The 57,671-nt window shown below is 49.4% G+C and carries 56 protein-coding genes and 1 pseudogene (1 of these 57 running past the window's edge); 19 read left to right on the forward strand and 38 right to left on the reverse strand.

All coding sequences use genetic code 11. The annotated features are described in order from the left end of the window. Positions 1 to 103: 103 nt before the first annotated feature. Positions 104 to 592: a hypothetical protein gene (locus tag AB5217_RS19915; protein ID WP_234131106.1), complete on the reverse strand. Its 489-nt coding sequence runs from the start codon at positions 590 to 592 to the stop codon at positions 104 to 106. 320 nt (positions 593 to 912) lie between these two features. Here AB5217_RS19915 and AB5217_RS19920 point away from each other — a divergent pair, with 320 nt between their 5' ends. The 10 genes from AB5217_RS19920 to AB5217_RS19965 all read left to right on the forward strand — a co-directional run bounded on the left by AB5217_RS19920 (position 913) and on the right by AB5217_RS19965 (position 4,886). Continuing rightward, positions 913 to 1,248 carry a hypothetical protein gene (locus tag AB5217_RS19920; RefSeq protein ID WP_025069034.1) on the forward strand — a complete coding sequence of 112 codons (336 nt, stop codon included), beginning with the start codon at positions 913 to 915 and terminating at the stop codon, positions 1,246 to 1,248. A gap of 7 nt (positions 1,249 to 1,255) precedes the next feature. Further along, entirely contained in the window at positions 1,256 to 1,471 is a 216-nt protein-coding gene (locus AB5217_RS19925) for a hypothetical protein (RefSeq protein ID WP_025069035.1), read from the forward strand. 11 nt (positions 1,472 to 1,482) lie between these two features. After that, positions 1,483 to 1,704 (forward strand): hypothetical protein, encoded by a 222-nt coding sequence (locus AB5217_RS19930; protein ID WP_018667431.1) that lies wholly within the window; start codon positions 1,483 to 1,485, stop codon positions 1,702 to 1,704. A 12-nt stretch (positions 1,705 to 1,716) separates the two neighbouring features. Then, complete coding sequence (locus AB5217_RS19935) at positions 1,717 to 2,127, forward strand: PcfK-like family protein (RefSeq protein WP_018667430.1); 411 nt, start codon at positions 1,717 to 1,719, stop codon at positions 2,125 to 2,127. A 2-nt stretch (positions 2,128 to 2,129) separates the two neighbouring features. Then, positions 2,130 to 3,413: a PcfJ domain-containing protein gene (locus tag AB5217_RS19940; protein WP_172480165.1), complete on the forward strand. Its 1,284-nt coding sequence runs from the start codon at positions 2,130 to 2,132 to the stop codon at positions 3,411 to 3,413. 24 nt (positions 3,414 to 3,437) lie between these two features. Beyond that, on the forward strand, positions 3,438 to 3,695 hold the full coding sequence (locus tag AB5217_RS19945) for a hypothetical protein (RefSeq protein WP_104403924.1): 258 nt from the start codon (positions 3,438 to 3,440) through the stop codon (positions 3,693 to 3,695). A gap of 20 nt (positions 3,696 to 3,715) precedes the next feature. Further along, positions 3,716 to 3,949 (forward strand): DUF3873 domain-containing protein, encoded by a 234-nt coding sequence (locus tag AB5217_RS19950; RefSeq protein WP_024988516.1) that lies wholly within the window; start codon positions 3,716 to 3,718, stop codon positions 3,947 to 3,949. After that, the gene (locus AB5217_RS19955) at positions 3,946 to 4,194 is read left to right on the forward strand and encodes a DUF6956 domain-containing protein (protein ID WP_104403925.1); all 249 of its coding nucleotides are present in this window, start codon (positions 3,946 to 3,948) and stop codon (positions 4,192 to 4,194) included. The genes AB5217_RS19950 and AB5217_RS19955 overlap by 4 nt, the downstream gene beginning before the upstream one ends. A 45-nt stretch (positions 4,195 to 4,239) precedes the next feature. Then, positions 4,240 to 4,548 carry a hypothetical protein gene (locus AB5217_RS19960; RefSeq protein ID WP_100766168.1) on the forward strand — a complete coding sequence of 103 codons (309 nt, stop codon included), beginning with the start codon at positions 4,240 to 4,242 and terminating at the stop codon, positions 4,546 to 4,548. A 116-nt stretch (positions 4,549 to 4,664) separates the two neighbouring features. After that, the gene (locus AB5217_RS19965) at positions 4,665 to 4,886 is read left to right on the forward strand and encodes a hypothetical protein (RefSeq protein ID WP_018667424.1); all 222 of its coding nucleotides are present in this window, start codon (positions 4,665 to 4,667) and stop codon (positions 4,884 to 4,886) included. Between the two features lie 68 nt (positions 4,887 to 4,954). Here the strand turns inward: AB5217_RS19965 and AB5217_RS19970 are convergent, their stop codons facing one another. The 20 genes and pseudogenes from AB5217_RS19970 to AB5217_RS20070 all read right to left on the reverse strand — a co-directional run bounded on the left by AB5217_RS19970 (position 4,955) and on the right by AB5217_RS20070 (position 19,375). Continuing rightward, complete coding sequence (locus AB5217_RS19970) at positions 4,955 to 5,482, reverse strand: glycoside hydrolase family protein (RefSeq protein ID WP_170105345.1); 528 nt, start codon at positions 5,480 to 5,482, stop codon at positions 4,955 to 4,957. Next, positions 5,479 to 5,982, reverse strand: a complete 504-nt coding sequence (locus AB5217_RS19975) for a DUF3872 domain-containing protein (protein ID WP_008782558.1) — start codon at positions 5,980 to 5,982, stop codon at positions 5,479 to 5,481. The genes AB5217_RS19970 and AB5217_RS19975 overlap by 4 nt, the downstream gene beginning before the upstream one ends. Beyond that, positions 5,979 to 6,881: a toprim domain-containing protein gene (locus tag AB5217_RS19980; RefSeq protein ID WP_368112713.1), complete on the reverse strand. Its 903-nt coding sequence runs from the start codon at positions 6,879 to 6,881 to the stop codon at positions 5,979 to 5,981. Before AB5217_RS19980 ends, AB5217_RS19975 begins: the two co-directional genes overlap by 4 nt. An 8-nt stretch (positions 6,882 to 6,889) precedes the next feature. Beyond that, the gene (locus tag AB5217_RS19985) at positions 6,890 to 7,465 is read right to left on the reverse strand and encodes a conjugal transfer protein TraO (RefSeq protein WP_368112714.1); all 576 of its coding nucleotides are present in this window, start codon (positions 7,463 to 7,465) and stop codon (positions 6,890 to 6,892) included. Positions 7,466 to 7,467: 2 nt separating this feature from the next. Next, positions 7,468 to 8,472, reverse strand: a complete 1,005-nt coding sequence (gene traN / locus AB5217_RS19990) for a conjugative transposon protein TraN (protein WP_170105341.1) — start codon at positions 8,470 to 8,472, stop codon at positions 7,468 to 7,470. Between the two features lie 63 nt (positions 8,473 to 8,535). Then, positions 8,536 to 9,885, reverse strand: a complete 1,350-nt coding sequence (gene traM, locus AB5217_RS19995) for a conjugative transposon protein TraM (protein ID WP_368112715.1) — start codon at positions 9,883 to 9,885, stop codon at positions 8,536 to 8,538. Continuing rightward, on the reverse strand, positions 9,866 to 10,183 hold the full coding sequence (locus AB5217_RS20000) for a TraL conjugative transposon family protein (RefSeq protein WP_170105337.1): 318 nt from the start codon (positions 10,181 to 10,183) through the stop codon (positions 9,866 to 9,868). The genes traM and AB5217_RS20000 overlap by 20 nt, the downstream gene beginning before the upstream one ends. A gap of 5 nt (positions 10,184 to 10,188) precedes the next feature. Further along, a complete protein-coding gene (traK, locus tag AB5217_RS20005; protein WP_018667416.1) occupies positions 10,189 to 10,812 on the reverse strand; it encodes a conjugative transposon protein TraK in 624 nt (207 codons plus the stop codon). A gap of 31 nt (positions 10,813 to 10,843) precedes the next feature. Further along, a complete protein-coding gene (traJ, locus tag AB5217_RS20010) occupies positions 10,844 to 11,848 on the reverse strand; it encodes a conjugative transposon protein TraJ (RefSeq protein WP_170105335.1) in 1,005 nt (334 codons plus the stop codon). Positions 11,849 to 11,851: 3 nt separating this feature from the next. Next, positions 11,852 to 12,481 carry a DUF4141 domain-containing protein gene (locus tag AB5217_RS20015; RefSeq protein WP_368112716.1) on the reverse strand — a complete coding sequence of 210 codons (630 nt, stop codon included), beginning with the start codon at positions 12,479 to 12,481 and terminating at the stop codon, positions 11,852 to 11,854. Positions 12,482 to 12,511: 30 nt separating this feature from the next. Next, a complete protein-coding gene (locus AB5217_RS20020) occupies positions 12,512 to 12,895 on the reverse strand; it encodes a DUF3876 domain-containing protein (protein ID WP_280122223.1) in 384 nt (127 codons plus the stop codon). Between the two features lie 44 nt (positions 12,896 to 12,939). Beyond that, positions 12,940 to 15,444, reverse strand: coding sequence for a TraG family conjugative transposon ATPase (locus AB5217_RS20025; protein ID WP_368112717.1), 2,505 nt, complete (start codon positions 15,442 to 15,444; stop codon positions 12,940 to 12,942). Continuing rightward, positions 15,441 to 15,773 (reverse strand): DUF4133 domain-containing protein, encoded by a 333-nt coding sequence (locus tag AB5217_RS20030; RefSeq protein WP_018667411.1) that lies wholly within the window; start codon positions 15,771 to 15,773, stop codon positions 15,441 to 15,443. The genes AB5217_RS20025 and AB5217_RS20030 overlap by 4 nt, the downstream gene beginning before the upstream one ends. A gap of 10 nt (positions 15,774 to 15,783) precedes the next feature. Next, a complete protein-coding gene (locus tag AB5217_RS20035) occupies positions 15,784 to 16,095 on the reverse strand; it encodes a DUF4134 domain-containing protein (protein WP_057098483.1) in 312 nt (103 codons plus the stop codon). Positions 16,096 to 16,298: 203 nt separating this feature from the next. Continuing rightward, the gene (locus AB5217_RS20040) at positions 16,299 to 17,015 is read right to left on the reverse strand and encodes a conjugal transfer protein TraD (RefSeq protein WP_287571014.1); all 717 of its coding nucleotides are present in this window, start codon (positions 17,013 to 17,015) and stop codon (positions 16,299 to 16,301) included. Continuing rightward, a complete protein-coding gene (locus AB5217_RS20045; RefSeq protein ID WP_287571028.1) occupies positions 17,012 to 17,287 on the reverse strand; it encodes a DUF3408 domain-containing protein in 276 nt (91 codons plus the stop codon). Before AB5217_RS20045 ends, AB5217_RS20040 begins: the two co-directional genes overlap by 4 nt. Further along, complete coding sequence (locus AB5217_RS20050) at positions 17,274 to 17,627, reverse strand: DUF3408 domain-containing protein (RefSeq protein WP_121766882.1); 354 nt, start codon at positions 17,625 to 17,627, stop codon at positions 17,274 to 17,276. The genes AB5217_RS20045 and AB5217_RS20050 overlap by 14 nt, the downstream gene beginning before the upstream one ends. 8 nt (positions 17,628 to 17,635) lie before the next feature. Next, positions 17,636 to 18,076 (reverse strand): DUF3408 domain-containing protein, encoded by a 441-nt coding sequence (locus tag AB5217_RS20055; RefSeq protein ID WP_025069040.1) that lies wholly within the window; start codon positions 18,074 to 18,076, stop codon positions 17,636 to 17,638. Between the two features lie 2 nt (positions 18,077 to 18,078). Further along, positions 18,079 to 19,128 (reverse strand): annotated as a pseudogene (locus AB5217_RS20060) (ParA family protein). A 25-nt stretch (positions 19,129 to 19,153) separates the two neighbouring features. Then, complete coding sequence (locus tag AB5217_RS20070; protein ID WP_025069041.1) at positions 19,154 to 19,375, reverse strand: hypothetical protein; 222 nt, start codon at positions 19,373 to 19,375, stop codon at positions 19,154 to 19,156. A gap of 173 nt (positions 19,376 to 19,548) precedes the next feature. Between AB5217_RS20070 and mobA the strand changes: the two genes are divergently transcribed. Genes mobA through mobC form a run of 3 tightly spaced genes read left to right on the forward strand, consistent with a single transcriptional unit; the run spans position 19,549 to position 23,252 of the window. Next, entirely contained in the window at positions 19,549 to 19,977 is a 429-nt protein-coding gene (mobA, locus tag AB5217_RS20075) for a conjugal transfer protein MobA (protein ID WP_004291488.1), read from the forward strand. Next, complete coding sequence (gene mobB, locus AB5217_RS20080; protein WP_004291483.1) at positions 19,956 to 21,203, forward strand: conjugal transfer protein MobB; 1,248 nt, start codon at positions 19,956 to 19,958, stop codon at positions 21,201 to 21,203. Before mobA ends, mobB begins: the two co-directional genes overlap by 22 nt. 30 nt (positions 21,204 to 21,233) lie before the next feature. After that, on the forward strand, positions 21,234 to 23,252 hold the full coding sequence (mobC, locus tag AB5217_RS20085; protein ID WP_004291482.1) for a conjugal transfer protein MobC: 2,019 nt from the start codon (positions 21,234 to 21,236) through the stop codon (positions 23,250 to 23,252). Between the two features lie 131 nt (positions 23,253 to 23,383). On the opposite strand, the gene AB5217_RS20090 is transcribed toward mobC, so the two are convergent. The 13 genes from AB5217_RS20090 to AB5217_RS20150 form a co-directional block, all read right to left on the reverse strand. Further along, complete coding sequence (locus tag AB5217_RS20090) at positions 23,384 to 26,638, reverse strand: P-loop NTPase fold protein (protein WP_004291481.1); 3,255 nt, start codon at positions 26,636 to 26,638, stop codon at positions 23,384 to 23,386. 16 nt (positions 26,639 to 26,654) lie between these two features. Further along, the gene (locus tag AB5217_RS20095; RefSeq protein WP_004291480.1) at positions 26,655 to 27,785 is read right to left on the reverse strand and encodes an ATP-binding protein; all 1,131 of its coding nucleotides are present in this window, start codon (positions 27,783 to 27,785) and stop codon (positions 26,655 to 26,657) included. Between the two features lie 301 nt (positions 27,786 to 28,086). Next, the gene (locus AB5217_RS20100) at positions 28,087 to 28,692 is read right to left on the reverse strand and encodes an RteC domain-containing protein (protein ID WP_004304269.1); all 606 of its coding nucleotides are present in this window, start codon (positions 28,690 to 28,692) and stop codon (positions 28,087 to 28,089) included. 238 nt (positions 28,693 to 28,930) lie between these two features. Next, positions 28,931 to 29,353, reverse strand: a complete 423-nt coding sequence (locus tag AB5217_RS20105) for a dihydrofolate reductase family protein (protein WP_004291474.1) — start codon at positions 29,351 to 29,353, stop codon at positions 28,931 to 28,933. 279 nt (positions 29,354 to 29,632) lie between these two features. Further along, complete coding sequence (locus tag AB5217_RS20110; protein WP_004291471.1) at positions 29,633 to 30,955, reverse strand: sigma-54-dependent transcriptional regulator; 1,323 nt, start codon at positions 30,953 to 30,955, stop codon at positions 29,633 to 29,635. Further along, positions 30,948 to 33,266, reverse strand: coding sequence for an ATP-binding protein (locus AB5217_RS20115; protein WP_004291467.1), 2,319 nt, complete (start codon positions 33,264 to 33,266; stop codon positions 30,948 to 30,950). Before AB5217_RS20115 ends, AB5217_RS20110 begins: the two co-directional genes overlap by 8 nt. Next, positions 33,266 to 35,191 (reverse strand): tetracycline resistance ribosomal protection protein Tet(Q), encoded by a 1,926-nt coding sequence (tet(Q), locus tag AB5217_RS20120; protein ID WP_004291466.1) that lies wholly within the window; start codon positions 35,189 to 35,191, stop codon positions 33,266 to 33,268. The genes AB5217_RS20115 and tet(Q) overlap by 1 nt, the downstream gene beginning before the upstream one ends. Before the next feature lie 657 nt (positions 35,192 to 35,848). After that, entirely contained in the window at positions 35,849 to 41,665 is a 5,817-nt protein-coding gene (locus AB5217_RS20125; RefSeq protein WP_004291462.1) for an N-6 DNA methylase, read from the reverse strand. Beyond that, the gene (locus AB5217_RS20130; RefSeq protein WP_004304266.1) at positions 41,655 to 42,107 is read right to left on the reverse strand and encodes a DUF1896 domain-containing protein; all 453 of its coding nucleotides are present in this window, start codon (positions 42,105 to 42,107) and stop codon (positions 41,655 to 41,657) included. Before AB5217_RS20130 ends, AB5217_RS20125 begins: the two co-directional genes overlap by 11 nt. A 162-nt stretch (positions 42,108 to 42,269) precedes the next feature. Then, positions 42,270 to 44,357, reverse strand: a complete 2,088-nt coding sequence (gene topB, locus AB5217_RS20135; RefSeq protein ID WP_004291456.1) for a type IA DNA topoisomerase — start codon at positions 44,355 to 44,357, stop codon at positions 42,270 to 42,272. Between the two features lie 60 nt (positions 44,358 to 44,417). Continuing rightward, entirely contained in the window at positions 44,418 to 45,989 is a 1,572-nt protein-coding gene (locus AB5217_RS20140; RefSeq protein ID WP_004291455.1) for a DUF3945 domain-containing protein, read from the reverse strand. A gap of 20 nt (positions 45,990 to 46,009) precedes the next feature. Beyond that, positions 46,010 to 46,360 carry a helix-turn-helix domain-containing protein gene (locus AB5217_RS20145; RefSeq protein ID WP_004291454.1) on the reverse strand — a complete coding sequence of 117 codons (351 nt, stop codon included), beginning with the start codon at positions 46,358 to 46,360 and terminating at the stop codon, positions 46,010 to 46,012. A 3-nt stretch (positions 46,361 to 46,363) separates the two neighbouring features. Beyond that, positions 46,364 to 46,726 (reverse strand): helix-turn-helix domain-containing protein, encoded by a 363-nt coding sequence (locus AB5217_RS20150; RefSeq protein ID WP_004304264.1) that lies wholly within the window; start codon positions 46,724 to 46,726, stop codon positions 46,364 to 46,366. 201 nt (positions 46,727 to 46,927) lie between these two features. Here AB5217_RS20150 and AB5217_RS20155 point away from each other — a divergent pair, with 201 nt between their 5' ends. Together AB5217_RS20155 and AB5217_RS20160 are read left to right on the forward strand one after the other, a co-directional pair. Next, complete coding sequence (locus tag AB5217_RS20155; RefSeq protein WP_004291426.1) at positions 46,928 to 47,227, forward strand: helix-turn-helix domain-containing protein; 300 nt, start codon at positions 46,928 to 46,930, stop codon at positions 47,225 to 47,227. A gap of 31 nt (positions 47,228 to 47,258) precedes the next feature. After that, a complete protein-coding gene (locus AB5217_RS20160) occupies positions 47,259 to 47,564 on the forward strand; it encodes a helix-turn-helix domain-containing protein (RefSeq protein ID WP_004291424.1) in 306 nt (101 codons plus the stop codon). A gap of 77 nt (positions 47,565 to 47,641) precedes the next feature. Here the strand turns inward: AB5217_RS20160 and AB5217_RS20165 are convergent, their stop codons facing one another. Both AB5217_RS20165 and AB5217_RS20170 read right to left on the reverse strand, forming a co-directional pair. Beyond that, positions 47,642 to 48,004, reverse strand: coding sequence for a hypothetical protein (locus tag AB5217_RS20165; RefSeq protein ID WP_004291423.1), 363 nt, complete (start codon positions 48,002 to 48,004; stop codon positions 47,642 to 47,644). Between the two features lie 11 nt (positions 48,005 to 48,015). Then, the gene (locus AB5217_RS20170; RefSeq protein WP_004291422.1) at positions 48,016 to 49,251 is read right to left on the reverse strand and encodes a site-specific integrase; all 1,236 of its coding nucleotides are present in this window, start codon (positions 49,249 to 49,251) and stop codon (positions 48,016 to 48,018) included. Between the two features lie 346 nt (positions 49,252 to 49,597). Here AB5217_RS20170 and dinB point away from each other — a divergent pair, with 346 nt between their 5' ends. The 3 genes from dinB to AB5217_RS20185 all read left to right on the forward strand — a co-directional run bounded on the left by dinB (position 49,598) and on the right by AB5217_RS20185 (position 53,755). After that, positions 49,598 to 50,689, forward strand: coding sequence for a DNA polymerase IV (gene dinB / locus AB5217_RS20175; protein WP_032843930.1), 1,092 nt, complete (start codon positions 49,598 to 49,600; stop codon positions 50,687 to 50,689). A gap of 370 nt (positions 50,690 to 51,059) precedes the next feature. Beyond that, a complete protein-coding gene (locus AB5217_RS20180; protein WP_032843932.1) occupies positions 51,060 to 52,994 on the forward strand; it encodes a heparinase II/III family protein in 1,935 nt (644 codons plus the stop codon). Positions 52,995 to 53,053: 59 nt separating this feature from the next. Beyond that, positions 53,054 to 53,755, forward strand: a complete 702-nt coding sequence (locus tag AB5217_RS20185; protein ID WP_004304719.1) for a DUF4627 domain-containing protein — start codon at positions 53,054 to 53,056, stop codon at positions 53,753 to 53,755. Between the two features lie 161 nt (positions 53,756 to 53,916). Here AB5217_RS20185 and AB5217_RS20190 read toward each other — a convergent pair whose 3' ends face one another. Both AB5217_RS20190 and AB5217_RS20195 read right to left on the reverse strand, forming a co-directional pair. Next, entirely contained in the window at positions 53,917 to 55,095 is a 1,179-nt protein-coding gene (locus AB5217_RS20190) for an aminopeptidase C (protein WP_032843934.1), read from the reverse strand. Positions 55,096 to 55,188: 93 nt separating this feature from the next. Beyond that, a complete protein-coding gene (locus AB5217_RS20195) occupies positions 55,189 to 55,326 on the reverse strand; it encodes a hypothetical protein (RefSeq protein ID WP_004301914.1) in 138 nt (45 codons plus the stop codon). 324 nt (positions 55,327 to 55,650) lie between these two features. Here AB5217_RS20195 and AB5217_RS20200 point away from each other — a divergent pair, with 324 nt between their 5' ends. Then, positions 55,651 to 57,671, forward strand: partial view of a transglutaminase domain-containing protein gene (locus AB5217_RS20200; protein WP_032843936.1) — the 5' portion only. 706 nt of this gene lie beyond the right edge of the window; only the first 2,021 of its 2,727 coding nucleotides appear in the window; the start codon lies at positions 55,651 to 55,653; its stop codon lies off the right edge, out of view.

Raw genomic sequence — 57,671 nt, forward strand, 5'->3', positions numbered from 1 at the left:
TTGACAAACTTTTCAAAGAACTCATTTTATTTACTGCCAGAGCCGCTTAGGCGTGGCGAATTTTTAACGAACTATTGGAAATAAATCTCCTGATTTTTTATCCTCACATATAAGTTTTTCCGTAAAAGCGGTTTTGTCCGTCGGCACACCATCGCCCAAAGAGATTTTGGACGAACGTATGCCGACTACCGCATAAGCGGAGAAAAGGGCTTTGCCTCACGCCTAAACAGAAGTTTAGACTGATGATGCAAGGCCCATTTCTTTTGCGCTTATGCCAGAGAGGTGCTTTTACGGATTTCTGACTGTTTTTCTTTTTCGCTGTCCATTTGAGCCGGAAGCGGAAAGCCGTGCAAGACCGCCCGCTCCATGAATGGAACAAGCCGTCACCCACGGCAGGCAAACCTGAAAGAATGATTTTATATGTCCGACCGGACACGTCCTGCCGGACATATAAAACCATACTTTCCACACGGTGGTTTGCCCGGTTCCACGCTTCCGGCTGTTTCCCTTTTTCTTTTGTGGACTTCTTTTTTACGGATTTCTCTTTTGAAGTTTTCCTGTCCAATCTGCCTCCACTTCCGTTTACCTCCATTTCCGCGCCTTTCAGTGAGCCGCATCAGGCAGTCATTTCCGTTCTGGGCGCAAAGGTAATTCCGGGATTGGACGGGAAAGCAAGGTCAAGCCTCCTGTTTTCTGCGGAAATCTCCAGCCCTGCGGGTAGTATTTCCGCGAAAAACCTTGCATTCCCTAATCCCTACCTTTTTAAGCACCCGAAACGAAAACGACCGATGCGACAGAAAGACGCATTAAAAAAAATGTCGGATAAACGAGAGGCAGATAAGATAGTTTGAAACTCAACTCCCTCAGCTCTTGAATCCGCATTAAAAACAAAAAATCAAAAACAAAACGGATATGGAAACAACAATGGCAACAAAATTCGTGGCTTGGGAAGTGCCGACATTGGAAACACTGAAAGGCAGTAAGGCTTACATCCTTCGTGAGAAACTGAACAACGGAGGACAGATGAACCGAGAGGAAAAGGATTGGCTCACCGAAAACGTGAACAGTAACACCTATTTCAAGAGCGCAGTCCCCTTGCAAGGCTGGAGGTTTGACTTCTCCGATGTTCTCCGCACGTTCCTCGTATGCCAATACGGACGTTGGACGGAATACAAGGCAACGGACAAGACCGGACTTCGCAGATACCTATACGGCAGGATAGACAACATTGTGGAACTTGAAAAATGATACGGCTATGACGGCAACGGCAAATTTCAGACAAGTGGCGCAATACATAGGACTTGCGATATGCGGTTTAATCGTGCGCACCGCCTTCGGGATATTGGACATCCTTTGGGGCATCATCACGGAGATAATAAACGGAGTGTTCCGAGTGGCGATAGGCGTAATCGTGGCTATCCTTTCCACAATCGCCTTCTTCGGCTTCATCCTTTGGTTATTCACCCTTTAACCCCTACCGAAATGGCAAAGAGAAGCAGCAAGACGGCAGCACAGCAGTGCAGATACTACGAGGTGGACAACATCTTCGTGTACATGGTGGAAACGTATATCAACGGAAACATATCCGTGTTCCGTGACCTCTACCACGAACTGAACAAGGACGCACGGAGGGATTTTACAGACTTCCTTTTGAGCGAGGTTGAGCCGACCTATTGGAGAGAGATACTGAAACAGACAATCTAAAATGACAGCGATATGAAAACGACAGACCATTTCAAGAGAACGATACAGATGTATTTGGAACAGCGGGCAGCGGAAGATGCGCTCTTTGCCAAGAACTACCGCAACCCAGCCAAGAACATAGACGATTGCGTGACCTACATTCTGAACTATGTGCAGAAAAGTGGTTGCAACGGCTTCACGGACGGAGAGATATACGGACAAGCCGTCCACTACTATGACGAGAACGAGGTAGAGGTGGGCGAACCTATCCAATGCAAGGTAGCCGTGAACCATGTGGTGGAACTCACAGCGGAGGAAAAGGCGGAAGCACGGCAGAACGCTATCCGACAATACCAAGACGAGGAACTCCGCAAGTTGCAGAACCGCAACAAGCCAACAGCGAAGAAAGAAACCAAAGTTGAACCATCACTATTTGACTTCTGATTATGAAACCGAGAACACGCATACAGCAGGAAGTCGCACGTTTGAGCAAGCGACTACCGAGATTGACCGAAGAACAAAGGGCATACGCTTTCCGCCATTGCTTCAAGCATTACGCCATCAAAAGGGCAGACGGCACGAACATCTGCACCGAGTGCGGACATTCGTGGAAAAGCGACCACGACCTTGCAGATACCATTTGCGGATGCACCTGCCCCCGTTGCGGCATGGAGTTGGAAACATTACGCACCCGAAAGAGTGTTTTCAGCGATATGGAGTATTTCTCCATCGTCACCACCTGCAAGCAATACCAAGTGATACGCTTCTTTTCCGTCAAGTCACGATACAAGGCAGGGCAGCCAGCCGAATATTCCATCTTTGAAGTGGTGCAGAGGTGGATTGCCCCCGACGGCAAGACAACGACCGTTGCCCGATTGCGTGGCATGTCCTTGTTCTATTACGACCTATGGAATGAATACAGCGACATGGAGGTACGCAAGAATGGAGAATTTCGGGCATACGACATAAATCCGGTATGCACCTACCCACGACAGCGTTTCATACCCGAAGTGAAACGCAACGGCTTCAAGGGTGATTATCACAACATCCTGCCTTACGACCTTTTCAAAGCCATACTTTCCGACTGCCGAGCCGAAACGCTGTTGAAGGCAGGGCAATATCCCATGTTGCGTTACTATATATACCACTCTTTCAATATCGTAGAGTATTGGGCATCCTTGAAGATATGTATCCGAAATGGCTACACCATTGCCAACGGCTCTATGTGGCGTGACACGATAGACCTCCTGCGTCATTTCGGCAAGGACACGAACAGCCCGAAGTACGTTTGCCCTGCCGACCTCAAAGCCGAACACGACAAGTTGGTGGCGAAGCGTAACCGACAAAGGGAACGTGAGCGGACGGAACAGCAACGGCAAAAGGCGATTGAGGACGAGAAGAACTATCTGAAAGCCAAAGGTATCTTCTTCGGACTTGTGTTCTCCGACAACCTTATCCGTATCAAGGTCATAGAGAGCGTGGAGGAAATGATAGAGGAAGGACGTATGATGCACCATTGCGTGGGTGGCTACCACAATCGGGAAAATTCTCTTATCCTTTCAGCGACCATTGACGGCAGACGCATAGAAACGATAGAGGTATCACTGAAAACTTTGGAGGTGGTGCAGTGCCGTGGCTTATGCAACGAGAACACCGAATACCACGACCGCATTGTAAACCTTGTGAACAGCAACGTGAACCTTATCCGCCAACGGATGGAAGCGGCATAGTATAAACCTATAATATCCAATAGTATGGAAGTAAGAATTGAAAGCATGATTTGTCTGTGGGACGATAAAATCCCCGTGATGTTCCTTGAATTTGTGAACCTCCTCACTCTGGCAACGAGTGAGGAGCAGTTAAGGGCAAGCGTCAAGGGCTTTGCCGAGAAGCACGAACTTGACAGGTTCTTCCTTTACGGCTTCGGCAGCCACCATTTCTACCTGCACCAACGCTACACGAGCGACCCCGAAATGGTGATGCGCAACCGAGTTTTGTCAGTACATTTTTAACAACTCTAAAATCAACGATTATGGCAACACGAATGACTATCAACGGAGTAAGCACCTGCACGGAAGCAGGTATGGAGAAATACGAAAAATTCCAAATGGGTATCGGCAGACGCAAGCGGACACTTGTGCAGTACGACTACCGCCACCCCGCAGACGGAGAATTGTTCTCTTGTGTCAAACCTACGTTGGACGAGTGCCGAACCGCACGTGACAAGTGGCTGACCACGAAAAAGGGAAAGGAGGGAAACTTATGAACGCAGCAGCCTACCAAACGCTGATAGTGAAGTTCAGCGAGCCTATCAAAGTATTGGACGGCATCTTTGACGATGCCGAAGCGTGGGGAGTTGATACCCTAAAAAAGTGGATAGATGACTATGAAAGTAGCAGGTTTACCGCCATTGACAGCCATACGGCAGTCATCACAAGCGAGTACAATATGGAGTGCCTGATGGAATGGTTGAAACGAAACACACCCATTGCCGAGATAACAGAATGTTGAACAAGTTGGCGGTGTCCGCACCGCCAACCTAAAACCAAGAAAAGCATGATAGCAAAGACTATTTTACAGCAGATAGGCGGCAGACGCTTTGCCGCCATGACGGGAAGCAAGGACTTCATAGACATGGGAAACGGCTTGCGTATGAGCCTTGCGAGGAACAAGACAAGCGCAAACCGCCTTGACATCATCTACGATGCAGGATTAGACCTCTACAATATGCGTTTCTACCGCAAGACGTTCAGTAAAAAGACATTCGAGTGCAAGACAAAGGACATTGCAACGCACGATGGCATATACTGCGATATGCTGGAAGAAATGTTCACGATGGTAACGGGACTTTACACCCGATTTTGAGGGGTGGGCGGCAAAAGCCGCCTACTTTCTTTCGTGAGCATGATGGCGAAAAAGAAAGTAGGCAAAGAAACCGCTGTCCCAATCTACGATAATATTCACAAAAACAAGTTTTAATCATGGAAGCAATCAGACAGAACGGAAAAATCATCTTGCACAGCGATGACGGAACAGGCATGAAGATGATTTTCAAAAACCTGACGGGAAAGAATTTTCAAGGTCGGGAGTATGCGGAGTATATCCGTCATATCGCAATCGGAAGCATGGGATTTTCACCCGGCATCATCGAACATTGCAGGGACGGTGAGGTAATCGACATGGGAACAATACCGAATGTATGAAATGAAAGCGGAAAATCCGATGAAGCAGGCAGCTTCATCGGATTTTCTTTTGTCAGGCACTTGCCATATCACGGAACATACAGCAGCGCAAATTCTGCCTTTCTCCGTTTGAGCAGCATGGCGTGCCGTTTACCTTTGTAGTTGCAGAAAGCGATATATTCCCGATAAATGTTCCGGTCGCCCGCCTCCAACTTTCGGATCAGCGTGCTTTTGGGTATCTTCCCGCTCCCCAAAAGCCGGTATGGACCGACATTGTAGGCGAGTGTGGCAAGTAGCAGACTGTCACGCCCAAACTTGCGGAACATGGCGCAGAACTTCCGCAAGTCTTTCCGCAGAAGCGCGTCCGCCTGCCGCTTCGTCATGGTGCGTGCCGAATACCTTTCCCCCGGCTGCACCTGATGCCCCCAGCCCACATATGGGTGGTGCTTTTCCGAGTGCCAGCCCTCAAAATATTTCGTGCAGCGCACAGCCCTCTCGAAAAGTGGCAGTCGGTAGATTGCCACCTGCCCGTCCGTCCCCTTCTGACGGCTGTCCCGTGCGGACACGGAGCAGACCGCCAGCAGCGAACAGAGGATAGCCATGAATACACGCATCATCTTGGCAGAGGTTTGAAATTGCCCATAGGGATGACGGTCTGAATGTCGTCCTTACCGTTCCGATTATTGAAGTCAAATTCCAATTCATAGGAATTTTTGAAATTGTCCTCCACCACCACGATGAAGTTGTGCGCCTCGTCGCCCTCTGCCGTGTAGTACAGCCGGAACTTCTCGTTTTCGAGCAGGTAGCGGTCGTTGGGCAGGAACGTAATGCCGTTGTCCATTTTCAATGTACCTTCCCCCTCAAACTGGAAATACCGGATGGTATAGAGGGTGTTGGCGAAGTCGCCCGTCTTTTTCAGCTCACAGCGGATTTCCACCGTCTGCCCCTTCGTCACCTTGTTCGGCACGGGCATGGTTTCCACCGTGAAGGGATAGGATTGCTGGATGTCCATGTCGTCGTCACACGACACGAGCGTGAGCGACACGGCGGCGAACAGGCAGAGTGCCAACGCCTTGAAGATGGATTTTCTTCGGTTCTTGTTGTTCAGTATGTTCATTTCAATTTGATTTTTAAGTTATTGTTCATTTCTTTTTTCGTTGTCAGTTGCAGATACTCGTTCAAGTCCTTGCAACCGTCATAGAGGGCTGAACGGTCACAGGCACGTCTGCCATAGCGTTTGCCAAGAACGTCAAGCGTCCTCCGTCCGGCTTCGTCACGGTCAAGGAAACAGTTGATGCGTCCGTAAGCGTCCAGATGCTTCATCGCCTTTTCCACGTTGGAAACGGAGTTCAGCACAAGACTGTCGCCATTGCCGACTATGCCGAGTGTGGCAGCGGAAAGGAAATCCATAAATCCCTCGAACACGCTGCACACGTCGGCAGCGGTATTTTCCAGCTTTTCCAGTGACACATCTTTCGGTGGTATGCAACCCTTGAAATGGCGGCTGCGTACCTCATAGCCGCCAGCCATGTTTGGAAAGCCTATTGCGAAATACCGCTTTCCACGCACGCCATAGTTCAGGCGGAAACAATGGTGGGATGCAACGGCATAAGGTATGCCCCGTTCCGCCAGATAGTCCGTCAGCGGTGAGCGGAGCAACGGGACGGCTTCCACTCCTTCAAAGGCAGGTTCGGCAGGCTTTGGTTGATAGGTCGGAAAAGCCGACCTATCAACCACCATATTTGCGGCTTTCGCTATAAACCTCGCCTGTTCCATAAAATCCACGCTTTGCGCAAACTCTCCGGCAAGCGTAAAGATGTCGCCACCCTTGCCCAAACCGAAGTCGTACCAGAGCTGTTTCGCCACGTTCACGCGGAAAGAGGGTGTGCGCTCACTGCGGTATGGCGCACTATACCACAGCTCGTTGCCGCTTCTGCGGACAGGCTCGTGCCCCAGCCGTGCGAGAAAGTCCGCAAGGGGTATCTGCCTGATGGCATCTATTTCCGTCCGTTCCATGCGGCACGTCAGTTAATGACGAACTTTAGACCGATCCCCCATTGGCAGTGGAACTTCCGGGTGTCGCCACCCCACATGCCCCGTTCCCGAAGGTTGGCGAGCAGGGCGATACGGTCAGCCACGTAGAACTCCACATCGAGCGTCAGCGCACCGCCGTAGATGAAGGCGTCACGGTCATGGAGCGTGGAGCCGTCAGGCAGCACCTTCTCGCCCCAGTTTACCGATTCATACCCGGCGAGAGCCGAAGCACCCGCATAGACGAAGACGATTTTACGCGCGTCGGACAGTATCTTGAAGTAGTAACCGCCCTCTGCCGTGAACTGAGCCACGGGTATCTTTGCGTCCTTGTACGGGTTGTTCTTCAGCAGGTACTCGCCGCCGAACACCCATCTGTTACCTTTCTTCGTATAGGTGGAGAGAGCCGCCCCGAAACTATACCCGCCGTCATTGCCGCCGGGATTGAAGCCGTCCGCCATGTTTGCCCTGACCTCGATGCCCTGCATCTTCGGCAGGCACCGCTGGGCGTTCGCCCGCCCTGTGAACAGGGCAAGCGACGCGATAATCATAAAAAGGTACTTCTTCATAGTCAGCGCACTTGAAGTTCGTTGATGGTATTGGCACGCACCAAGTCCTCGTTCTCAATCACGAAGGACTGGTGGCGACCGCCGTTCTTCTCGTTCAGCTCCACCACGAGGCACTTGCCGTCAGGGATGGTGAACTTTGCCATCGTGAAGACCGTGCGCTCGCTCTTCCTGCCCGGCACGAGCGTGGCGTAGTTCTGCGCGCGGAGCGGCAGGACGATCTGCTCCTGCACGGCGGTACGCTTCGCTACCTTCTTGTCCACGATTTTCCACGTTATGTAGTCCACGTCGAAAGGAATGTTGCTCTGGTTCTTGATTTCCGTGTGGAAATAGAGCAAACCGTTATGCGTGTAGATGCCTTTCAGCAGGTACTGGATGCCGAAACGCTTGCAGCCGATGTGCTTCACCTCGCGCTTGTTCTGCCTGTGGATGGACTTCATGATAAGGCGCACCAACATGGGACTTTCGCTGCCCAGCTCCTTCAGATAGATTTCCTGCGCGTTGTTCGGGCGGTTCACCGCCGAGCCGTCATGGATGAAATCGCACATCTCCACGTTGAGCAACAGCGGTTCGGCGGCGTACTTCACGTTGAAGGTGTAAAAATTTCCGTCTTCCGTGATAACGGACATGTTGGTTTCGTTCGGGAAGTCCCTCACGGTAGCCTTCACGCGGATGACGTTCTCGGCTCCGTCGGCTTTGCCCGCAATCAGGTCGGGCGAGCCTAAATCGACATAGCGCACTTCCGCCGGGAAGATGACATGCACGGTCTTGTCGTAGGTCACTTCCAGACCGTGAGGTGGTATCATGCGGTCAAATCCCAGCTTTCTTGTCAGCCCGTGGTACAGGTCGCCGTCCGCCTCCTTCTGCGGATAGACCTCCTTTGTCAAGGTCGGCTGTTCTGTCGTCGGTTGTTCTACACTGCCGTTGTCCGTTCCAACGGTCACGTTCTCCTGCGCGTTGGCAGTAGCGATGCCCATAGCGAGGGCAAACATGATGATTACTTTTCTCATTTTACTTTGGATTTTAGTGGTAAATTAAACATTGGTTGTTGTTACTTTTTCTGTATTCTGTTTTCAGTCTTTCTCCTGATAGAGCATGACCCTGTACCCGGCTTTCAGATGCACTTTCACCGTGCGCATCTTCTTGGCGATATACTGGCTCGTGCCTTGTATCAGCCCCTTGCCCAAGTCGGAGGCAAGCTGCGCCCCTGCATTGGTGGAGATATTGATGCTGCTGCCCAGCGAGCCGCCCATGTTGGCAGCTACCTCACGGACAGCGCTCATTTCCATCGAATTGGGGATGAAGATGCCGGGCTGCCCATCCGTGTCATACACCGCCAGTTCCACCGGGATGATCGTACCTGCGTACTCCAGCGAAGTAATTTCAATATCAAGCCGTTCGCCCTGAATCTTTGCCGTGCCGACCACCACCGCATTGCGGGGAATAATTTTGTCAGCCACCGCCATCGGCTCCAGCAGCCGTAATCTTACCGCCTGCCCGTCGGTCACGCTTTGCGCCCCATAGACGCACGCCGATATGGTGTTCCTGTCCGATACGGTCGTGACGCCCACCGCCGTGTTGAAACTGCGGTTACGCTCCTGCGAGAAGGAGGCGACAAATTCGGCGTTGCTCATCGGTTGTCCAAGCGAGGACACCACCTGATGCACTACCTGCCTGATGGGTTTCGCCGTGTTCTTTCCGGCTTTCTGCACGGGGTAAGGCTCAGCCGCCTGCACCGGTTCCAGCTTGCCGCCGTTCTGACCGCCCATGTACTTTGCCGCCAGCTCGTAGGACTTCTCCATAAGTGCCACTTGGTCATCCATAGCGGACGCCTTGCCCTTCTCGCTTTCAAGTTCCGATTCCAGCGAGGCGATACGCTCCAGCAGTTCGTCCATTTCCGCGTTGTCGTTCTTCGGCTGTTCGTAGAAGTTGCCGAGCGTGGCATTGAGGTTGCGGTAGGCGGCTGCGGAGGATTGGATGGTCTTCGGGGCAGGGTTCACCGCCTCTTGCGTGCCGCCGGGATTGGCAAGGTCGAAGTCCCTGCCGCCGTCCGTTTCCGTCACCTCGCTGTCGAACATATCGCCCAACTGCTGCATGGCGCGGTCACGGTTCTCCTGCCGTTCCTCCATCGCCCCCTGCTCGTAGGCTTTCGCCTTGTCACCGATAATCCGGCGGTTCTCCTTGTCAGCGTCGGGCATTTCGATGTTGTAGCCGCCCGTTCCCGGCTCCTGCTCCTTGCCGGAGGACGGTGCGAATATCAGCCACATCGCACCGAGGAATACCAGCACCATAGCGGGCAGCACTATCATCTTCTGACGTTTCAGCCGTTGGGCTTCGGTCAGCGGCTTGCGCACCTTCTTCGGTTTCCCGTTGTCGGGAGCCGCCTTGTTTTCGTTTTTAGGTTCATTCTTCGTCTGTTCCATACATATTATTATAATAATGTGTAAAATTGTCACTCACTTCAGGCTTCAAGGACAGTTCCACCTGTCCGGCATGGTCTGTCACCATACGGCTGCCGTCATTCCTGCCGATGTCATGGACGGCTTTGCCGAAGGTGTAGAGGGCAAGCGCGGCGAAGGCAGCGAGCATTGCCAGCACGATGCGCCTGCGTGTCTTCGGCGGCAAGCCGTCCAGATACCCTTTGAGCCTTGCCACCAGCATTTTCTTTTTGTCGTGGAGCTTCCGGTACGCGCTCCAAAATGATTTCCTGATTTTCTTCATACTTGTTACCTTTTGATTGTCTGTAAATCCTTGTTCTCGATGATGGTGAAACCCTCGATGGTGAACCCGTTGGGGTTATCGTCCGAACGGGACGAGTTCAAGAGGCGGCATGTGGTCACGAGGCTGCGCTCGGTGACGTTGCTCTGCCGGATGATCTTCTGCGTGGCGTAGGTCACGGCACGGTAAGGATAGCCGTTGAAGTCGCACACCACGCTGTCCACCTTCAGCACTTGGTTGATGTTCCCGGCGATGATGCGGTTGTAGTACCCCTTCTCGGCGAAGTCCGAATAGTAGTTGTACACGCTCCTGTCCGCTAATAGCAGGGCACGCTTCACGTTATGTTCTATCGCGCTCTTTTCGGGCGAGAGCGTGAAGAAAAGCTCGTGGAAGCGGCGCACATGCTCCCTTGCCTCTGCCGGACGGTTCTGCGACAGGTCCTGCGAGAGTGCCAGCATCAGCGACTTGCCGTTGTCCAGCACATAGATCTTCTCACGTTGCCGCTCCGCGAAGCGGTAGGAACTCCACACGCTCCATACCGTTATCACGGCGCACAGCGAGAGGAAGACGATACCGAACAGGCGTATCTGCCTGAACGATGATTCGATGTTTTTGAGTGACTTAAATTCCATTGTTGTTTATTCATTTTTAATTGTCAGTTGATTATTTCAGCAGCTTCCCGGCACGTCCGACCATGTTGCCTGCGGCTGCACCCGCCACGCTGCCCGCCATGCTTCCGGCTCGTCCTGCCGTCTGGTTCACGTTGCGACCGTAGCTTCCCATGCCACCGGCTTGGATGATCCAGCCCGCAACGGTGGGTATCGTGAAGTAGCCGATGATGCCGATTATCATGAAGACGATGTACACCCCGTCGCTGGAATCCAGCGAGAAGGTGGGGTCGGTCTGCATACGCTCGATGTCGCTCTGGAGCATCAACACCTGAATCTTGGCGAGTATCGTGCTGAATATGTCCGACACGGGAAGCCACAGATAGACCTGTATGTAGCGGCAGAACCACTGCGTGAGCGTGCTTTGGAAGCCGTCCCACACCGAGATGGCGAAGGCTATCGGACCGAGTATCGCCAGCACCACGAGGAAGAAGGTGCGGATGGTGTCTATCACGAGGGCGGCGGCTTGGAACATCAGTTCCAGTATCTCGCGGAAGAAGTCGCGGATGCCTTTCTTTATTTCGTACATCTTCCGGTCGAGGTACATTTTCGCCATCGTCACCATGTCGGCGGGCGACCAGCCCAGTTCCTCCAGCTGCTTGTCGTACTCCTCGTTTGACACGAGGTAGGCGGTTTCGGGGTTGCGCACCATCGCCTCGTATTCCAGTCTGTCCTTCTGCTCACGGTACCGGTTCATGTCCAGCGTCTGCGTTTCCAGCAGTTTCGCCGTACCCTGCACGACGGGCGAGAGGACGCTGTTCACCGTGCCAAGCACCACCGTGGGGAAGAACATGATACACAGACCGATGGCGAACGGGCGGAGCAAGGGGAACACGTCTATCGGTTCGGCTCTCGCCAGTGATTGCCATACACGATATGCCACGTAGAACAGCGCGCCCAGCCCGGCGATGCCTTTTGCCACGCCCGCCATGTCACCGCACAGGGGCATCATCTGCCCGTAGAGCGAGCGCAGGATCTGATGAAGGTTGTCGAACTCCATAGGCTACCAGTATCTTTCGTCCATACTGCCGTACAGCCCCATGATGCGGTCGAGGTCGTTCCTCTTCTTTGCCCGCAGGTAGCTCACGCCGATGTTCTTGTTGGTGTAATAGCTCACGAGGTTGCGGTAACGCTTCATCTTGGAATGGCAGCGTTCCACCACGTCCATGCGCTCCTTGTCCGTCATGGAGAGCGTGGTGATGTTCACCACATTTTTCAACTCCGTCAGCACGTCGTTACTCTCCTCCAAGAGCTTCGTGTAGCCGAAGGCGATGGCTCCCAACTCCTCCACCGTGAAGCTGTCGTCGCGCAGCATCTTCTGGAAGCTGGTCACGTAGATGTCGGTGATGTCGCCCACCATCAGGATGGTCTGCTGCACCTTGCGGGCGTCCTTGACCAGATTGTTCACGGATTTGAGGGCGTCGTAATACTTCTTGCCCTGTTCATAGATTTTCACCGTTTCCTTAAAGTTCTTCACCATATTCTGGGCGGTGGTCGAGGTATGCACCACGTTCTTCGAGGTGTTCACGATGCTCTGCGCGATGTTGGACGGATCTATCACCGCCCACTGTGCGCTTGCCCTGCCGGCTGCAAACAGACACAGGCAGATAATAAGTGTCATTCTTGTTCTCATGTTACTTTGGATTTTAGTGGGTTTCATTATTTATTGTCCGCTTGCCGGATGGTCCGGTTTCGGGGTCACACGCACGTAGTCCCCGTTCGGCGAGAAGGTCAGGACGTCCGTCGCCTCGTTGTAGGACACGTCGATGCGGAAGCCGGTGTTCATGAAAAGGTTGCCGTTCTCCTCCTGCAAGAGGTAGGTTTCCGGCTTCAGTCTGCGGCGGATGCCGCTCCGCTTGAACACCGTCACCTTGTAGGCTTCACCCTCCTTGTAGATAAGCACGTCGGGCTTCCCCTCCACGCTCTCCCAGTTCCCGCAAAGCAGGTCGCGGCGGTTGTCCACGGTTTCGCAGGATTGCAGCACCATGACCGCCAGCCCGATCAGACACTTGCTGACTTGCAGCATTTTCGTTCTTGATATACTCATACGCATTTTCTGTTTTTAGTTGATGAATCTGTTTTACTTATTGCCTATTCCTTGTTTCTCCGTCTTTCGGCAAGCTGCCGGATGGCGGCTTCGATGTCGCCGCCCAGCTTTTCCGCCAGACGGTAAACCTCCACCTTCTCCGTTTCTTCGGTGGTGTACGCCAGATATTCCTCCGCGCTCACTTCGGTGGCATAGACAGCCGACTGCGTGCCGCCCAGTCCGATCCACACTTCCTTGTAATTGCGGTTCGGGTTGATTGCCATGTTGATGGAGAGTATCTGCGACTTCTCCTTCTCCGTCAGACCTAAAAGGGACTGTATGGCATCAAACTTGTTCATATATTTCCTTTGGTCGAGGAGTATCTTGCAGTCGGAGTTGTTGATGATGCTCTCCTTGACCACGGGCGAGGAAATGATGTCGTCCACCTCCTGCGTCACCACGATCGCCTCGCCGAAATACTTGCGCACGGTCTTGTACATATAGCGCAGGTACTCAGCCATGTTCGCTGAAGAGAGAGCCTTCCAAGCCTCTTCCACTATCAGCAATTTACGCACGCCTTTCAGACGGCGCATCTTGTTAATGAAGGCTTCCATGATGATTATGGTCACCACCGGGAAAAGCTCGCGATTTTCCTTAATACTGTCAATCTCGAAGACGATGAACCGCTTGCCGAGCAGGTCGATGTTCTCCGTGGAGTTGAGCAGGAAGTCGTAGCGTCCGCCCCGGTAATACTGCCGCATGGTGGTAAGCATGTTGTCAATGTTGAAGTCGGACTTCTCCACCTTGATGTCACGCTGTGCCAGCTCGCGGCGGTAGTCGTCGCGCATGTACTCGTAGAAGGTGTTGAACGAGGGGACGATGCTCCGGTCAGCCCTGATGCGTTCGATGTAGGCGTTCACCGCGCTGCCCAGCTCGCCGCTCTCGGTCTTCGTCACCTTGTCGTCCTCCGACTTCCAGAGCGTCAGCAGCAGCGTCTTGATGCTGTCCTTCTTCTCCACGTCGTACACGTAGTCGTCGGTGTAGAACGGGTTGAACGAAATCGGTTTCTCCTCCGTATAGGTGAAATACACGCCGTCCGCGCCGTTTGTCTTGCGCCGTATCATTTCGTACAAGCCCTGATAGGAGTTTCCCGTGTCCACCAGCACCACGTGCGCGCCCTGTTCCCAATACTGCCTCACGAGGTGGTTCATGAAGAACGACTTGCCCGAACCGCTCGGTCCCAGCACGAACTTGTTGCGGTTGGTGGTGATGCCGCGCTTCATCGGCAGGTCGCTGATGTCGAGGTGCAGGGGCTTTCCCGTGAGCCTGTCCACCATCTTGATGCCGAAGGGCGAGAGCGAGCTGCGGTAGTTGGTTTCCTCCGTAAAGAGGCATACCGCCTGCTCGATGAACGTATGGAAACTTTCCTCGGCAGGAAAGTCCGCCGCGTTGCCGGGCATCGCCGCCCAGTAGAGCGTCGGGCAGTCGATGGTGTTGTGGCGCGGCACGCACTCCATGCTTGCCAGCTGGCTGCCCACGTCGTTCTTTATGTGCTTCAGCTCCTCCGCGTCGTCGCTCCACGCCATGACGTTGAAGTGCGCCCGTACCGAGGTCAGCCCGTAGGAATGGGCTTCGTTCAGGTACTGGTCTATCCATTCGCGGTTGATGCTGTTGCTCCGGCTGTATCGGGATAGCGACTGCATGTTCCTCGCGGACTTCTCGAACTTCTGCAAATTTTCCTCGCTGTTGTCGATAATCACATACTGGTTGTAGATGTGGTTGCAGGAGAGCAGCAGCCCCACCGGGGAGGCGAAGGAGAGGCGGCAGTCGCTTCTGTCCGTGGAGAGTTTCTCGTAGCGGATGTCGGTAGCCACCTTTCCGGGCATGTCCTCCGCGTCGGAGAGGGTGTGCAGGCACAGGCGGTTGTCGCCGATGCGCATTTCCCTTGCCGAGAGGTCGATGTCCTGCAAGGTCGCATTCCCTTCGGGCATAAGCGAGAAGTAACGCTCTATCAGCCCGGCGGACTTCTCCGTGCCGACAATCTCGTCGGTGGAGAGCCGGCGCAGCCTGACAAAGCCGCTGTCGTTCATGATGCGCTCGAACTGTTCGGCGGCCTCCATAAATTTCCCGACGGTTTCCTTGTCCAGTTCCTTCGGGATGATATGCCCCCGGCACAGCGTGCTGAAGTTGCTCTGCATCCGGTTGCGCTCCTTCGTCGTCTTGGTCAGGTAGAGGTAGCAGGTGTGCTTCAGGTACGGACGCTCGTTGAAGTGACGCTCGTTGGAGCGGCTCAGGAAGCTCATGTCCTCCTTTTGCAGTTCCGGCTTGTAGCGTTCCTTGATGAACCAGTCCTGCTTGTGGACGACGCAGAAGTCCGGCAGCACCTTGATAGCCTTGCACCAGCAGCCGTGTATCGCCTCGTACTCCGCGCCCGTCACGGTGTAAAGCTCCGGCAGCTCCACCTCGAAAGCCACCGTGATGTCGGCGTCTTTGGAGATGATGCAGCCATGCTCCACCGCTAATAGCGGGAACCTGTTTTCCAGTGTCGTCATTTTGGATGTATTTCTCATGTCGTTTCTTCCTTTCGTTGCCGTTTGAATAATCGGGTGATCCGCCGCCGGTTGATAAGGTATCGGGGATGGTTCCGTGCCGCTCCCAGCTTCATAAGCCCGTGTTCGCCGTACCGTGCGTTCAGCGCGAAGGTCTGCCATACGAGGACGGAGGACGATGCCGCGCCGAAGCCGATACATACCCACTGGTCGATGCCGACCATGTAGAGGATGACGAACAGGATGAAGAGAGCCAGCAGACCTCCGCAGAAAATGAAGAGGTATTGTGCCTTCAGACCCTTGAACTCGACCGGACGGCCGATACCCTTGTTTATCGGGTATTCAGCCATACATTGTTTATTAAAGGAAGAATGAACGCAGGATAGTCGCGGCGACAATCAGGAAAATGCACGCTCCGAACCAGCTTGCGGCGGTCTTCGAGGTGTCGGGGTCGCCGGACGAGAATTTTCCGTACACTTTTACGCCTCCGATAAGACCGATTACAGCACCGACGGCGTAAATCAGTTTCACTCCCGGATCGAAATAGGAACTCACCATAGAGGTGGCTTCGTTGATGCCCGCCATGCCGTTTCCCTGCGCGAAGGCGGAGGCGGTTGCGGCAACCAGAAGTGCCGCAGAGATGATGGACTTTTGTCTGATGTTCTTGTTCATAAACTGTTCTTGTTTTGTGCCGTCCAAAGGGTGGATGGTCCTTTTTCGGGCGGTTGATACTTGATTACTTTACTTTGGTTTAGTGGATTCTCCCTTTGTTTCCACGGACTTGGGAGGGTCCGTTGCGGACGGGCCGTACCTTGTACCGCCGTGCCGCGTGGTGTGATGTTGTCTTACGTTTTCATTTTTTCTATCGTCTTTCGTTACACATACTTCCGGATGTCGAAATCCTCGATATTGTCGGGGACGGTAAATTCCTTGTCCGGTTTCTTCAGCCGGATTTCAATAAGCCCCTTGATGCGGATGCTCAGTTCTGTCGAGCCTGCCATCAGTTTCTCGTACAGTTCCGTCCCTTCCATGTCGGTGAAGACCTTTGCTGCCCGGTCCTGTTCCGCCGTTGTCGCCTGCGGATTCTTGGCGGTCTTGACGGCATCGTCTATCTCGTCGAAGCTGTTGCCTGAAGCCCGTGGCAGATCCGGACCATTCTCTTCCGGTTCGTCCTCTCCGAACTCCAGTTCCGAAGGCTGCATGCTCGTGAAGGTTTCGTCGAGCTTCTCTTCCGGGACTTGTGCCGGACGGTACACGGCTTCCGCGTTTCCGTCGTCAAAAGTAGCGTCTTCTTCCGCCAGCCCAATGCCTTTTTCCGAAGTGGCAGCTTCTTGCGCCGGTATGGCAGCGGTTGTCCGGGTCGATGCCATCCTGAAACGGCTCTTGCCGATGATGTCCGGTTTTTCTGCGGGTGGTGTTTCCCGTACTGTTTCCTGCTTTACCGTCGTGCCGCCCAACGACCTCCACAGTCCGGCAATGCCTCTAAGGAAGCGGACGAGCTTCGTTTCCATGATGCGGTCGTAGAGCAGCAGGAACAGGAACCACAGGTTACAGCCCACCGATACAGTCAGGAGAATCATCGTCATGCTCATAGCTCTACTTTGGGGACTGAGTCCAACATACGGTTGATTTCGGCACGGTGTGTCTGGAAATGTTCGTTAAGCACATTGTCCAGATAGTCGGCGATGGTCAGATTTCCTTTACCTAATAAATAGGTGATTTCGGTTATCACGCTGTGGTTTGCCAAACTGATGTACACTTGCTTTCCCTCTCTCGCCTTGATGCCTGATTTTTTCAGGAAGGTGCGATAGTCATTCTTTTTTCTTTTCATGTCTGTTTCTTTTTGACGGTTAAAATACTGAATTGTAATTCCGGGCGTAAAGGCTCTTTATCGCCTCCTCGCACTGGTTGAAGTGGTGCGTAAGCACATGGTCGATGTAGGCGGACAGCGACAGCCGGTCATGCCCGATCACACGGGTGATGCGCATGATACGGTCGTGGTACTCCGGGCGCACATACGCCATCTTCCCCTCCCGCGCCTTCACTTCGGGTTCACGGATGAAAAGCCGTTCATAGTCCTTTTCGCCGCATTTGCCGCCTACCGGCACGGGCGACAGGATTTCCACACTCGCCTGCACTTGGGCAAGCATACTTCCGCCGTCATGATGCGGATTTCTGTTTTTCTGGTTCTTTTCCTGATTCATATCCATATTCATATTAAGTCTTCACGTTGTTTCCTGTACAGTTCGTTTATTTTCTCCTTGTGCTGTTCCAGATGCTGGCGCAGCACGGTGTCCACGTAGCCGCCTACCGAGATTTCCCGCCCGGCGATGTCGTTAACGATTTTAAGAATCTTGCTGTGTACGTCGCGGCTGATATAGACGCACTGGCGTGTCTTTATCTCGTTGCGGCGCAGGAACAGTCCGGTGTAGTCGTCCTCCTGCCGTTTGCGGCGTCCGCTGTCTTTCAGCGGTTTCTCCTTTGCCGGTGACGGTGCGGACGGCTGTTCCGATTCGGGAACGCTTTCTTCTTCGGGGGCCGGCGCGGGCGGCTCCTGCGCGCGGTACAGGGTTCCGTCCTGCTTGCGCCTGCCGATAGAGGCTATCAACAGTTCCTCGTCGATGCCTTCGGTGTTCACTTTCCTGCTGCCCATGTTCATCGCGGTTTGATGATGCTGACAATCTCTTCCGAGAACTCACGGATGCCGCTCCCTTTCAGCAGGGACGTGTCCATCGGGAAGATGGTCGAGCGGAAAACGCCCTTGCGTTCTTCCGAGAGGTCGCGCCGGAATTTCTTGCTGTCGGGCAGGCGTGTGGACAAGACCGACAGTCCCATTTCGGCAATCACATCTTCATACAGGTCGTACAGCCCGTTCTTCTCCCTGCCGTCCACCATCGTCCAGAACAGGTGAAGACCTTTTGTTTTCGCCTGTCCCGTCGTCATTAGGTTGTCACGGAACATCGCGGCGAATTGCAGGGTGCTTTCCACGACGAAGCGGTCGGCACTCATGGGCGTGAAGATGTAGTCCATCTGAGAGAGCGTCTTGACAACGCCGTCGCTACGGAGCGTGCCCGGCATGTCGAAGAACACGATGTCGGGTTTCACCTCCTCGCTGACGAGCATCCTGTCGGCATCGTCGAGGGCGTCCTGTGAGTTACTCTTGATGACCGGGTAGGCGTTCTTCCTGACCTTGCGGAAGTGGTCGCACGCGAGTGCCTTGAAATAGAGGCTCTCGTCGATAAGTTTCGTTTCACGTTCACGCAGACCGTGGATGCTGTGTTGCGGGTCGTCGCAGTCTATGACGGCGACATTGTAGCCCTTCACGTTGTGGAGGTAGTTGGCGGCAAGAGCCGTGACGGTGGATTTGCCGATGCCTCCCTTTTGTGTTGCGAATGCAACGAAGATTTCATTACTCATGGTTCTATTGCTTTTAATGGTTGATGAATTTTTTTCCTGTTCCTGTACGGAAGCGGTGACGTATATATCCGCGTCCGCGAATCATTATCCGGGCGGTCCGTCACGTATCCGTTTCAACGGTGAAGCCGGGATTCGGATAACCGGTGAATGACGGCATTGCGTCATGAAGTCATTGAATCCGTGAATCACCGCGTTGTTGTAAAACCGGGTATCCGGCAGTGCGGATATTCGGTTTTGCAAATGTCCGCCTAAGCGGTTTGCCGGGTATCTGAAAGTTCCTTTTTCCATATCTTCAAATCGTTCGTTTCTTGAATCATGCTGCAAATAAACAAGTATATTCCGGAACTTGTATCACTTCTCCGGCAAGTGGCAGCATGTTGCGCCGGTTGGCAGCCATTGACCGGGTCAAGCCTCTGTCCGGTACCGCTTTAAGGTCGTAACTTTGCCCCCGAACGGCAGGGTTCGCCGCAGGTGGCGCAGCCCGGAGTTTGAAAGGCATTCCCCCAATCCGTCCCCGACGGATTTTTATGTTCACCTGAACATAGCAAGATGTCTTTTCAGCCGCTCAAAATATTTTGAGCAGCCACGAAAAGCACTTGCCCTTGCAGGGGGCGGGCTTTCCCTCCGAAGTCGGGAAGCCTTTCAGAACTGCGGTGCTGTAATCCGAAGCGGCGGCTTATGCCGTCAATCCGCTAAATCCAAAGTAATATGAAAGAGAAAAGGAAAAGCAAATCAGGGAGAAATCCCAAACTTGATCCGGCGGTGTACCGGTACACCGTCCGTTTCAACGAGGAGGAACACAACCGTTTCCTCGCCATGTTCGGAAAATCGGGTGTCTATGCACGGTCTGTTTTCCTCAAAGCGCACTTCTTCGGGCAACCGTTCAAGGTGCTGAAGGTGGACAAGACGTTGGTGGACTATTACACCAAACTGTCGGATTTTCATGCACAATTCCGTGCCGTGGGTACGAATTACAACCAAGTCGTGAAGGAACTGAGGCTGCATTTTTCAGAGAAAAAGGCGATGGCGTTGCTCTACAAATTAGAGCAACACACCGTCGAACTCGTGAAACTGAGCCGCCGGATTGTGGAACTTTCAAGGGAAATGGAGGCAAAATGGTCGCAAAAATCAGTGTAGGAAGTTCGTTGTACGGCGCGATTGCCTACAACGGGGAGAAGATTAACGAGGCGCAGGGGCGGCTTCTCACCACCAACCGCATCTACAATGACGGTTCGGGAACGGTGGACATAGGCAAGGCGATGGAGGGTTTTCTCACCTTCCTGCCACCGCAGATGAAGATCGAGAAGCCGGTGGTGCATATCTCTCTCAACCCGCACCCGGAGGATGTGCTGACCGATATTGAGTTGCAGAATATCGCCCGCGAGTATCTGGAAAAACTCGGTTTCGGAAACCAGCCTTATCTTGTATTCAAGCACGAGGACATCGACCGCCACCACCTGCACATCGTGACGGTCAACGTGGACGAGAACGGGAAAAGGCTCAACCGGGATTTTCTCTACCGCCGCAGCGACCGTATCCGCAGGGAACTGGAACAGAAGTACGGATTGCATCCGGCAGAACGTAAAAATCAGAGATTGGATAATCCGTTGCGCAAGGTGGCCGCATCGGCAGGTGATGTGAAGAAGCAGGTAGGCAACACCGTGAAGGCTCTGAATGGGCAGTACCGTTTCCAGACGATGGGCGAATACCGTGCGCTCCTTTCCTTATATAATATGACGGTGGAGGAAGCGAGGGGCAACGTGCGCGGACGGGAGTATCACGGGCTGGTCTATTCCGTCACGGACGACAAGGGTAACAAGGTGGGCAACCCGTTCAAATCCTCGCTTTTCGGGAAGTCCGCAGGCTATGAAGCCGTACAGAAGAAGTTTGTCCGTTCCAAATCGGAAATCAAGGATAGGAAACTGGCAGACATGACGAAACGCACCGTCCTTTCCGTGCTGCAAGGCACTTATGACAAGGACAAATTTGTATCCCAACTCAAAGAGAAGGGCATCGACACCGTACTGCGCTACACAGAGGAAGGGCGCATCTATGGGGCTACCTTCATCGACCACCGCACGGGATGCGTGCTGAACGGTTCGCGCATGGGTAAGGAGCTTTCGGCGAATGCCTTGCAGGAACACTTCACCCTGCCATACGCCGGACAACCGCCGATACCGCTATCCATCCCTGTGGATGCTGCGGACAAGGCACACGGGCAGACCGCCTACGACAGTGAAGATATATCGGGCGGTATGGGCTTGCTCACTCCCGAAGGTCCGGCGGTAGATGCCGAGGAAGAGGCTTTCATCCGGGCGATGAAGCGCAAAAAGAAGAAAAAACGCAAGGGCTTGGGTATGTAATCAGAGTATCAACAATTAAAAAATCAATGTATGTCACAACAAGAAGACGATTTGAGGGCATTGGCGAAAATCATGGATTTTCTGCGTGCCGTGAGTATCATTTTAGTGGTCATGAACGTGTACTGGTTCTGCTACGAAGCCATCCGGCTGTGGGGCGTGAACATCGGCGTGGTGGACAAAATCCTTCTGAACTTCGACCGCACGGCGGGGCTGTTCCATTCCATTCTCTACACGAAGCTGTTTTCCGTCCTTTTGCTTGCCTTGTCCTGTCTGGGTACGAAGGGTGTCAAGGGTGAGAAAATCACTTGGGGGAGAATCTGGACAGCATTTGCCGTCGGGTTCGTGCTGTTTTTCCTGAACTGGTGGTTGCTGCCCCTGCCGCTGCCGCTTGAAGCGGTGACGGGACTGTATGTCCTTACCATTGGAACGGGCTATGTCTGCCTGTTGATGGGTGGTCTGTGGATGAGCCGCCTGTTGAAACACAATTTGATGGAGGATGTTTTCAACAACGAGAACGAGAGTTTCATGCAGGAAACGAGGCTTATCGAAAGCGAGTATTCGGTCAATCTGCCGACACGTTTCTATTACAGGAAACGCTGGAACAACGGTTGGATCAATGTAGTTAATCCCTTCCGTGCGTCCATCGTGTTGGGTACGCCGGGCAGCGGCAAGTCCTATGCCGTGGTAAACAATTTTATCAAGCAACAGATTGAAAAGGGCTTTAGTCAATACATCTACGATTTCAAGTATCCCGACCTATCTACTATTGCCTACAACCATTTGCTGAACCACCCGGACGGCTACAAGGTAAAGCCGAAGTTCTATGTGATCAACTTCGACGACCCGCGACGCTCTCATCGGTGCAATCCCATTCACCCGGATTTTATGGAAGATATTACGGATGCCTATGAGAGTGCCTACACAATAATGCTCAACCTCAATAAAACGTGGGTGCAAAAGCAGGGCGACTTCTTCGTGGAGTCACCTATCATTCTGTTTGCCAGTATTATCTGGTATCTCAAAATCTATCAGAACGGGAAGTTTTGCACGTTTCCCCATGCTATCGAGTTTCTGAACCGCCGTTACGAGGATATATTTCCGATACTGACCTCTTATCCGGAGCTGGAGAACTACCTTTCGCCGTTCATGGATGCGTGGCTTGGAGGGGCTGCGGAGCAGCTCATGGGTCAGATAGCGTCGGCAAAAATCCCGCTTTCGAGGATGATTTCACCGCAGCTCTACTGGGTGATGTCAGACAGCGAGTTTACGCTGGACATCAACAATCCCGAAGAGCCGAAAATCCTCTGCGTGGGTAACAATCCCGACCGTCAGAATATCTACGGTGCGGCACTCGGTCTGTATAATTCCCGTATCGTGAAGCTCATCAACAAGAAGGGGATGCTGAAGTCATCGGTCATCATCGACGAGTTGCCCACAATATACTTCAAAGGGTTGGACAATCTTATAGCTACCGCCCGAAGCAACAAGGTTGCCGTGTGTCTGGGCTTTCAGGATTTCAGCCAGTTAGTGCGTGACTACGGGGACAAAGAGGCGAAAGTGGTGATGAACACTGTCGGCAATATTTTCTCCGGTCAGGTGGTGGGGGAAACAGCCAAGACGCTCTCCGAGCGGTTCGGTAAGGTGTTGCAGAAACGGCAGTCCATCTCCATCAACCGGCAGGATGTTTCCACCTCCATCAACACGCAGATGGACGCGCTCATTCCACCGAGTAAGATTTCCGGGCTTACGCAGGGAATGTTTGTCGGTTCTGTATCCGACAACTTCAACGAGCGTATCGAGCAGAAGATTTTTCATTGCGAGATTGTGGTGGATGCCGAAAAGGTGAAACGGGAAGAAAGTGCCTACAAGAAAATTCCCGTCATTACAAACTTCACGGACGAGGACGGCAACGACCGCATGAAGGAAACGGTGCAGGCGAACTACCGGCGCATCAAGGAAGAGGTGAAGCAGATTGTGCAGGAGGAACTGGAGCGTATCAAAAACGATCCGGTGCTGTGTAAACTGCTACCAGATAATGAGACTGTCTAACAAGTCCCCAAAATTGAAAATTATCCCTATCGAAGTTTGAAGTGACCCCCAAAAGTTGGATACAATTTTTTTGGGGGGCACTTCAGTTCTGACGGGTAAAATCGTAAAATTCGGACTTGTTAGACAAATACTTACGCGGTTTCAACCTCAGGTACTGAATCTATCGAATTGACAAATTTAACCAATTGCGGATCTGAATCTTTTTGTATGAGGTTTCGGAGACTCTTTTTCAATTCATAAGCATCATCCCCTGCTGTATTTATTAAATCCATATAAAAATCTTTGTTTTGCAGAATCAATGAACGGCATGCCCCATCGGAAATTACAGGTTTCACTATTTTATCAATAACGTCTCCAGCTTGACTTTTCAAATTACCATGCGATCTAAGCCATGTTTCGAAAAATTGAAACTTTATTGCATTGATAGTCTTTTTACCGATGCAGAAATCATTTCTTATATCGGTAACTGTCGATTTAATTTTTCGTTTATCCAATCTTTCAACTATATTCTTGAAACAATTAGGGAAAGGATTCAAACTTTGAGTTCCAGAAGCAATATCCATCAGAATCTTTTTGCCAAATTCAGTCAAGTTATCTGGCAAGGATTTGATTTTAGCCAGTAAATGTTTTATTGCGACAAACCAATAATATGATGTATGTGCTGTTCTTTGGGCGTATAATGTATCAACACTTATTTCAGACAACGCTTCGAACGCTATTTTATTGATATGATCGGTCAGGACATTGCTTATTTTAGTGGTCAAATCGTAAAAAGATGCGTCAGGAATTACATCTTTAATATTGTTCTTAGTGATATACTTATCCAAATCGGTATTCCACTCTGCTAAATGCTCGATAAATACCTCATCCGTTACACCTATTCTGTTCTTAATATCTTCAAATTGGGGCAATATGTCTGAGAGCAATAATTTATAGCCAAGTTTATGATTTACCATGTATTGTAGTGTTTCATTTAATAGCGGTATATTCCATCCCACACTATTTACTAATAAGTCTCCATGATCCACATAATAGTCCATGAGTTCTGCAACATATTTTATATCTCCACCCTCTATTAAGGAAACGGAATGACCATGTGCCAATTGCATGGCGACTAAATCGTAATATCCAGACTCTTTAATGTTTCGGCCATCAGTTTCTAATTCAGAATGCAACTGATTTATGTAGGTTGAATCTAACGTTACAGGTAAAGGTCTTTCTTCGTCAGATGCCAATAAACGATAGGTTGTAAATATAGCCCCTATATTATCTTTATTTACATTCTGTTCATCAATGCAATTCGTGATCGCTTGCAAAAGCGTTGGAAACGTATAGGTAGAATTATCTTTTAACGTTTTTACAATATCTGCATGGTCGAAATTATCGGGTAGTAAGTTTGCCAAATAATTATCGAGCGCCTCCGAATTTGTTGCTACTTGATAATATTTATATGCTTTAGTTGTCGCGTTATCCCGATAGGCAGCATCTGTTGCATTTGCAGCTTGAATATAATCGATAAATGTATTTGGCTTGACTGTTTTTGCTTCAATCAATGACGTAAAATCGCACGCCAACTTATTTTGCGCAATAAACCTGTCTATTGCATCTAACGTTTTGAAATAGTCGCCGCCATTGAAGTCATTGAACCGAACTATCTTCTTATATAATTGAGCAATCACATGGTTTTGGCTTTCCGTGTCTAAATGCAACAGCAGTTCTTGGTATTCGACAGGGAACACCTGCTTCTCTATGGATTCTTTTAATTTCAATTGTGCTATTCTTTGCCATACACGCAGAATAACATCGCTCTTTCGAGTTAATTTATGCAAACAATGTATAATCTTATCGATAAGCGCATTGTCCATACATTGTATAACTTCTTCTAATACAGTGTCAAATTGTTTATTAGTCTCTGCATATTGATTTATGTCGTGGTCTTCTTCTCCGTTGATGCAGCCTTCAATATATTTTTTCAATGGAATTTGTCGAGCATCTTCAACATCGACACCATATACCAAAGCTGCAATTTCGCGTTGTGTTTGCAGATCATTGTTAATTATTGTTTGAATGCCATTCAGATAGTCGCCGGACAATATTTGTTCTACTGGATTTGCCAGAATATCCGTCTTCTTCAAACAGAACAATGCTATGTTTATCATCAAAATTTCGTTACACCACTCTTGTTTAAGAGCGACCATCTCATTGATATATGATATAATTTCCCTAACATTGGCATTAGGATTTACCAATCTGAATATCCGATTTATAGTTTCTTTCGCTTCATTTTCTGTTTCTCCAAATGCTTCAACAAACAGTTTGTTGAATATACTTCGATAGTCGGTAATAACAGGAGGAGCAACACGATAAACAATAGGGAAAGTTTTATTGATAAAATACTTGGTCAGTTGTTTCGTTTGTTCGTCGGTCTCATCTCCGAATGCACAAGCTAAATGTGTTTCATCGAAAGGAATAACAGCCCAAACATTTTCAAAACCGCTATCGGCGAAGAACGTATGGATAGAAGACCATAATTCTTTTACTTTTTCAGCGGGGAGACGATCCATGTTGTCAAAAACAAGGACTAATTTACGTTGTCCTTTTTCCTTGATAAAATCAGAAATGTCTTGCATCCATGTTTTGAACTCGTAAACCGTTGGTTCGTCTTCGCTCAAAGTCTCATAGCAAACGTCCTTTTCGACTTTATCTTGATAAATAGCTAACATATAACTCCATCCATATTTATGATCTTTGCTATATGCCCATTTCCAAACGCACAATGCAATAAGAACTGGCAGTGCAGCTATGATAATAGACAATAAAGAAAACCACCATGTTGTGGGTGTAGGTTTTACTGCATACGCAATAAATGTAAATATCGGAGTTAAAACTGCAACCAAAAATGCCGCAACCATACCATTACTGATAAGGGGATATTTTTCGGTTACGGTCTCCGTTTTACGGGCTAATAAATATTTCAGCTTTTCAGACCATGATACGGTTTTCGTACCTCCACCTTTGACTTTTATTGTTGCATTTCCAGATAGGATACCATCATCAATAAGTTTGCTTGTAAGCAATTCCAATATAGAGCGGCGTTGCAAGTCCTCTTGATGTCCCCATGCGTCATACTCAAAAAAGTAATAGTCGTCTGATAATTCACGTTCCAACATTTTAACCACGTTGGATTTTCCAGATCCCCAAATACCTTCGATGCCGATAATTCGAGGTAAAGTACATTCCTCATCCAATGAATCATTCTGACAAAAATGGCGAGCAATAGTTTTTGCCAACCTTTCTTGCGAACCTCCATCGAATTTGTCAATACCACACGGTTTATTTTGGATAAACCGCGGATATTGCTGTTTGGATTGTAGTTTTGTTTCCATATACGTAATTTATTGATTATACGAACTCCAAATAATTCTCCCGATTTACCACATGAAACTCGGCATAGGGATAGGCTTCTTGGAAGGCTTTCGGTGCGGCCGGCATTTTATTTCCCCACTTGAACTCCAAGGCGGTAAGACTGTCGGCACTCTCCTCAATCAGGTCGATTTCCTGTTTGTCGTAGGTGCGCCAGAAATAGAACTCCCTGTGCAGTCCCTCATTGAAGTTCGCTTTGCGCCGCTCTCCGATGATGTAGTTCTCCCACAGCGCACCGACATCCTGCCGAATGGCCAGCGGTGAGAAAGCCCCGATAATGGCATTGCGAATGCCGTTGTCGTAGAAGTACCACTTGCCAGCTTTTGTAACCTCCTTGCGTAGGTTACGCGAATAAGCCCCCAAACGATAGATAACGAAGACCTTTTCCAATAGGTCGAGGTATTTTTCAACGGTCGTCTTGCTCATGCCGAGTTGTTTACCTAACTCTTCGTAAGAAACTTCGCTGCCCAACTGAAAAGCTATCAATCGCAGTAGATCGCGCATCTTGCTCGAATTTTTTAAGCCGTCAATTGCTAAGATATCTTTAAGCAGGTATGCACCGACAATATCACGTAGGTAGTCTGTTTTACGTTCATAGTTCTCCATCATTACTACTTCGGGATAGGAACCGTAAATCAAGCGCGCTTCGAGGTTCTGGCGGGTTTCAAGTGCCGTTTCCGTCTGTGCGATTTCCCGTTGCGAGAATGGTGTAAGGAGAAATTGCGTACTGCGGCCGACCAACGGTTCACCAGTCTTATTCAGCAAATCGAATGACGAAGAACCACTTGCCAAGACACTTATTCCCGGTATTTCATCAACTATCAACTTCAGAATACTACCGATTTGTGGTATGTTCTGTGCCTCATCAATAGCCAGCAAATCAATACCATCCAATAAATGCCGATAATTGGCTATTGAGCGATTCTCCAATAGTGCTAATGTGTCGTAGTCTTCGCCGTTGAGCATCATCGTCCTACCTGAATAGTTGTCCACAATTTTACGCATCATTACCGTTTTACCAACACGGCGAGCACCAAAAATCAGTACTGCTTTATTGGGCGCGATTCGTGCTGTAATCTTCTCTTGAAGTATTCTATTTACTGTTTCCATACCTTATAAAATATAATGCAAAGATAATCATATTTTTTTAATTGGCGAATTTTACAAAAAAAACGGGCTATTAAATGGCGATTTTTACAACCACAATCTTATGGAAGTTGTTTCATTGTTTTTAGTAATGATATATGTTCATACTATGATGACTCAATAATTTACCAGACATACGTTTCTGAAATTTGTCCTTATAGGAATGAAAAACTCACATATATTGTGCTAATTAATATATAATTAAATGAAAATAAAAAGACAGGATACGAGTATTCCTGTCTTCTCATATGTAATGGATATTTTTTTATTTTCTCATCCGCTCCAACTCCTCATCACGCAACATTCTCTCGTTCAGTTTTTCCTGCATCCTGTCAATGAAATAGGTGCGGCTTTCGTTCTTCCGGCGTTTGATATCAGTGTAGAAGCGGTAGCAGTCTTTAGAATCAACCCCGAATATCTTATAGAGAAGTGGGGCGAGCTGTTTGAGCGGCATATTGCCGTTGTTGATGCAGCCCATCACGTCTATGCCGTAGATAAGTTCCACGAGGTCGATGGCATTGCCCGTCCATTGAAGAAGGCTGGCGGTGGTTTCTGTTGCGTTGTTGGCGGATATTAGTGGTGGCACTTGGGGCGTGGCAAGGAATTTCTGCATCTTTCTTACGAAAGACAGAGCCTTGCTGACGTAGGCGGCAATCTCTCTTTTTTCTTCTGACAGATTACGTACGGGATGGTGCTGCAACTCGATTTCGATGTAGGCAAGCGCGATGACGGTAAGGTTCATGTCCATGCCGCCGTTGCACAGTTCGATCACTTGGGTGGCGAAAGCCGTGTATGCCGTTTCCATATTGCAGTCGCCGGCTTCGTTTATCAGGCGGAAAAAGTCGGTTTCCGCCAGCAAGAAATAATTCATGGTTCTGTCAATTTTGAAAATTACACTTTGTTTTCTGCGTGCGCACATGAATATAATTGGCAAAAAACGCGGCAGAAAATAAAAAATCCAACACTCAATTTTACAAAGTGCTGGATTTCAGAGGTATAAAATTCAGTATTTTTTCACAAGGACAAATTATCTCCGACTTAAATTGTTTGTAATCGGAACATTTATTCTATTCCTGAAAATAGAAATGTATGCTTGCCGCACATTTTGGCTATCTTGCTTTTTTATCAAGGATATAGATAATGCGACATACACCGTTGGGATAGCTTTTCAAAGAGGAAAGCGTCCAGTGTTGCTCTGGCAGAGCCGACTTAAAAAAATGTCGTCCGCTTCCGGATATGAAAGGAACGGTGTATAGTATGATTTCATCCACAGCGTGCATCCGCAGCAGTCCGTTTATATAGTCTGCCGTGTCCGGTGTGGCTTCCGCGAGGTAACGGATGTTTGTGCAGTCTTTTCTCCATTCGTGCAGCATTGAAATGGAATAGTCCGGTGTCACACGGTAAAAGGCTTTCTTCCTGATTTCATCAAGACCGCAACGGTCAAGGCACAAATCCTGATGTGCTTTATCATATAACTCTGAAGAAAGACATCCGTCCATCGTCAGTACGGCGAGAATCTGAACTTTACCCATAATCGTTTCCTTTCGTTAGGCAAGGGTAAAAAAGTAGCGTGCAATTCACACTACCTTCAAGCGATGGCTCTGGTAAAGCCTTTACGGAGAGTACGTGAATGCACGCTATGCGTAAGCATAGCATAAGCATCACGCAATCGTCTCCGTAGTTCCAATTTACCAGATTTTCGCTTGAAACGCCTTGCGGTCTTATCCTATATGTTGGCGGCGAAAAGCTCCTGCCAATCGCCGTTTTTCTCAAATGTTATGCAAAGATAGCCAAATTCAGTGAATTACGGGCTATGATTGCTTGAATTTATATTTAAGTCCATACTCTTCAAGTTTGCTGTATAGTGTTGTCCTGCCTATGCCGAGCAGTTCTGCGGCGACACTCCGGTTGCCGTTTGCCTGTTTCAACGCACGCAATATCCGCTCCTTATCCTCCGCGTCATTGCGCAAGGCGAAGCTGACAGTAGAGGTCGGTTTCGTCACGGCAAGTTCCAGATGCTCTTTCATGACAACACCTTCCTGCGCCTGCAATACAGCACCCATAACTTTCTGCCGAAGTTCCCGCACGTTGCCCGGCCATGCGTGTGTCAGCAACGCTTTACGTGCTTCGGAACTGAACCCGCTCACGCTACACTCCAGCTCTCTGTTTGCCATATCACGGAAGAACTCTGCCAGCGGCATAATGTCTTCTTGACAGTCACGCAACGGAGGAACGGTTATCCCGAAGTCGTGCAGGCGGTACAGAAGATCCTGCCGAAAACGCTTTTCATTCACCGATACCTCCAAATCTTCATTGGTAGCAGCGATGATGCGGACATTGAAATTCCGGTCTGCCTTGTCTCCGACCGGGCGATACCGCCTCTCCTGTATGGCACGGAGCAACATCTGTTGGGTTTCCAACGCGAGGTTTCCTACCTCGTCCAGAAACAACGTGCCGCCTTCCGCCTCATGGAAATATCCTTTCTTGGCATTGTCCGCACCTGTAAATGCACCTTTGACGTGTCCGAAGAAAGCCGACGGTGCAAGCTCTTTGGAGAGTGAACCGCAGTCCACCGCCACAAATGGCTTGCCTGCACGTTTGCTCTTGTCATGCAACAGGTGGGCAATATGCTCCTTGCCCGTGCCGTTCTCACCAAATATCATCACGCTCATATCGGTGGCGGCTACCAGCCTTATGCGGTGCATGATTTTCTGAAAGGCGGAACCTTCACGGGCGAATATAGGCATACGGCGTTGTCCTGCCTGACGTTCTTTCAGTATGGAACGGATCAGGGGGACAAGTTTATCCTCCACAAGCTGTTTGGGAATATAGTCTATCGAGCCGAGTTTCATGCTTTCCACGGCGGTATTAACTTCGGCGTAGTCGGTCATAATGATGAAGGGCTGCATCTTTCCCTCCTTTCGCATCCAGCACAAAAGGTCTATGCCACTGCCGTCAGGCAGACGCAGGTCGGCAACCACGATATCATTATCTGTTGCCTGTTGCAGATGTTTCTTCGCGGTTGAGAGGTGGTAAGCCTTCATATTGCGGTAGCCCTCCCGTGACAGCATATTGCAGACATATTCGCAATACACGATGTTGTCTTCCACCACAATTATTTTTGTCTTATTCATCTTCGTATTTTCTCCTTTCCTCTTCTGCCAACCGTATTATTTCCACTCCCTTATCCAGCACGGCAGTCACGGCATGGCTTAACGCTTCACCATCCGGGAGAGCATCGCCACGAAGCAATCCGTAAAGTACATTCAGCGGTTGGTCGGCACGGAGCACCTCCCACGAACTGCGCAGGTGGTGGATCAGGGAATCCAGCTTTTGCAGGTCTTTTTCTTTTGCTGCATCCCGTACCGCCTGCATTTCCTTTTCTGTTTCAGTTATCAACTTTTCCAGCATGACGGCTTCATTGCCATAGGACAATAAGGCGGAAAAGTCCGGTTTCCCGTCCGGTGTCGCTTTTATGGCACACCTGTCGGAAACCTCCATCAGTTCCGATATGGAGAACGGTTTGAACAGGCATCCGGCAAAGCCTTTTGCCAATAGTTCCCCTTTGTTACAACTGCCCGAAGCGGTTGCCACAACCACCGGGATTGTTGGTGAATTGCCCACGTTGGACGAACGCAACAGTTCCAGCAATTCGAAACCGTTTATATCGGGCATATTCAAGTCTGTCAGCAACAGGCTGTATTCTTTCTGGCGTATCATTTCCATCAGTGCCGCAGCATCGGTGCAAGTGTCGCAGTGTATTCCTTCTTGGGAATACATCTCTTTCAGCATCAGAAGTAATACCTCATCATTGTCAATGGCGACAACATCATGGAATTTATTGTTATGATAAACAGGTGTATTGCTTGTATATCCAAGCTGTTCTTCAGCTTCCTGCATAGAAATTTCAACTGTGAAACGACTGCCTTTCCCTTTCTTGCTGTCTAAACGGATTGTTCCGCCAAGCATCGACACAATATTACGCATTATGGCAAGCCCAAGCCCGAAACCCTCCTTTGCGGCGGCATTTGATAGACGTTCAAACGCACCGAACGCTTGTTTCTGTTCCTCTTCTGTCATGCCTGTACCTGTATCTTCAACGACCAGTGTCAGAACTCCATTATCATATTCAGTAATCAAAGAAACACCGCCTTCTTCTGTGAACTTGACAGCGTTTGACAGCAGGTTATTCCCGATTTGTATTATTCGCTCTTTGTCGGTCAATACAATGGCATCGTGTCCAGTCTTCACGGACAAGGACAGCCCTTTGTTCACGGCAACAGGCATGAACTCCGTTTCAAGTGTGTGCGTGATTGCTGAAATCCGGCAGGGTGACAGACGGGGCTGTTCCTTGCCGTTGTCCAGGCGGAAGAAGTCAAGCAAAGTGTTAAGCATATCCCGCATACGGTCGGAGGATTGCAGTATGTTTTGGATATACTGCCCGGACTTATCCTCACACTGTTCTTTCCGTATCAGTCCGGCATAGCCTGTTATTGCTGTCAGCGGTGTGCGCAGTTCATGGGTGATAGTATGTACCGCCTTCTTCCTTGACGTTATCAGTGCCTCGTTCCGTTGTACGGATTGTTCCAGTTGCCTTATCAAATCAGTTGTCTTGTGCTTGTATTGTTTAATGCTTTTTGCATCACGATGTATGATGATGTAGGAAATTAACAACAATAGAAGAACGAATCCCATTAAACCGCCTACTTGCATAAATGACTTTTCACGCATGGCAACTATTTCGTTTTCCCGGCTTTGCAGTTCGGTTTGTACCTTTTCTTCTATTTGGCAAATCAATTCTTGCAGTTGTCTGTTAAGTTCTGCATTACGAGCTGCAAGGCTGTCGGCTTGTTCCGACAATTGGCGATCCTGCACTTTCTGTTCGCTGATTACGTTTCTATTGACCGAATGAAGGATAGTGGTTGATACTGCTGGAGTTACTTCCTTTTTTTTGCCGAATATGCCTAAGAAACCTTTTCGTTTTGGCTTTTTGGACTGTTCCTGCACACTTTTCTGTACAATAACCGGAATTTGATTGGCTATCTTCTTGTTAATAGATTGTTGTTCATCCATTAACCGGACTATCTGGAACATCTGTCGTTCCTTATCCTCTAAAAGACTGCGCACACTATCGATGCGCTCTGCTGGATAGGTGGCCTTGAAACGGCAGAGCATACTGTCCATTGCCATACGCCGTGCATGGTAATGCTCGATATCTTTATCGTTCCATTCCAGTATTGTTTCACCCAATAGAGAAAATTTTATCATTTGAATATTGATATTGTTTATTTCTTTTCGGAGCTCGTCTATTTTTTTATTGCCAAGTTCTAATGCTTCTATCTCCTGCCATTCATAGAGGCTATTATATGCCATACATCCGATAAGAATGGAGATAAGTATATATCCCAACCGTATTGCCTTATAGAAATTTCCTGACCGCTCCATTATTTTAATGACATTGATTTTTGGAACATGAATAAAAGTTTATCTTTTTCGTTCATGCGGATATTATCAGAATAACCGTCTTTTGTTATTTGATACCCACATGGCTTAACCATAAAAATGCCTAAGCCCTTAGTGTACGAACTTACTTCTGAGGCATAGTCTTTACTTGTATTTAATGGAACTTTCCCTTTAATATGACACCACTCATTATTACAACTGATGTCTTCAATCTCAGACATCAGTTTTTGCAAATCTGTAATAGCTTTGGAACTCGCTACTTGGGGTATCTGCAACTCAAAACAGAGCATCGGTTCGAGAATGTCCACACCTGACTGTTGCAAAGCCAGCCTGAAGACATAAGGGGTCAGCTGTCTGAAATCAGCAGGTGTACTTACCGGGCTATAATACTCGGCTTGAGTAAAAGTTACTTTCAGATCTGTCACTTCCCATCCATGTAAACCAGATTGGCAAGACATACGAATCCCTTCAAAAACGGCATTTTGAAAAGAATGGTTCAGATAACCATAGGAGATGTCACTTTCGATTTGCAACCCTGCCCCTAACGGTAAGGGTTCAAGAGTCAGCCCTATTGTGGCCCAGTAAGGGTTGGGTGGTACTTCGATCTGAATAATCTTATTGACCTTTTTTATAGGTCGTTCTTTGTAGATAGTCTTGATCTCATCAAAATGGACCTTTACGGAAAATCGTTCTTCCAGCAATGTCTGTATGATTTCCTTTTGGGTCAAACCATATAACGAGATTTCCAATTCATCACTATATGAGTTTATGGAAAAGGACAAAGACGGGTCTTCAATCCACAATGTATTCAGAGCGGATATCACCTTGCTTCTCTCTTCGGGCTTATTTGGCCGGACGGAGGATTTGAGAGCGGGATGCTGATGAGATAATCCTTGAATCAAACAAGGTTTAGCACCTAAATAATCTCCGATTCGAAAATCTTCTATATCTTCTACAATCGCGATATCATTGGCACCCACTTCATCAACATTTATCTCTCTGCCCTGATAAATAGTCTTTAGATTTTTAATCTTGATGAATTTTTCCGAATCGTTGATTCTTACAACGTCTCGAAGTCTCAGACTTCCGTCAATTATTTTAAGAAAACTTCTTTTATGCCCTTTGGGGTCATGCTCTATCTTATAGAGATAAGCTGAAAGTCTGTTTGAGACTGATGCCGGAGGAAGTATAAAAGAAGAAATGGCGTCCAACAACTCATTGATACCGATATTGAACATTGCTGATCCATGTAGCACCGGATAGACTTTGGCTTTTGCCACAAGAGCGATTATCGTATTCCAATAATCAGCCGGTGAAATTTCGCTATCCGCCAAATATCGTTCTAATATATCGTCGTCATGGTTGCATACAAATTCTTTGTATTCTTCCTTTATATATGTTTGGGAGCAAACCGGATAAACCGATCCATCGACAACAGTTTGCATAAACAGGACATCTTGCGACAGATTTGTTTTTATATCCATATACAAACGCTCCAAATTCACACCGGCACGGTCAATCTTATTGATAAATATAATTGTCGGGATTTGCAGCTTTTGTAAAGTACTGAACAGCAACTTTGTCTGCGCTTGTATGCCTTCCTTTGCGGATAAGATGAGGACTGCTCCATCAAGCATTTTGAATGTCCGCTCCACTTCCGCAATAAAATCCATGTGTCCCGGAGTGTCAATGATATTGCATTTCACTCCATTCCAGATAATAGATGTCGTAGAAGCCCGGACAGTAATTCCTCTACGTTTCTCTATATCCATAGAGTCCGTTATGGTGTCACCATTATCCACACGGCCGCACTTTTCCGTTGCTCCACTGGCAAACAGCAGATTCTCGGTTACGGAAGTTTTTCCTGCATCAATGTGAGCAAGAATTCCTAAATTTATAATATTCATTTGGATTAAGCAATAATATACTACAGTAGATGCATTGTCGAAACGCACCTTTTAATACCTCCTCGTAGCATATGAGAACTACAGGATTACTAACTCGTATTAATATGTATATTATTACTGCCGCATAACGATTACAAAATTACACAAAAAAATATATCTAACAAAAGTGGGAGGATTTTTTAACTTTTTACCATAGACATTTTATTAGGGAAGCGTAGGTTCAACTGGCAAGTACAAATAAGTAGAAATGTTTGAACAACACCGTTTTAGGAAGTTGAAAAATCAAGTTTCTCTCTCGGTATAGCGTTTATTTTGGCCAATATCTTCTTTAGTTTAGCATTTGTGTATTTCCCATTCGTGTTCTATTTAGCTCCTTATTATGAGTATGTAGCAAGTTACTTATCAAATTCAGCCTCTTTGAGGGTCAAATATGGTTTTGCAAATGGTGACTGACAAGACATAAACAAGGTCAGCAGGAATTTTTTACATAAATGGACATGAATGTATATAACCTAAAATAAGAATAAATTTTAATAAGGGCTGCCCAAAAAGAAAAAAATGCAGTTGCCATCCTATAGATACTTGCAGAAAGGATAAAATTTACTTTTAGACCTTTTGGGATAGCCCTTATTAATACTTCAGATAAAATTCCTTAGGTTATATTTTCAATCCTTTGGACCGGGTTTCCTCCTTGGCATACAGTCCCGGACGCCCGATTATGACATGGTTGGCAACGATACTATCCGCCGGACTGCGTATCTGCGGCGGTGCATTTTCGGGATATTGCGCCTGCCTGTTCCTCACATCTTCCGCTTCCGGCTTGAGCTGTTGCCCTTCATTCTCCTTTTCTGCGACTTCGGGCGTGGGTGGCGCAAGCTCCAGCTGAATTTTTCGGTCAAGGGCGGCAAGTTCGGACTTCAACTGCTTCAGCTCGTCCTCCTTCTTCCACACCTTACCCGCTATCTCCTGTAACTGCGGTATCTCCATCTCCAGCACCTCGTTCTTCGCCTTGTACTGGTCGATGATGGAGGGTATCCTCTCCATCGCGTTGAGGAAGTTGCGGGCGGCGGCCAACGGGTCAGCCATCGCCAGATGCCCGTTGTTGTAGGTGTACTTGTAGTTCCCCTCGACCACGAAGCGGTTGTCGGTGAACTCCAATCCCTCTTTGAGTATCCTTTCGCTCACCACCTTTATCGGAAAACCGTAAAGTTCACCGACCTGCGTGTACAACCCTCCGGTCGTGGCATTCTTGGCTATCTCCTGCAAACGCTTTCCGATGACCTTCTCATCGGCGGAATCCACTCCGTCCACCTTTATTATATTAAGGCGGTTGCCCTCCTTGTCGGTCTGCACCACCGACAGGAAGCGGTTCCAGTCCTCCGTCATGGCATCTATGAAAGCCGTGTTGTTGCGCAACTCGCCGGTCTTTGACTCCAGCTTGAACTCCGAATCACGCTTGCCCTTGTTGAACGACTTGCGTTCCCCTTCGAGCGATGCGATCCGCTTTTCCAGTTTCGCCTTGTCCAACAGGTCGGTATTGCCGGAGAGCAACGCCATGTATTCCGAGAAATTCATGCCCGATTTTTCGTCCATTGCCCCCTCGTCGATGGTACGCGCACCCATCGCACCGCTTTTGAGCTGGCTTATGAAAGTCTGCTTGCAGTGCAGGAGGTTGAACTTGTAGCTGTCCAGTGACTTCTCCACCGCGTAGATGATTACATCCACGTTGTTCCCGGCGAAATGTTTGGCAATCTCATTACCTGCCCTAACTCCGCGTCCGTCACGCTGTTGCAAGTCGGACGGTCGCCACGGCGTATCGAGATGATGGATAGCCACACACCGTTTCTGGGCGTTCACACCCGTTCCGAGCATAGAGGTAGAGCCGAACAGCACACGCACCGTCCCGGCGTTCATGGCGTCTATCACCGCCTTCCGCGCCTTGTCGGTCTTGCACTCCTGAATGAAGCGCACCTCGCTTGGCGGTATACCGTAGTCCTCCGTCAGTTTGCGCTTGATTTCCGAATAGACGTTCCACCCGTCGCCCGGCTGGTATGTCCCCAAATCAGAGAAAACGAACTGCGTGCCTTTCTGGGCGTCGTATTTTTGATAATACTCCGCGATCATCTTGGCACAGTGACTCGCTTTGTTGTCGGGATGATCTTCGTAATTCGGGTCTATCATGCGCATGTCGAGTGCCATTTTCCGGGCATAGTCCGTGGCGATGAGCATCTTCGCCTTTTCTTCCGTTTCCGAAAGCGGCAGCCTGCCCAACAAGGTGGCATCGCCCGTCTTGGCGAACTGCATCAGTTTCTGTATGAAGTCCTCCTGTTCCGGCGTGGGCGGTATATGGTGCAGTATCTCGTTCTTGGCAGGACGGTCAACGCCCACATCCTCCGCCGTGCGGTAGTCCGTGATTTCATTATAGAAGGCGGCAAGCTCCGGCACTTTGATGAAGTAGCGGAAACGCTCCTTCTGGACCACATTGTTCGTCACGTTAAATTCAAAATCCGTCGTCTTCTTGGCAAATATCGCCGCCCAAGCGTCGAAACACCTTATGTCCTGCCGTTCCAGCTCCTTCGGGCGCAGGTACTTGAACAGCAGGTACAATTCAGTCAGTGAGTTGCTGATAGTCGTGCCGGAGAGGAAGGTCGCACCCAAGTCTTTTCCTGTGCGCTCCTGTATGGTGCGTATGGCAAAGAGCATGTTAAGTGCCTTCTGGCTTCCCTCGCTGTTTCCCAATCCCGCCACACGGTCGTGGCGCGTGTTGAAAGTCAGATTCTTGAACTGGTGGCTCTCATCTATGAAGATGTGGTCGATGCCCATCTGCTTGAAATCCACCACGTCGTCCGTGCGTGACTTTATGGCGTGTTCCACCTTCTCCAGCTTCGCTTCAAGGTTGTGCTTGCGCTTCTCCAATCCTTTCAGCATCGCCCGCGACACGTTCTTTCCCTGCTGCCGTAGCACTTCGAGGTTTTCCTCCACCGTGTCAAGCTCTGCTTGCAGGATGCGCTGCTGCAATTCCGGCGACTGCGGTATCTTGCCGAACTGGTCGTGCGACATGATGACGCAATCGTAGTCGTTGTTCTTTATATTATTGAAGAAGCGCACACGGTTGGCGGTCGAAAAGTCCTTCTCCGAAGCGTACAGAATACGTGCGTTGGGATATGCCGCCTGATAGGTGGCTGCAATCTCCGCAACGTTGGCTTTCAGCCCGATAATCATCGGCTTGTGTGCCAAATTCAGACGCTTCATCTCATGCGCGGCGATGCACATTATCAGCGTCTTACCGGTTCCCACCTCGTGGTCGCAAATTCCGCCGCCGTTCTGTTTCAACATCCAGACGCAATCCATCTGTGAGGGATAGACGCTCTTGATACCCCGGCTTGCCAGCCCTTTCAGGTTGAGGTCGGGAAAGGTCTGATGGGAGCCGTCGTAGCGCGGGCGCACGAAACAGTTGAACTTGCGGTTATACATCGTCACAAGCCGCTCCTTGAACTGCGGCGACTGCTCTTCGAGCCATTCGGAGAAGCCGTTTCGTATCTCGTCAATCTTGGCGTTGGCGAGTTGTATTCCCTCGCTGTCGCGCATCTTGATGTCGTTGCCATGCTCGTCCTTGCCGATGGACTTCATCATGTCAGGGCAGGTGTTGTGCAGGGCGTGTTTTAGGAGGTGCATACCGTCATAGTTCCGGTAATACCCCTTCACCAGAAACTCGTCCGTGATTTTCATGGTGCGGTAGCCGCACACCACCGAAAACTCGTCCATGCTTGCGGAATAGGCGATTTTCACCTCCGTGTCGAACAGCCGGCTCATGTAGGCGGCATAGACACCCGTCGGAATCCAGCGTTCCCCGAAATTGAAGTCCAGATCCTCGAAGGCGATGCGCTGCGGCTCGGCATCTTTCAGAGCCTCCAACGCCTGCTTCACCTCCGGCATACGCTCATTTTCGGGATTGTCACCCATCCATGCCTCTATGCGTTCCGCTTTCTCTATGACATTTCCGGCGATGAAACGGTCTTTGATTTCGTAACCGGTCACGAGCGGATTGTAGTAGATGCGCCCTTGCAGGGCAGTGAGCAAATCCTCCGCCGTGCTGTCGGTTATCTCCCGCATATAGTCGAGATTGACCGTACCATATTTGTTGAGCGACGCAGACAGGGCTTCTTCGGGAGAGCCTACGTTGGCATGGCTCTCCACCGCGAAGGAAACAGGATGCTCGAAGATGTCCGCCTTGACGAACTTTCCGTTTTCCATCCGTTCCAGCGAAAGGATGTCGCGCCCGCCCGCATCCATCATCACTAACTTCACGTTCTGCTTGGCGTTGAGGTTGCCGTAGCGCATGACAAACTCATCGTAACAGGTATTCAGATGCTCTCGCCACGGAACATTTGCCTCGCGCCGGAGCGATTCATAACGGTACAGACGCTCGTAGGCGTCACGCAGCGACACATACAACAACGCCTTTTCCTTCTGGTATCCTTTCAGGTCGAGCGGCTGGAATGTCGCCCCGTATGGCGTGATGTCTTTCAGGTAGCCGATGTTATGACGCCCCCGGTCAGCCACCAGCGACCCTTCGCGCAGGTGCATCTCCGGCGTGCGGTGGTAGGCACGCGGAGAAAGGTCCACGACTTCCTCCTTCGGCTTTTCCGCTTCGATGTCGGGGAAAAGGAAAGTCCCCACCGCTTCCGATGGGGTATCTGTAACGGCAGGTGCGGCGACTGCCTCCGGCTGTGTTTCCTCCTGTCGTGGCTGCTCACGGGAAGTTTCCGGCACGGCTTTCACTTCCGTCTTTTCCGCCACTTGTTTCTCGTTATGCTGCCTTGCCAGTTCCCGAAGTTCTTTCCTACGCTCCGGCGTCAAACCCATCATCATTTCATAGAAACCGTTGATGGGAGGATTGGTATCCCAGTCCAGTGTGGCATAGATGTCGTCCGGGTCGGCAGGCTTGGCGGTGTTCTCCGCTTTCACCTCCTTATTCTCCATTGCGGGTTTTGCAGTTGGAGCTGTCGGTGTAACCGTGACTTTCGGTTTGGGCGGAGTGGACTTTGCCGTAACTGCCTTTTTCACCGTCTTTTTCTTTTTGGAGGTTTTCGGTTGGCTGACCTCTTCCGTCATCCCCCAGAGGTCAAGCAGGGTGAGCTGCACGCCTGCGGAATATTGCGGGCGCGGTTCTATCTCCGGCTTTTCATCTGCGGGTTGCGGCTTTTCTGTCGGAGTTTCCACCGTCTGCGCCGAGGATACTGTTTCCAATTTTATGGCAGGACGCTCTACTTTATTTTGAACGGCAACTTTTTCTTCCGTTCCTGCCTGCCGGATTGAACCCGAATACAAGCGCATGGCAAGCCTGTAATGGAAATCCTCGTCGAGCATACGGCGCAAATCCCCGGCGATGCCTGCTGCCTTGCCCTCGTGCAGATAAACCATAGCGGGCTTCCCGTAGGGGTCTGTGTCAAGTTTCGCCATCGTATGCACGATGCGTTCCGGGTGGTGGATGAAATAGGCGTTGTCGGTCAGGGCGGTTTTCGTGTCCGTCTGTATCACGGTCATCAGCCGCTCGTCCTGCGACATTTCCTTCTTGCTGAGGTTCTTTTGCAGGACAATCAGGTCACTGCCCACCTCCGTGCCCGCGTTGTCCGTGAACAGGTTGTTGGGCAGGCGTATCGCGGATACCAGATTGGCCTGACTGAACAGCTCGTTACGCACGGAGGTCTTGGTGCTATTCAATACCCCTTGCGAGGTGATGAACGCCACGATACCGCCGTCACGCACGGCATCCAGTCCTTTGAGAAAGAAATAGTTGTGGATGGTTTTCTGGGCGGAGCGTCTGCCGAAAGAGTCGCTCCGCTGAAACTCCGCGTCGAACACGGCAATGTCACCGAACGGAATGTTGGACACCGCCAAGTCGAAATAATTGTTGAACGGTCTTTCGATTTTCTCAAAACCGCAGGTGCGCATTTTCTGGTCGGGATAGAGATGCCTCAAGATTGTACCCGTGAGCAGATCCTTCTCGAAAGCCATCACATCCGCATTGGGGCTGTGCCGCAGCATGGAATCCACGAACACGCCGACACCTGCCGACGGTTCGAGCATACGGGCGGGGCGGACGCTGTAATCTGCCAGCACGTCCGCGATGGTGTCGGTTATCTCTTTGGGGGTGTAGAAAGCGGTCAGCACGGACGCTTTCAGCGAATCCACAAACCGCTTGTACTCTGTTTCGTCCTTGCTGTTCTCACGGATAAGCCTGTGCAGCTCCACCGTCGGGGCGAACAGTTCGAGGTCGGATTTCGCCCACCGGACGGCATCCGTCAGTTCCTTTGCAGGGTTGAGGATACATTTCAGACCGCCGAAACCGCAGTACCTTTGAAGTATGGCACGCTCTTCGGTTGTCGCTGTCCTATTTTCCCTGTCAAGGATGAATGCCGTCCGTATCGCCTCGATGTTGTCCCGCAGTTTCTGTTTGCGGTTAAACGCCATATTCGTCTAAGTAAAGGACGGTTGCTCCCGTCAGCTCCGTGTAGAGCAGGTCGTAATCGGAAGACAGGGCGAAATTGTCATCCGAGAGGTCATAGACGGAGAACACGTTGCCGACAAGCGGCAGCAGTTTCAGGACAAAGGCTTCACGCTTCTCTTCCGGCACTTCATCGGCAAACTCGTTTTCCACGACTTCGCGGAGGATGGCGTAACGGGAATAATGCAGCCCGCGCAGCAGCGTGTCCATCGCCAGTTCCTGCGCACCATCGGCGGGATAGCCTTCAAGCCGTGCCCTCTCATACGTTTCGGCGGCACGGTCGGCCCGTTCCCGTATGAAAGCGGTGTCGTCAGCCTGTTCAAACTTGTTCGTGCGGAGATAGTCCAGCAGGTACAGACCGTAATAGGAAAAGTCGGTCTGACCCTCGTTTTTCTTCTTGTTGTTCATTACTTTGGATTTAGCGGATTGATAATTAACGGGATAATCGGTTGGAAAAAGGAAGAAAAAGGCACTCGGTATCCCTCCGAGTGCCACCACTAAATCCAAAGTATGAGTGTAATCCGGTATCGAAGAACAATTCATTACTCTGAACAAGTGGCAAAGTTAATACTATTTCTTCCGTCCTGAAAATTTCTTGTCCTTTTTAGCCTCCGGGAACACAAAAGTCGTGTTATATTCCCCGTCAAAGGCGACAACAGCATCGAAACTCTTGCCCTGTTTGCTCTTGAACCCTTTGAGCAGCTTGGTATGCCCTTCGGTGAGCAGGTCTTTGATTTCATCGTCGGACAGGGTGCGTCCCGCTTTCAGCCGGAACACGGGCAGTCCGCACTCCGTGTTGTCGCAGCGTACCACCTTGCCGTAGAACCGCATCCTGCCCGTGCCACACTTGGGACACGCGCAGCCGGAGTCACGGCTGCCGAAGAGCTTGTCGCACGAGATCAGTTCGGAGGTTATCTCACGTGTGTACGCCTCTATCTCCTTGCGGAAGGTGTCGTCGGACAGTTCCCCGCGCTCGATACGCGCCAGCTCCTTTTCCCATTCGCCCGTCATGGCAACATCGGCGATGCGCATCGTCTTGACGACGGAATTGAGGGCAAGTCCTTTTTCGGTGGGAACAAGCGACTTCTTGCAGCGTTCCATGTAACCGCGCTTGAAAAGCGTTTCGATGATGGAGGCGCGTGTGGCGGGAGTACCGATGCCACAGTCCTTCATCGCCTGCCGCAGTGCGTCGTCCTCAATTTCCTTGCCCGCCGTTTCCATTGCCGAGAGCAGGGTGGCTTCGGTATGCAGCGGCTTGGGTTTGGTCTTTCCTTCGGTAATGGACGAGCCTTTCGGTGTCAGCGTGTCGCCTTCCTGCCAGCCGGGGATGGTAATTTCCTCTTTTTCCTCGCCATAGACGGCACGCCATCCGGTTTGCTTCACGACGCTGCCTTTTACGGTAAACTCCACTCCGGCACATTCCGCCGTGACAGTGGTCACATCCTTGACGCATTTCTCAGAGAATGCCTCGACCATGCGCCCGGCAATCATCTGATAGATGGTATTGTCCTCTTTGGAGAGGAAGAGCGGTTTCTCACCCGTGACGAGCAGGGCATGGTGGTCTGTCACCTTGCCGTCGTCCACGCTGCGGCGTGTCGGGGCGGCTTTTGCCCGCACCTTGTCTTTCCATTCGGGCTGTGTGCCGATGAAAGCGAGCAGTTTGGGAATTTCGGCAAACACGTCTTCGGGGATGTAGCGGCTTCCCGTTCTCGGATAGGTTATCAACTTCTTTTCGTAGAGTTTCTGCGCGATTTCAAGCGTCTGTTCCGCCGTGAAGCCGTGCTTGGCGTTGGCTTCTTTCTGGAGCGTGGTCAGGTCGTAGAGCAAGGGAGTTTCCTCCGTCTTCTCCTTGCGCTCGGCTTTCGTGACAGTGGCGCAACCTGCCGCCTTTACCTTATTATATAGTTCCATCGCCGGTTCTTTCTCTTTCCATTTCTCGGAGGATGAGAATTTCACGACTTCGCCGTCGCAACCGTCCGTTGCGATATGGAGCTGCCAGAATGCTTCGGACGTAAAGCGGCGGTTCTCCCAGTAGCGTTCACATACCATAGCCAACGTTGGTGTCTGCACCCGCCCCACGGAATACGTGCCGTGTCCGGCGGCGATGGATAACGCCTGTGTGCCGTTGATGCCCACGAGCCAGTCGGATTCGCTCCGCGCTTTGGCGGCGAGGTAGAGGTTGTCGTATTTGCTGCCGTCTTCGAGTTTCCGCAGTCCCTCGCGGATAGCTTTGTCGGTGAGAGAGCTGATCCACAGGCGCACGAAAGGAGTGGTGCAACCCGTATAGTGGTAGAGGTAGCGGAAGATAAGCTCTCCCTCGCGTCCGGCATCGGTCGCCACGATGATATGTTCGCTTGTGTCGAACAGTCTTTTGATGACTTTTATCTGCGACACCACGCCGCTGTCGGGCTTGTAACCTTTCTCCGTCCTGACCTGACGGGGGACGAGCGTGAATGTGTCGGGAATAATCGGGAGGTTGTCACGGACAAATCCGCGCACGCCGTAGCCGTCGGGCATGGCAAGCTGAACGAGGTGTCCGAATGCCCATGTCACGGCATAACCGCCTCCCTCGAAATATCCTTCCTCTCTCTTTGTCGCGCCCACGATGCGGGCGATTTCACGTGCCACGGAGGGCTTTTCTGCAATGATTGTCTTCATGTCTTCTTCTTTTTTGTTGATACTTTGGATTTTATTTTGGATTCAGTGGCGGACACGGGATTACATTTTCATGCCCTTGCCCGTTTTCTTCTGCGGCTTCTCCTGCTGCTGTTGCTGGCGGGCGTCCTTCGGGTTGGTCTGACCTTTCTGCAACGGCTCTCTCAGATTCTTTGTAGCCTCGTTGGTCTTGCCATCGTTGTTCACCGCCACCTGCGTGCGGCTCTCGTTGGACGGAGCAACCTGCTGTGCATTGTCAGGGTTCGTGTCGTAGCGGTACGGGCGTCCCTTCTCCGGGTTGAACTTGATATACATCGTGGCATGGAAGCCCTGCTTGTCGGTCACGTTCTCCAGCTTCACGGCTTTACCCGCCACATAGTCGGCTTTCTGCTGGTCGGTGAAGCTCACGCCGCTCCATTTGCTGATGGGGCGGATGCTGCCGTCCTCGTTCGTCCACGTGTTGCGGCGTTGCTCCTTCTTGGTCTGTGCGGCATTTTCCCCGCCCTGCGCCTGACTTTTCGATGTGTCGCCTTTGGTTTCCTGTGTCTGTGCGGTACGGGGCGACTTGCCGGTTCCCGGCACGAACTCCACGCCGCGCTGCTCCACGTTCACTTGCAGGGTGGTGACGAACTTTCTGCCGTCGTTGCGCTCGATGAGCTTGTCGCGTACGGGCAGTCCGGCGCGGAGCATGTCCCGCTCCTGCGTGGTGATTTCCGTCTTGCCGATGCGCTCCGGGATGCGCACCCTGCTTGCCGGAATGTCCGTGATTTCATTCGTCTTGCGGTCGATGCTGATGTAGGAGGGGATGATCTCGCCCGTTTCCCTGTCCACAATGTCCACGACCCTACCGAGATTGCCCGTTTCGCGGAGGTTCTTCCGGTCATTGTCGGAGAATTTGTGTTCCTTGTACTCATCCAGCTTCTGCTCCTTGCGGATGAAGTGCGGCACGAGGCTGATGTTTCCCTCACCGTCCTTCTTGAAGGAGAGGCGGGCGTCCAGCTCGAATGATTCGCCGCCGAAGGTCGGTTTGACCTTTACCAAGTCGGACTTGCCATAGTTGAGCATCTTCGTAAGGTCGCCGGACTTTTCAAGGTTGTCCCGCTTTACGCCCCATCTGTCCTCCAGCTCCTGCCAGTTGATTTTACTCTCGTCGATGGGCTGGTAGCCACGTTTGCCCTGCATCTGTTCGGATTTGTCCTGTTGCTGTTCTTTCCGTTGTTCCATGTTCTCCTGTTTTTGAGGTTCTTGTTTCTCTGTCTGTTGTGCTGCCATCTCTTCCTGCACCTTCTTCTCATAGTCGGAGGTGTCCACCTTGTGAGGGGCGAGCAGCTCCTTGTTCGCTTCGGGGTCTTTCAGCAGTTGCTTCATCACCTCTAAGAGATTTTCAGCTTGGTCTGCCGCAATGCGGTAGAAACCGAAGCGGCTGGGTTCCTTGCACTGCCGGAAGAAGTTCTTGAAGAAGTTGTCCAGCACGTCGCCATGTCGGTCGAATTGCAGGAAACTCTGCGCGTTCTCCGCTTTTGCGGGGGTGCGCTTGGGTGTGCCGTCCGCGTTCAGCCCGGCTACCACGCTGATCTCGCCTGTCTTCTCGTCACGGACTACCAGCACGTCCTTTTCGTCTTTTTTCTTTGCCATCTGAAAAATGTTTTAATGGGTTATTTATGAAAGAAATTATGGATACGAGCCTTGTAGAAGGCTATATCTTCCTTTTTGAAGTCCTTGATATGGTTGGAAAGGAATGTCAGCACGTCCTCCTCGCTGTAATAGGTCTTCTTGCCCAGCGTCTTGTAGGGCAATGCGCCTACGCTGCGGTAGCGTTGGAGGGTGCGTTTGCTTATCTGGAGCAACATGCACAAATCCTGATTGTCGAAAAGGCGGATGCTTTCCGTGATAGTGGGCTGTTTCCCCTCAGCCTTCATCGCCAGCAGCAGTTCGTCCTGACGGTCGAGCCGTTCCATCAGCTTCTGCATCCAGCCCTCGAAGTTGTTTCGTGTGAGCAGTTCCATGACCTATGTCCTCCTTCCTTTTGGTTTGCCGCCCGTGCGCAGCGTGTGGTTGTGGAACAGGGTGTCTATTGTCCCTTCCTCGTTCCTTACTGTGTTGTCCTCCAATAGCCGCAGTATCTCGGAAAGGCGGTAGCGGCAGCTTCCGCGTACCACCACATACTCGATACGGTGGTCGGTGCGCATACGCTGCATGGTGCGCTTGCTCACGTTGAGCATCTTCGCCGCCTGTGCCGTGTCAAGCAGCTTGTCTTCGGTTTCCCGCTTCCGTTTCTTCTCGTCCCTTGCCTCGCGGATGTACCCTGCGATGTTCGCAATCTGCGCCATCATCTCCTTGTAGGCGGAACTTTCCATTGTTATCACTTTCATGTTCAGTCCTTTCTTTTTGTTTCTGCGACAAAATTCGGCAATAAACAAAAGGGGCTTTAACAACTCACTACGTGACTCACGTAAGATTTTTGCGGAAGATGGCTCCGTAACCCGGTCAAACGGCGCAACAGGCAGCCTTTCAGCGGAAAACGATACGTCTTGTATGCCGTTTCGTTACCTTTGCGGCAAACTCTAAATGACATGAATATGGAAATAGTATCTATCGAGAAAAAGACTTTCGAGATGATGGTGGCGGCATTCGGCGCACTCTCGGAGAAGGTCGCCGCCCTGAGGCGCAAAAGCGACACGGGGCGCATGGAAAGATGGCTCACGGGCGAGGAGGTCTGCGGGCAGTTGAGAATAAGCCCGCGCACGTTGCAGACGCTGCGTGACAGGCGGCTTATCGGCTACTCGCAGATAAACCGCAGGTTCTATTACAAGCCAGAGGAGGTGAAGCGGCTGATACCGCTTGTCGGCACGCTCTATCCGCACGGCAGATGATTTGATTTATTCACCCACTGAATCCGAAGTTATGATGAACGAGAACAACGATGTTTTTACGATGGAAGACGAGCCGATAGCCTCTGTGGTGCAGGATATGCGCAAAGGCTCGAAATGGCTGTCCGCATTTCTGGAAAGCTACCGTCCTCCGCTGGACGGGGAACGTTACCTGACGGACGGCGAGGTGTCGGAACTGCTCCGTGTGAGCCGGCGCACCTTGCAGGAATACCGCAACAACCGCGTGTTGCCCTTCATACTTTTGGGAGGGAAGGTGCTTTACCCGGAAACGGGGCTGCGCGGGGTACTGGAAGCGAACTACCGCAAGCCGCTGGAGTGAGGCGGTTTCATGAAAAAGTAAACGGGTGACACCTTTTGTGGTGCTACCCGTTTACTTGTCTTATGGGGTATGTGCAATCAGCAATACCCGGCTTTTCCGTTCTGTATGAACATCACGTATGTCTGTCGTTTCTCTTGTGAGAGTGCCTTTCCCACCAGCCATGTGCGGAACAGGTGGGTGTTGTAGGTATTCACCCTGAAAGCGACCGGGATGATGATTTCAAGGGCGTACACGTCCGCGTGCAGCCCGTTTTCAAGCTGCATGTAGCGGCACACCTCGTAGTCGTTCAGCACGTCCGACTTGCGGACGGCTCTGATGGCGGCGTTCACTGCCGGGACGGTCGTATGGAACAATCCGGCTATTTCGGTGGCGGTCATCCACACGTCGTTACCGGTTACGCTGACTGCCTTGTCCTCGATGATGATTGTGTCACGTTTCATGGCTTTTCTTTTTAGATGGTGCAACCTGCAAATTCCTCGACGCCGTTCAATCTTGCGGCAAGGTTCTCCATGTCCTGATTGAGCTTCTCTTTGGTTATCTTTGCGTAAATCTGCGTCGTCTTTATGCTCTTGTGTCCGAGCATGGAGCTGACCGTTTCGATGGGAACACCGTTGGAGAGGAATATCGTCGTGGCTGCCGTGTGGCGGCTCTGATGCCACGTGATATGCTTGGTGATGCCGCAACGCTTGGCGACGGCACGGATACCGGCAAGGCACGTGTTATAATGCGGAACGGGAAATATCCTGCCGTCCCCGCACAGTCCCCGGTATTTGCCGATTATGCGGTTGGCGATGTCGAGCAGGCGGATGTTGGACACCACGCCCGTTTTCTGGCGGTTGATGTTTATCCACTCGTGTTCGTCGAAGTAGGTGCGGATATTCTCTTCCGTAAGGTTGCGCATATCCGCGAACGACAGCCCCGTGAAGGCGCAGAACAGGTAGAGGTCGCGGTACAATTCCTGTTTGGCGTTTTTCAGTTTCCCCTCCATCAGCAGGCGGATCTCATCTTTGGTCAGGAAACTGCGTGTTGTTTCCTCCTTCTTGATTTCATACTCGCGGAACGGGTCGCGCGTCAGCCACTCGTTGTTGATGGCGATGAATACCATCGTCCGTAACGGGCAGACGTACAGCCACACGGTATTGGTGCAGCAGTGCTTGTCCGTGCGCAGGAACATCTCGAAGTCGGAGATGAAAGCCGGGGTAAGCTCTTTTAGGGCGATGTCCTTCACATGGTAGCGGATGTCGAGGAACTCTTGCATGTGCTTGTAAACGGTGCGGTACTTCAGCAGCGTGCCTTTGGCTTTCATGCCTGCCTCCACCTGCTTCTCGTAGTCCTCGTTGTGCTGGCGGAACACCTGCATCAGCGTGTGGTAGCGGTGTTCCAGTCCGAGAAAGGCGTTCTTCACCTTCTCCGCCGTGACGAAGTTGTCACGCTCCATGATTTCCTGATAATGCCTGTTGATGCGTACCCGCATCTTGTCAAGCATACGGTTCGTTTCGAGTGCCGCCGTGCTTCTGCCCGTGACACGTCCACCTTTGGTGTCCCACAGTTTCGGATCGACAGTCAGTTTGCAGCTGAACTGTGTCTGGCTGCCGTCCACCGTGATGCGTCCCATGACGGGAACTGTCCCGTCCTTTTTCACTACCTGACGCTTGAGGTAGTAGATTACTGAAAATGTACTCTTCATTGTCCTTAATTTTTGGGTTTCAAAATTAGTTGGTGAAGAGTCCGGTGTTGGTACGCAAAACGGGGAGGAACGGCGCAATCTTTTTCCGTAACCTGATTTTTCGCATGAGTTATGGATAACTCACTATTCCTTAGAGCCTTGTTTCGCTATTCGTACCCGTTTGTCGCATTTTCGGGCATGGTTACGAACAAGTAACGTAGCGGCGTCAGGATTTGGCTTCGGCAGGGATTGTAATGGCTTCACGGATTATCGCCACTTCAACCAAAACCCTTGTAACTCAATTCTATCACTATATCTTTCCGCATTTCACTTTTTTGTAGTAACTTTGCTCTGCTAATCCTAAACAATGACGCAGAGAAAGATTATACATATCGACATGGATGCCTTCTATGCCTCTGTAGAACAGCGTGATAACCCGGAACTTCGTGGCAAGCCTTTGGCGGTAGGTCATGCAGAAGAGCGGGGAGTCGTGGCTGCTGCCAGCTATGAAGCCCGGCGTTACGGTGTCCGTTCCGCCATGGCTTCGCAAAAGGCGAAGCGTCTTTGTCCCCAACTCATTTTTGTACCTGGCAGGATGGATATTTATAAATCCGTTTCCCGTCAGATACATGAGATTTTCCACGAATATACAGATCTCATCGAACCTCTGTCTCTGGATGAGGCTTTCTTGGATGTCACTGAAAACAAGAAAGATATTTCTCTGGCTGTGGATATAGCAAAGGAAATAAAGCAGAAGATTAGGGAACAACTCAACCTTGTTGCGTCTGCCGGAATTTCTTATAATAAGTTTCTGGCTAAAATAGCTTCGGACTATCGTAAACCGGATGGCTTATGTACCATTCATCCGGAACAAGCCCTTGATTTTATCGCCCGTCTTCCTATCGAATCTTTTTGGGGAGTGGGGCCGGTGACTGCGAAAAAGATGCATCTACTTGGTATTCACAATGGACTTCAATTACGGAAATGCTCTCTTGAAATGCTGACAGCCCATTTCGGAAAAGCCGGCGCGTTGTATTACGAATGTTCACGGGGAATTGACGAACGCCCTGTCGAAGCAATTCGTATCCGTAAATCCATCGGCTGCGAACGTACATTGGAACGTGATATTTCAGCCCATTCATCAGTTATAATCGAATTATATCACGTTGCAGTAGAGCTGATTGAGCGTCTTCAGCGAAAAGACTTCAAAGGGAATACACTTACCTTGAAAATCAAGTTTCATGATTTTAGTCAGATAACCCGAAGTTTGACTCAATCGCAGGAATTAACGACTTTAGACCGAATACTTCCATTGGCAAAGGAACTACTTAAAAGCGTGGAATACGAGCAACATCCAATCCGGCTCATCGGCCTTTCTGTCTCCAATCCAAGAGAGGAAGCCGATGAACAACACGGTGTTTGGGAACAGTTGAGCTTTGAATTTAGCGATTGGGATTGAGGGCGAAGAGGAGGAAGAAATAGAGGGATGAAGAGGAAAGAGTAGGGGATGAAAAAATGGGAATCAACGAATGAAAAAAGGAAGAGAATAGAATGTCAAAACAGAGCCTCTATTTGCACTAAACAGAGCCTCTATTTGAAGTAAACAGAACCTCTATTTTCCCCAAACAGAGCCTCTGTTTTTCCGAAATGAGTCCCCGGTTTCTGTATGACTTAAATCGTTCTTACTATGACTTAAAAGCCTAAAATATAGCAATTATGAGTACTATTTTTGCCGTCTGTACTTTTTTGTCATCAGGTTCGTATGATTTACTCACCTCATTTTTCTTCAGATACACTATCTTTGCAATACTTAAATGAATGAAAATACCATGACTCGAATGAAACATTTGCTTTGTGTTTTTCTGGTAGCAGCTTTGGGGAGTTTCTCTTTCAAGGCAAACGCTTATACCGAACGCAATATGCTGCAAAAAGCGGCTGACGAGACTACGTTGAAAAACGTGTTAATAATGAAACAGGCTTGGGTGCCTTATCCTGCTTATACCGATCGTGCCGCCTGGGATTCCCTGATGGGACCCAACAAACAACGTCTCATCGAAGCCGGCGAAAAACTCCTCGACTATAAGTGGCAACTGATACCTGCCACTGCCTATCTGGAATACGAACGTAGCGGTAACCGTAAAATAATGGAAGTTCCTTATGACGCCAACCGCCAGGCACTTAACGCCTTGATGCTTGCCGAGCTGGCCGAAGGAAAAGGACGTTTTATCGACCAATTACTGAACGGAGCATATATGAGCTGTGAAATGAATTCATGGGTTCTATCCGCACACTTGCCGCGCCAGAGCAGTAAACGTTCACTTCCCGACTTCCGCGAACAGATTATCGACCTCGGTTCAGGCGGATACGGAGCATTAATGGCTTGGGTACACTATTTCTTCCGCAAACCATTCGACAAAATCAATCCTGTGGTATCTTTGCAAATGCGTAAAGCAATCAAAGAACGTATTCTCGATCCGTATATGAACGACGACGAAATGTGGTGGATGGCTTTTAACTGGAAACCGGGAGAAATCATCAACAACTGGAATCCCTGGTGTAACTCCAATGCCCTGCAATGTTTCTTACTGATGGAGAACAATAAGGATAAGTTGGCGAAAGCTGTTTATCGCTCCATGCAGTCAGTCGATAAGTTTATCAACTTTGTGAAATCCGATGGTGCCTGTGAGGAGGGAACCTCTTACTGGGGACATGCCGCCGGAAAGCTCTATGACTATTTGCAGATACTCTCTGATGGCACAGGCGGTAAATTGTCTCTGTTCAATGAACCGATGATTCGCCGGATGGGAGAATATATGTCCCGTTCATACGTGGGCAATGGCTGGGTGGTGAATTTTGCTGATGCATCGGCACAAGGGGGGGGCGATCCTTTGTTAATCTATCGGTACGGTAAAGCTGTAAACAGCGATGAAATGATGCATTTTGCCGCATACCTGTTGAATGGAAGAAAACCGTATGCTACCATGGGCAACGATGCTTTTCGTTCGCTTCAATCTCTACTTTGCTGTAATGAGCTGGCAAAAGCAACTCCGAAACATGATATGCCGGATGTAACCTGGTATCCCGAAACGGAATTCTGTTATATGAAGAACAAGAACGGTATGTTTGTTGCCGCTAAAGGCGGATTTAATAACGAAAGCCATAACCACAACGATGTAGGAACCTTTTCTTTATACGTAAATACAATTCCTGTGATTATTGATGCCGGTGTAGGTACATATACCAAACAGACGTTCGGTAAAGACCGCTATACCATCTGGACCATGCAGAGCAACTATCATAACTTGCCGATGATTAACGGAGTACCGCAGAAATTCGGGCAGGAGTATAAAGCTACCAATACCGTTTGCAATGAGAAGGAACGGATGTTCTCTACGGATATAGCTACTGCTTATCCGGCAGAAGCGAAAGTGAAAAGTTGGGTTCGCTCTTATGCTCTTGATGATAAAAAACTCATTATTGGTGATAATTATACGTTGGATGAGGCTATTGCTCCTAATCAAATGAATTTTTTAACTTGGGGCAATGTGACTTTCCCTTCAGCCGGAAAAATCCGTATCGAAGTAAAGGGACAAAAGGTGGAAATGAACTATCCGTCGCAGTTTAAAGCTGAACTGGAAACAATCAAACTGGATGATCCGCGCCTGTCTAACGTATGGGGCAAAGAGATTTACCGTATCACACTAAAGACTGAAGAAAAGAAAGTGACTGGTAAATATGGATTTGTTATTCAACAAGTGAAGTAGGATGAAATAGATTTTTAAAGCTAGAAAAAATAAAGTATAAACAATTAAATCACAGTAAGATGAAAAAAGTATTATTTGCCGGCCTTTTGGTCCTTGCAGGAGTAAGCGTAAGTGCGCAGAACCTGATAAAAAACGAAAAATTCGCCACTGAAGTGAAGACTAAAGTGACTAATGCCAACAAAGCTACCGCAGGAGAGTGGTTTATCATGAATAATGAAGCTGACGGTGTAACTACTATTGCTTGGGAAGAAACAGGAGATGCCAAATATCCGAATGCAATGAAATTGGATAACTCCGGTGCCGAAAAGAATCTCTCTTGGTATAAAGCTTTCCTGGGACAACGTATTACCGATGGTTTGGACAAAGGTATCTATGTTCTTACTTTCTATGCAAAAGCTAAAGAAGCAGGAACTCCGGTCAGCGTATACATCAAGCAGACCAATGAGGAAAAGAATGATAATGGTAAGTACAATACTACTTTCTTCATGCGTAGAGACTATGACGCGGATGCTCAACCGAATGCTTCGGGTGCACAATACAATTTTAAAATTAAAGAGGCCGGTAAATGGACTAAAGTAGTGGTTTACTATGATATGGGACAAGTGGTAAATGCTATTAGCAGCAAGAAAGCAAATGCTAACTTGGAAGTGTCTGATACAGACGATGATGCTGCTATTCTGAAAGATTGTTATGTGGCTATTCTTTCCCAGAACAAAGGCGGCGTTGTAGAAATCAGTGACGTGACATTGAAAAAGAAATAAAGAGCAAAGGATTTAATATAGTAGGTTAACAAAAAAAATAGGGCAGTGAAGTAGTGATACTTCGTTGCCCTATTTCTTTTGTTATATGAATATAATGGAGAGTTCTGAATAAATAAATGTATGAAACAGCCAATCTCCCTTCGGGACTGATTTCATGCGATTTATTGAATACCGAGTTTCTTCTTCAGTTCCTTAGGCAGAGAATCTTTGTGTACCATCACACAGATTGTTTTAGCACGTACATAGCTTTCAGACATATTCAGATAACCTCCGGATTTGTTGCTATCCGCTCCCCAGGAATTCTTGGTGATATAATATTTAGTACCATTCTGATCTTTTACAATACCGGTGATGTGCATCAGGTGGTCGTCAGTTGTCACAAACTTCTCGTAACCATCCTGACGGATTTCCGGTGTTACGTTGATTTCCGGATAAGGATGTTCAAACTTGAACACTTCGTCCATTCGTTCGTATTTAGGCATTTTCTCAAAACGGGCACGGTCGGTAGTCGAGTAATCTTTCACATCCTCCACTTGCGGATTGATGGCGATTCCGTTCTTGAAAGAGAAACCCTGTTCGCTAACGTCACCATCCCAACATACGGTATATCCTTTGTTCAGTGCATAGTCGATAGCCTCGATCAGTTCGTCCAACGGAAGATTATACATCGGCTGGTTTTCCCAGTTGTCGGGAACTTCAGGTGAGAATGTCTCATAATAAGGCTTGTGAGTGAAACTAGTCAGTTCAACGTAATCATCCATATTCAATCCCAGACTTTCTGTGAAAGATTGAGGAGTATATTCTTTTCCTTTATAAGTGAACTTTTCGGGAACTTTACCCAGATAAATATCGAACAGATTATTAATAAGCGCATCAAATTGCGGAGTACGCTTTTTAGATTCAATATTTGCGTCTACCAATGCTTTGAGGTAGCGTGACAATGCTCCGTGATTGTGGTCTTTCTTATCGCCCGGCAATCCGGTGTACACTTCTTCCGGAACGATTCCCGCTTTCTTATAAGCGTTTTTGAAAGTGTGTGCCAAACTTCCTTCACCGATACTTCCTTTACCACGACGGAGATAATTGTCCTCCATCTGATTCATGTACTTTTGGCGGACGATAAACATTTCCGAGAGATCATATTCTCCTTTTCCCATTCGGAGCAGTTCCGACTCCATGAAAGAAGCGGTGGCAAAGCACCAACAGGTTCCTGTGGAACCCTGATCTTTGACAGGCGTTGCTTGGTGAGATACAACGGTTGTGAACTCATAACCAGGTGTTTGTGCAAAAGAGGTTACGACCAATATGAGGAGCGCAACCGACATAAATAGCTTTTTCATAATGTGTTTTATTATCTTTCTTCTGCAAATGTATAAAAAAAGCGAGGATACTCGAAAGTTCCTCGCTCTATTTATTATAATTAGTGTGTTTATTTACATGGCAACCTGCTGTGACAGCAGTTTTTGAAGTTTACCGTTTAATGTTTGGCACATGGCACCATTTCCCATTGCTTGATAGCGTTTAATACGGTACTGTAACATCATAATTTTTTCATTTGCATTCTTTTTCATAATTTGTTTCCTCTTTTTTTGCCCTCCACGTTTTGAAGAGCGGTTTTACATCTTGTTTTCTCTAATAACACTGCAAAGATACAAATTGTTTTCGAATTATATGCTGTAAAACATAAAAATCTTCTTTTCCTTTTGAATTTTCTTTTTATAAGGGTTCGAACACGGTCGATGTTACAAACTTGTTACAAAATTCCCGGATTTTCCCATCAATGACAATATTATTCTTATCTATCACATTTTTATGTACTTATCTAGGTATTCAGAAAATATTCTTCTATTTTTGTCAGTCAGCAACCTTATTAATAGAATAAACCAAACACTTATATGAAAACATTCACCCATCTTTTGTGCGTCCTGATTTTGTCGATTGTACTGTTTGCTTGTAACAATGTTCACTTCCTCAAAGAAGAATCCTACCAGAATCAAGTAGCTCAAGACTTTGAGCAGAAAAAACAGGCACTTCCTCATGGAGATTTATTTGCAATCTTTGCCGATTCTATTTTGTCAGTCTACGAGCGCGAAGCATTGATGTTTCTCTACGCTTATATGCCGATAGGGGATGTGACGGACTATCCGGGAGATTATTACTTGGAGAATGTCCGGTTGTCGAAGCAGACACGTGACGAGATGCCTTGGGGCAAAGAGATTCCCGATGAAGTGTTCCGTCATTTTGTTCTGCCGATCCGGGTGAATAACGAGAATCTGGATGATTCCCGTCGTGTGTTTTATGATGAACTAAAAGACAGAGTGAAGGGACTGCCGATGAAAGACGCGATATTGGAGGTGAACCACTGGTGTCACGAGAAAGTAGTCTATCGTCCGAGTGACGCGCGTACCAGCTCACCGTTGGCATCAGTCAAAACAGCGTATGGGCGTTGTGGCGAAGAGTCTACATTTACGGTGGCTGCGCTCCGGGCAGTCGGTATTCCGGCACGGCAAGTGTATACGCCCCGCTGGGCGCATACGGATGACAATCATGCTTGGGTGGAAGCATGGGCGGATGGACATTGGTATTTCTTCGGAGCCTGTGAACCGGAACCGGTTTTGAACTTGGGATGGTTTAATTCCCCTGCCAGTCGGGGAATGTTGATGCATACCAAGGTTTTCGGACGTTACAACGGTCCGGAAGAGATCATGCTTGAGACACCGAATTATACAGAAATTAATGTGATTGATAATTATGCCCCTACTGCCAAAGCTATCGTAACGGTGGCGGATGCCGACGGCCAACCGGTAGCAGATGCCAAAGTCGAATTTAAGATATACAATTATGCGGAGTTCTATACAGTAGCCACGAAATATACAGATGCAGAAGGGAAAGCCAGCCTGACTGCCGGTAAAGGAGATATGTTGGTTTGGGCATCCCGCAACGGACAATTTGGTTATGCCAAAATCTCATTTGGAAAAGATGATGCACTGCAACTTTCTTTAAATAGGAAAGAAGGTGAAGCCTATTCCTTGCCAATGGATCTTGTACCTCCGGTGGAAGGAGCGAATATTCCCGAAGTCACTCCCGAACAACGGGCGGAAAATGATCGGCGGATGGCGCAGGAAGATTCAATCCGCAATGCGTATGTAGCAACAATGATGACGGAAAAACAGACCAAAGAGTGGATAGATAAACTATATGGAAATACCTTACAATCGGAAAAGAAAGAAAAATTAGTAAACTTCCTGGTTGCTTCGCGAGGAAACCACCAAACCTTGAAAGACTTCCTTTCGCCTATCCGAAAAGAGAAAGACGCTGTTTCATGGGAAGAAATACGGGCTATATGGATATTAGAGAGTCTTTCGGCTAAAGATCTCCGCGATGTAACTCTGGATGTATTGAATGATCATCTGCTGACTAATATTTCGGATTGGGAGAAGATAGAGACTGATTTATTTAAAAGAATGTACCTCAATCCTCCTCGTATAGCCAATGAAATGTTGACTCCTTATAAAAAGGTACTTCGTGAAGCCATTGAAAAAACAGTGTACCAGTCTGTGCCCGATAGCATGAAACGTGATCCCAAAGTATTAATAGAATGGTGCAGAAAAGAGATTAAAATCAATAATGAACTGAATTCCCAACAGATTCCTATCTCTCCGATGGGAGTATGGAAAGCACGGGTGGCTGATGAAAAGTCGCGTGATATATTCTTTGTGGCAGCTTACCGGAGCATGGGATGGGCGTCCGCTGCCTGGATTGATGAAGTGACCGGAAAGGTGCAGATTCTAAATGAAGAATTTGCAAAGGAAGATGTCAACTTCGATACGGCAGAAGCTGCACAGTCTCGAAAGGGAGTATTGCAAGCTACTTATACTCCTATCCGCTCTGTGGAAGATCCTAAATATTATTCGCA

This window comes from Bacteroides sp. MSSM.1001136sp1_RTP21357st2_D2_RTP21359_211015 (assembly GCF_040913205.1).
Taxonomy (GTDB): domain Bacteria; phylum Bacteroidota; class Bacteroidia; order Bacteroidales; family Bacteroidaceae; genus Bacteroides; species Bacteroides ovatus.

Coding starts and splice junctions, on each gene's coding strand:
- AB5217_RS19935 (WP_018667430.1), top strand. CDS start 1,717: ATGAAAACGACAGACCATTTCAAGAGAACGATACAGATGTATTTGGAA.
- AB5217_RS20025 (WP_368112717.1), bottom strand. CDS start 15,444: ATGAGAAATACATCCAAAATGACGACACTGGAAAACAGGTTCCCGCTA.
- AB5217_RS19960 (WP_100766168.1), top strand. CDS start 4,240: ATGATAGCAAAGACTATTTTACAGCAGATAGGCGGCAGACGCTTTGCC.
- traN (WP_170105341.1), bottom strand. CDS start 8,472: ATGAGAAAAGTAATCATCATGTTTGCCCTCGCTATGGGCATCGCTACT.
- AB5217_RS19920 (WP_025069034.1), top strand. CDS start 913: ATGGAAACAACAATGGCAACAAAATTCGTGGCTTGGGAAGTGCCGACA.
- AB5217_RS19970 (WP_170105345.1), bottom strand. CDS start 5,482: ATGATGCGTGTATTCATGGCTATCCTCTGTTCGCTGCTGGCGGTCTGC.
- AB5217_RS20115 (WP_004291467.1), bottom strand. CDS start 33,266: ATGGAGCGGTCAGGAAATTTCTATAAGGCAATACGGTTGGGATATATA.
- AB5217_RS20040 (WP_287571014.1), bottom strand. CDS start 17,015: ATGAGCATGACGATGATTCTCCTGACTGTATCGGTGGGCTGTAACCTG.
- AB5217_RS20140 (WP_004291455.1), bottom strand. CDS start 45,989: ATGGCAAAGAAAAAAGACGAAAAGGACGTGCTGGTAGTCCGTGACGAG.
- AB5217_RS19915 (WP_234131106.1), bottom strand. CDS start 592: ATGGAGGTAAACGGAAGTGGAGGCAGATTGGACAGGAAAACTTCAAAA.
- AB5217_RS19985 (WP_368112714.1), bottom strand. CDS start 7,465: ATGAAGAAGTACCTTTTTATGATTATCGCGTCGCTTGCCCTGTTCACA.
- AB5217_RS20110 (WP_004291471.1), bottom strand. CDS start 30,955: ATGAATAAGACAAAAATAATTGTGGTGGAAGACAACATCGTGTATTGC.
- AB5217_RS20050 (WP_121766882.1), bottom strand. CDS start 17,627: ATGAATCAGGAAAAGAACCAGAAAAACAGAAATCCGCATCATGACGGC.
- traJ (WP_170105335.1), bottom strand. CDS start 11,848: ATGGAGTTCGACAACCTTCATCAGATCCTGCGCTCGCTCTACGGGCAG.
- AB5217_RS20165 (WP_004291423.1), bottom strand. CDS start 48,004: ATGAAACGTGACACAATCATCATCGAGGACAAGGCAGTCAGCGTAACC.
- mobA (WP_004291488.1), top strand. CDS start 19,549: ATGAAAGAGAAAAGGAAAAGCAAATCAGGGAGAAATCCCAAACTTGAT.
- AB5217_RS20095 (WP_004291480.1), bottom strand. CDS start 27,785: ATGGAAACAGTAAATAGAATACTTCAAGAGAAGATTACAGCACGAATC.
- mobB (WP_004291483.1), top strand. CDS start 19,956: ATGGTCGCAAAAATCAGTGTAGGAAGTTCGTTGTACGGCGCGATTGCC.
- AB5217_RS20190 (WP_032843934.1), bottom strand. CDS start 55,095: ATGAAAAAGCTATTTATGTCGGTTGCGCTCCTCATATTGGTCGTAACC.
- AB5217_RS20160 (WP_004291424.1), top strand. CDS start 47,259: ATGATGAACGAGAACAACGATGTTTTTACGATGGAAGACGAGCCGATA.
- AB5217_RS20035 (WP_057098483.1), bottom strand. CDS start 16,095: ATGAACAAGAACATCAGACAAAAGTCCATCATCTCTGCGGCACTTCTG.
- AB5217_RS20155 (WP_004291426.1), top strand. CDS start 46,928: ATGAATATGGAAATAGTATCTATCGAGAAAAAGACTTTCGAGATGATG.
- AB5217_RS20100 (WP_004304269.1), bottom strand. CDS start 28,692: ATGAATTATTTCTTGCTGGCGGAAACCGACTTTTTCCGCCTGATAAAC.
- AB5217_RS20130 (WP_004304266.1), bottom strand. CDS start 42,107: ATGAACAACAAGAAGAAAAACGAGGGTCAGACCGACTTTTCCTATTAC.
- AB5217_RS20150 (WP_004304264.1), bottom strand. CDS start 46,726: ATGAAAGTGATAACAATGGAAAGTTCCGCCTACAAGGAGATGATGGCG.
- AB5217_RS20105 (WP_004291474.1), bottom strand. CDS start 29,353: ATGGGTAAAGTTCAGATTCTCGCCGTACTGACGATGGACGGATGTCTT.
- AB5217_RS20145 (WP_004291454.1), bottom strand. CDS start 46,360: ATGGAACTGCTCACACGAAACAACTTCGAGGGCTGGATGCAGAAGCTG.
- topB (WP_004291456.1), bottom strand. CDS start 44,357: ATGAAGACAATCATTGCAGAAAAGCCCTCCGTGGCACGTGAAATCGCC.
- AB5217_RS20195 (WP_004301914.1), bottom strand. CDS start 55,326: ATGAAAAAGAATGCAAATGAAAAAATTATGATGTTACAGTACCGTATT.
- AB5217_RS20000 (WP_170105337.1), bottom strand. CDS start 10,183: ATGAAGAAAATCAGGAAATCATTTTGGAGCGCGTACCGGAAGCTCCAC.
- AB5217_RS20030 (WP_018667411.1), bottom strand. CDS start 15,773: ATGGCTGAATACCCGATAAACAAGGGTATCGGCCGTCCGGTCGAGTTC.
- AB5217_RS20015 (WP_368112716.1), bottom strand. CDS start 12,481: ATGAGAACAAGAATGACACTTATTATCTGCCTGTGTCTGTTTGCAGCC.
- traM (WP_368112715.1), bottom strand. CDS start 9,885: ATGGAACAGACGAAGAATGAACCTAAAAACGAAAACAAGGCGGCTCCC.
- AB5217_RS19930 (WP_018667431.1), top strand. CDS start 1,483: ATGGCAAAGAGAAGCAGCAAGACGGCAGCACAGCAGTGCAGATACTAC.
- AB5217_RS19940 (WP_172480165.1), top strand. CDS start 2,130: ATGAAACCGAGAACACGCATACAGCAGGAAGTCGCACGTTTGAGCAAG.
- AB5217_RS20185 (WP_004304719.1), top strand. CDS start 53,054: ATGAAAAAAGTATTATTTGCCGGCCTTTTGGTCCTTGCAGGAGTAAGC.
- AB5217_RS19965 (WP_018667424.1), top strand. CDS start 4,665: ATGGAAGCAATCAGACAGAACGGAAAAATCATCTTGCACAGCGATGAC.
- AB5217_RS20055 (WP_025069040.1), bottom strand. CDS start 18,076: ATGGGCAGCAGGAAAGTGAACACCGAAGGCATCGACGAGGAACTGTTG.
- AB5217_RS20020 (WP_280122223.1), bottom strand. CDS start 12,895: ATGAGTATATCAAGAACGAAAATGCTGCAAGTCAGCAAGTGTCTGATC.
- AB5217_RS19980 (WP_368112713.1), bottom strand. CDS start 6,881: ATGGAACGGACGGAAATAGATGCCATCAGGCAGATACCCCTTGCGGAC.
- traK (WP_018667416.1), bottom strand. CDS start 10,812: ATGGAATTTAAGTCACTCAAAAACATCGAATCATCGTTCAGGCAGATA.
- AB5217_RS19950 (WP_024988516.1), top strand. CDS start 3,716: ATGGCAACACGAATGACTATCAACGGAGTAAGCACCTGCACGGAAGCA.
- AB5217_RS19945 (WP_104403924.1), top strand. CDS start 3,438: ATGGAAGTAAGAATTGAAAGCATGATTTGTCTGTGGGACGATAAAATC.
- mobC (WP_004291482.1), top strand. CDS start 21,234: ATGTCACAACAAGAAGACGATTTGAGGGCATTGGCGAAAATCATGGAT.
- AB5217_RS19975 (WP_008782558.1), bottom strand. CDS start 5,982: ATGAACATACTGAACAACAAGAACCGAAGAAAATCCATCTTCAAGGCG.
- AB5217_RS19955 (WP_104403925.1), top strand. CDS start 3,946: ATGAACGCAGCAGCCTACCAAACGCTGATAGTGAAGTTCAGCGAGCCT.
- AB5217_RS20125 (WP_004291462.1), bottom strand. CDS start 41,665: ATGGCGTTTAACCGCAAACAGAAACTGCGGGACAACATCGAGGCGATA.
- AB5217_RS19925 (WP_025069035.1), top strand. CDS start 1,256: ATGACGGCAACGGCAAATTTCAGACAAGTGGCGCAATACATAGGACTT.
- AB5217_RS20170 (WP_004291422.1), bottom strand. CDS start 49,251: ATGAAGAGTACATTTTCAGTAATCTACTACCTCAAGCGTCAGGTAGTG.
- AB5217_RS20180 (WP_032843932.1), top strand. CDS start 51,060: ATGACTCGAATGAAACATTTGCTTTGTGTTTTTCTGGTAGCAGCTTTG.
- AB5217_RS20090 (WP_004291481.1), bottom strand. CDS start 26,638: ATGGAAACAAAACTACAATCCAAACAGCAATATCCGCGGTTTATCCAA.
- dinB (WP_032843930.1), top strand. CDS start 49,598: ATGACGCAGAGAAAGATTATACATATCGACATGGATGCCTTCTATGCC.